At 70.4% G+C, this 55674-nt stretch carries 56 protein-coding genes (1 of these 56 cut by a window edge); 26 read left to right on the forward strand and 30 right to left on the reverse strand.

Annotation, left to right across the window (positions count from 1 at the left end; genetic code table 11):
• From DI272_RS15760 to DI272_RS15775, 4 genes are all read left to right on the forward strand, one after another.
• Nucleotides 1-496: alpha-glucosidase C-terminal domain-containing protein (locus DI272_RS15760; protein WP_109495984.1), on the forward strand; the 496-nt coding region annotated here is incomplete at its 5' end.
• 107 nt (nucleotides 497-603) lie between these two features.
• Complete coding sequence (locus DI272_RS15765; RefSeq protein WP_109495985.1) at nucleotides 604-1974, forward strand: maltokinase; 1371 nt, start codon at nucleotides 604-606, stop codon at nucleotides 1972-1974.
• Nucleotides 1975-2010: 36 nt separating this feature from the next.
• A complete protein-coding gene (glgB, locus tag DI272_RS15770) occupies nucleotides 2011-4518 on the forward strand; it encodes a 1,4-alpha-glucan branching enzyme (protein WP_109495986.1) in 2508 nt (835 codons plus the stop codon).
• Nucleotides 4519-4584: 66 nt separating this feature from the next.
• Nucleotides 4585-5436, forward strand: coding sequence for a hypothetical protein (locus tag DI272_RS15775; RefSeq protein WP_181387200.1), 852 nt, complete (start codon nucleotides 4585-4587; stop codon nucleotides 5434-5436).
• On the opposite strand, the gene DI272_RS15780 is transcribed toward DI272_RS15775, so the two are convergent.
• The 4 genes from DI272_RS15780 to DI272_RS15795 all read right to left on the reverse strand — a co-directional run bounded on the left by DI272_RS15780 (nucleotide 5406) and on the right by DI272_RS15795 (nucleotide 9067).
• Complete coding sequence (locus DI272_RS15780) at nucleotides 5406-7646, reverse strand: UvrD-helicase domain-containing protein (RefSeq protein ID WP_109495987.1); 2241 nt, start codon at nucleotides 7644-7646, stop codon at nucleotides 5406-5408. The genes DI272_RS15775 and DI272_RS15780 overlap by 31 nt on opposite strands.
• 167 nt (nucleotides 7647-7813) lie before the next feature.
• Nucleotides 7814-8128, reverse strand: a complete 315-nt coding sequence (locus tag DI272_RS15785) for a co-chaperone YbbN (protein ID WP_109500859.1) — start codon at nucleotides 8126-8128, stop codon at nucleotides 7814-7816.
• Nucleotides 8129-8142: 14 nt separating this feature from the next.
• Nucleotides 8143-8529 carry a MerR family transcriptional regulator gene (locus DI272_RS15790; RefSeq protein WP_109495988.1) on the reverse strand — a complete coding sequence of 129 codons (387 nt, stop codon included), beginning with the start codon at nucleotides 8527-8529 and terminating at the stop codon, nucleotides 8143-8145.
• A 28-nt stretch (nucleotides 8530-8557) separates the two neighbouring features.
• Nucleotides 8558-9067 carry an Lrp/AsnC family transcriptional regulator gene (locus tag DI272_RS15795; RefSeq protein WP_258314574.1) on the reverse strand — a complete coding sequence of 170 codons (510 nt, stop codon included), beginning with the start codon at nucleotides 9065-9067 and terminating at the stop codon, nucleotides 8558-8560.
• A 45-nt stretch (nucleotides 9068-9112) separates the two neighbouring features.
• On the opposite strand from DI272_RS15795, the gene DI272_RS15800 reads away from it, so the two are divergent.
• Both DI272_RS15800 and DI272_RS15805 read left to right on the forward strand, forming a co-directional pair.
• A complete protein-coding gene (locus DI272_RS15800; protein WP_375138042.1) occupies nucleotides 9113-10027 on the forward strand; it encodes an NAD-dependent epimerase/dehydratase family protein in 915 nt (304 codons plus the stop codon).
• Between the two features lies 1 nt (nucleotide 10028).
• A complete protein-coding gene (locus DI272_RS15805) occupies nucleotides 10029-10961 on the forward strand; it encodes an aldo/keto reductase (RefSeq protein ID WP_109495991.1) in 933 nt (310 codons plus the stop codon).
• Here DI272_RS15805 and DI272_RS15810 read toward each other — a convergent pair.
• The 3 genes from DI272_RS15810 to DI272_RS44510 all read right to left on the reverse strand — a co-directional run bounded on the left by DI272_RS15810 (nucleotide 10901) and on the right by DI272_RS44510 (nucleotide 13853).
• The gene (locus DI272_RS15810; RefSeq protein WP_109495992.1) at nucleotides 10901-12418 is read right to left on the reverse strand and encodes an ATP-binding protein; all 1518 of its coding nucleotides are present in this window, start codon (nucleotides 12416-12418) and stop codon (nucleotides 10901-10903) included. The two genes, DI272_RS15805 and DI272_RS15810, sit on opposite strands and share 61 nt — an antisense overlap.
• Nucleotides 12419-12564: 146 nt before the next feature.
• Complete coding sequence (locus tag DI272_RS15815) at nucleotides 12565-13140, reverse strand: hypothetical protein (protein ID WP_109495993.1); 576 nt, start codon at nucleotides 13138-13140, stop codon at nucleotides 12565-12567.
• Nucleotides 13141-13421: 281 nt separating this feature from the next.
• On the reverse strand, nucleotides 13422-13853 hold the full coding sequence (locus DI272_RS44510; protein WP_181387201.1) for a hypothetical protein: 432 nt from the start codon (nucleotides 13851-13853) through the stop codon (nucleotides 13422-13424).
• A gap of 257 nt (nucleotides 13854-14110) precedes the next feature.
• Here DI272_RS44510 and DI272_RS45310 point away from each other — a divergent pair, with 257 nt between their 5' ends.
• Complete coding sequence (locus tag DI272_RS45310) at nucleotides 14111-14239, forward strand: hypothetical protein (RefSeq protein WP_258314575.1); 129 nt, start codon at nucleotides 14111-14113, stop codon at nucleotides 14237-14239.
• Between the two features lie 31 nt (nucleotides 14240-14270).
• Here DI272_RS45310 and DI272_RS15825 read toward each other — a convergent pair whose 3' ends face one another.
• Entirely contained in the window at nucleotides 14271-14891 is a 621-nt protein-coding gene (locus tag DI272_RS15825; RefSeq protein ID WP_109500860.1) for a maleylpyruvate isomerase family mycothiol-dependent enzyme, read from the reverse strand.
• Nucleotides 14892-15007: 116 nt separating this feature from the next.
• Between DI272_RS15825 and DI272_RS15830 the strand changes: the two genes are divergently transcribed.
• The gene (locus tag DI272_RS15830) at nucleotides 15008-15448 is read left to right on the forward strand and encodes a MarR family winged helix-turn-helix transcriptional regulator (RefSeq protein WP_109495994.1); all 441 of its coding nucleotides are present in this window, start codon (nucleotides 15008-15010) and stop codon (nucleotides 15446-15448) included.
• On the opposite strand, the gene DI272_RS15835 is transcribed toward DI272_RS15830, so the two are convergent.
• Nucleotides 15445-16218, reverse strand: a complete 774-nt coding sequence (locus tag DI272_RS15835; protein WP_109495995.1) for a DUF2127 domain-containing protein — start codon at nucleotides 16216-16218, stop codon at nucleotides 15445-15447. The genes DI272_RS15830 and DI272_RS15835 overlap by 4 nt on opposite strands.
• 191 nt (nucleotides 16219-16409) lie before the next feature.
• Nucleotides 16410-17813, reverse strand: a complete 1404-nt coding sequence (locus tag DI272_RS15840) for a cation:dicarboxylate symporter family transporter (protein ID WP_109495996.1) — start codon at nucleotides 17811-17813, stop codon at nucleotides 16410-16412.
• Nucleotides 17814-17964: 151 nt separating this feature from the next.
• Between DI272_RS15840 and DI272_RS15845 the strand changes: the two genes are divergently transcribed.
• The 5 genes from DI272_RS15845 (at nucleotide 17965) to DI272_RS15870 (ending at nucleotide 23741) form a co-directional block, all read left to right on the forward strand.
• Nucleotides 17965-19680 carry a sensor histidine kinase gene (locus tag DI272_RS15845; protein ID WP_109495997.1) on the forward strand — a complete coding sequence of 572 codons (1716 nt, stop codon included), beginning with the start codon at nucleotides 17965-17967 and terminating at the stop codon, nucleotides 19678-19680.
• Complete coding sequence (locus DI272_RS15850; RefSeq protein ID WP_109495998.1) at nucleotides 19677-20366, forward strand: response regulator; 690 nt, start codon at nucleotides 19677-19679, stop codon at nucleotides 20364-20366. The genes DI272_RS15845 and DI272_RS15850 overlap by 4 nt, the downstream gene beginning before the upstream one ends.
• 291 nt (nucleotides 20367-20657) lie before the next feature.
• Entirely contained in the window at nucleotides 20658-22031 is a 1374-nt protein-coding gene (locus DI272_RS15860) for an extracellular solute-binding protein (protein ID WP_109496000.1), read from the forward strand.
• A complete protein-coding gene (locus tag DI272_RS15865) occupies nucleotides 22028-22888 on the forward strand; it encodes a carbohydrate ABC transporter permease (protein WP_109496001.1) in 861 nt (286 codons plus the stop codon). The genes DI272_RS15860 and DI272_RS15865 overlap by 4 nt, the downstream gene beginning before the upstream one ends.
• Before the next feature lie 4 nt (nucleotides 22889-22892).
• Nucleotides 22893-23741 (forward strand): carbohydrate ABC transporter permease, encoded by an 849-nt coding sequence (locus DI272_RS15870; protein WP_109496002.1) that lies wholly within the window; start codon nucleotides 22893-22895, stop codon nucleotides 23739-23741.
• Here the strand turns inward: DI272_RS15870 and DI272_RS45980 are convergent.
• Nucleotides 23731-24132 carry a pyridoxamine 5'-phosphate oxidase family protein gene (locus tag DI272_RS45980; RefSeq protein WP_309221660.1) on the reverse strand — a complete coding sequence of 134 codons (402 nt, stop codon included), beginning with the start codon at nucleotides 24130-24132 and terminating at the stop codon, nucleotides 23731-23733. The genes DI272_RS15870 and DI272_RS45980 overlap by 11 nt on opposite strands.
• A 130-nt stretch (nucleotides 24133-24262) precedes the next feature.
• Here DI272_RS45980 and DI272_RS15880 point away from each other — a divergent pair, with 130 nt between their 5' ends.
• Nucleotides 24263-24973: a helix-turn-helix transcriptional regulator gene (locus DI272_RS15880; protein ID WP_181387202.1), complete on the forward strand. Its 711-nt coding sequence runs from the start codon at nucleotides 24263-24265 to the stop codon at nucleotides 24971-24973.
• Nucleotides 24974-25117: 144 nt separating this feature from the next.
• On the opposite strand, the gene DI272_RS15885 is transcribed toward DI272_RS15880, so the two are convergent.
• Nucleotides 25118-26143, reverse strand: coding sequence for an ATP-dependent 6-phosphofructokinase (locus tag DI272_RS15885; protein ID WP_109496005.1), 1026 nt, complete (start codon nucleotides 26141-26143; stop codon nucleotides 25118-25120).
• Between the two features lie 208 nt (nucleotides 26144-26351).
• Here DI272_RS15885 and pta point away from each other — a divergent pair, with 208 nt between their 5' ends.
• From pta to pyk, 3 genes are all read left to right on the forward strand, one after another.
• A complete protein-coding gene (gene pta, locus DI272_RS15890) occupies nucleotides 26352-28457 on the forward strand; it encodes a phosphate acetyltransferase (protein ID WP_109496006.1) in 2106 nt (701 codons plus the stop codon).
• Entirely contained in the window at nucleotides 28454-29656 is a 1203-nt protein-coding gene (locus DI272_RS15895; RefSeq protein ID WP_109496007.1) for an acetate kinase, read from the forward strand. The genes pta and DI272_RS15895 overlap by 4 nt, the downstream gene beginning before the upstream one ends.
• A 151-nt stretch (nucleotides 29657-29807) precedes the next feature.
• A complete protein-coding gene (pyk, locus tag DI272_RS15900; protein ID WP_109496008.1) occupies nucleotides 29808-31232 on the forward strand; it encodes a pyruvate kinase in 1425 nt (474 codons plus the stop codon).
• Between the two features lie 93 nt (nucleotides 31233-31325).
• On the opposite strand, the gene DI272_RS15905 is transcribed toward pyk, so the two are convergent.
• From DI272_RS15905 to DI272_RS15920, 4 genes are all read right to left on the reverse strand, one after another.
• Nucleotides 31326-32618 (reverse strand): hypothetical protein, encoded by a 1293-nt coding sequence (locus DI272_RS15905; protein ID WP_109496009.1) that lies wholly within the window; start codon nucleotides 32616-32618, stop codon nucleotides 31326-31328.
• The gene (locus DI272_RS15910; protein ID WP_109496010.1) at nucleotides 32608-33177 is read right to left on the reverse strand and encodes a DUF6114 domain-containing protein; all 570 of its coding nucleotides are present in this window, start codon (nucleotides 33175-33177) and stop codon (nucleotides 32608-32610) included. Before DI272_RS15910 ends, DI272_RS15905 begins: the two co-directional genes overlap by 11 nt.
• A 137-nt stretch (nucleotides 33178-33314) precedes the next feature.
• A complete protein-coding gene (locus tag DI272_RS15915) occupies nucleotides 33315-33947 on the reverse strand; it encodes a DUF6230 family protein (RefSeq protein WP_109496011.1) in 633 nt (210 codons plus the stop codon).
• Between the two features lie 650 nt (nucleotides 33948-34597).
• A complete protein-coding gene (locus tag DI272_RS15920) occupies nucleotides 34598-35578 on the reverse strand; it encodes a tetratricopeptide repeat protein (RefSeq protein WP_109496012.1) in 981 nt (326 codons plus the stop codon).
• A 214-nt stretch (nucleotides 35579-35792) separates the two neighbouring features.
• Here DI272_RS15920 and DI272_RS15925 point away from each other — a divergent pair, with 214 nt between their 5' ends.
• The gene (locus DI272_RS15925) at nucleotides 35793-36422 is read left to right on the forward strand and encodes a TetR/AcrR family transcriptional regulator (RefSeq protein WP_109496013.1); all 630 of its coding nucleotides are present in this window, start codon (nucleotides 35793-35795) and stop codon (nucleotides 36420-36422) included.
• Nucleotides 36423-36444: 22 nt separating this feature from the next.
• Here DI272_RS15925 and DI272_RS15930 read toward each other — a convergent pair whose 3' ends face one another.
• The 4 genes from DI272_RS15930 to DI272_RS15945 all read right to left on the reverse strand — a co-directional run bounded on the left by DI272_RS15930 (nucleotide 36445) and on the right by DI272_RS15945 (nucleotide 40431).
• Nucleotides 36445-38145: a methylmalonyl-CoA mutase gene (locus tag DI272_RS15930; RefSeq protein WP_109496014.1), complete on the reverse strand. Its 1701-nt coding sequence runs from the start codon at nucleotides 38143-38145 to the stop codon at nucleotides 36445-36447.
• An 83-nt stretch (nucleotides 38146-38228) separates the two neighbouring features.
• A complete protein-coding gene (locus tag DI272_RS15935) occupies nucleotides 38229-38567 on the reverse strand; it encodes a DUF3817 domain-containing protein (protein WP_109496015.1) in 339 nt (112 codons plus the stop codon).
• A 43-nt stretch (nucleotides 38568-38610) separates the two neighbouring features.
• Nucleotides 38611-39120: a MarR family winged helix-turn-helix transcriptional regulator gene (locus DI272_RS15940; RefSeq protein WP_097269112.1), complete on the reverse strand. Its 510-nt coding sequence runs from the start codon at nucleotides 39118-39120 to the stop codon at nucleotides 38611-38613.
• A 96-nt stretch (nucleotides 39121-39216) separates the two neighbouring features.
• Nucleotides 39217-40431, reverse strand: a complete 1215-nt coding sequence (locus DI272_RS15945; RefSeq protein WP_109496016.1) for an MFS transporter — start codon at nucleotides 40429-40431, stop codon at nucleotides 39217-39219.
• Nucleotides 40432-40510: 79 nt separating this feature from the next.
• On the opposite strand from DI272_RS15945, the gene DI272_RS15950 reads away from it, so the two are divergent.
• Both DI272_RS15950 and DI272_RS15955 read left to right on the forward strand, forming a co-directional pair.
• Nucleotides 40511-41518 (forward strand): DUF5937 family protein, encoded by a 1008-nt coding sequence (locus DI272_RS15950; protein WP_109496017.1) that lies wholly within the window; start codon nucleotides 40511-40513, stop codon nucleotides 41516-41518.
• A gap of 59 nt (nucleotides 41519-41577) precedes the next feature.
• Nucleotides 41578-42585, forward strand: coding sequence for a glycoside hydrolase family 6 protein (locus DI272_RS15955; RefSeq protein WP_109496018.1), 1008 nt, complete (start codon nucleotides 41578-41580; stop codon nucleotides 42583-42585).
• Between the two features lie 4 nt (nucleotides 42586-42589).
• Here the strand turns inward: DI272_RS15955 and DI272_RS15960 are convergent, their stop codons facing one another.
• From DI272_RS15960 to DI272_RS15995, 8 genes are all read right to left on the reverse strand, one after another.
• Nucleotides 42590-44545: a kelch motif-containing protein gene (locus DI272_RS15960; protein WP_109496019.1), complete on the reverse strand. Its 1956-nt coding sequence runs from the start codon at nucleotides 44543-44545 to the stop codon at nucleotides 42590-42592.
• 3 nt (nucleotides 44546-44548) lie between these two features.
• Complete coding sequence (locus DI272_RS15965; protein ID WP_109496020.1) at nucleotides 44549-46315, reverse strand: glycosyltransferase family 2 protein; 1767 nt, start codon at nucleotides 46313-46315, stop codon at nucleotides 44549-44551.
• A gap of 105 nt (nucleotides 46316-46420) precedes the next feature.
• Nucleotides 46421-47329: an SMP-30/gluconolactonase/LRE family protein gene (locus DI272_RS15970; protein WP_109496021.1), complete on the reverse strand. Its 909-nt coding sequence runs from the start codon at nucleotides 47327-47329 to the stop codon at nucleotides 46421-46423.
• 51 nt (nucleotides 47330-47380) lie between these two features.
• Nucleotides 47381-48031 (reverse strand): TetR/AcrR family transcriptional regulator, encoded by a 651-nt coding sequence (locus DI272_RS15975; protein WP_109496022.1) that lies wholly within the window; start codon nucleotides 48029-48031, stop codon nucleotides 47381-47383.
• Complete coding sequence (locus tag DI272_RS15980) at nucleotides 48028-48684, reverse strand: DUF4166 domain-containing protein (RefSeq protein ID WP_109500861.1); 657 nt, start codon at nucleotides 48682-48684, stop codon at nucleotides 48028-48030. The genes DI272_RS15975 and DI272_RS15980 overlap by 4 nt, the downstream gene beginning before the upstream one ends.
• A gap of 146 nt (nucleotides 48685-48830) precedes the next feature.
• Complete coding sequence (locus DI272_RS15985) at nucleotides 48831-49592, reverse strand: hypothetical protein (protein WP_109496023.1); 762 nt, start codon at nucleotides 49590-49592, stop codon at nucleotides 48831-48833.
• Nucleotides 49593-49742: 150 nt separating this feature from the next.
• A complete protein-coding gene (locus tag DI272_RS15990; protein WP_109496024.1) occupies nucleotides 49743-50036 on the reverse strand; it encodes an MTH1187 family thiamine-binding protein in 294 nt (97 codons plus the stop codon).
• Complete coding sequence (locus tag DI272_RS15995) at nucleotides 50033-50380, reverse strand: DUF3817 domain-containing protein (RefSeq protein ID WP_109496025.1); 348 nt, start codon at nucleotides 50378-50380, stop codon at nucleotides 50033-50035. The genes DI272_RS15990 and DI272_RS15995 overlap by 4 nt, the downstream gene beginning before the upstream one ends.
• Nucleotides 50381-50515: 135 nt before the next feature.
• Between DI272_RS15995 and DI272_RS44515 the strand changes: the two genes are divergently transcribed.
• The 5 genes from DI272_RS44515 (at nucleotide 50516) to DI272_RS16015 (ending at nucleotide 53405) form a co-directional block, all read left to right on the forward strand.
• Nucleotides 50516-50668 carry a hypothetical protein gene (locus DI272_RS44515; protein WP_181387585.1) on the forward strand — a complete coding sequence of 51 codons (153 nt, stop codon included), beginning with the start codon at nucleotides 50516-50518 and terminating at the stop codon, nucleotides 50666-50668.
• An 86-nt stretch (nucleotides 50669-50754) separates the two neighbouring features.
• Nucleotides 50755-51387: an AIM24 family protein gene (locus tag DI272_RS16000; protein ID WP_109496026.1), complete on the forward strand. Its 633-nt coding sequence runs from the start codon at nucleotides 50755-50757 to the stop codon at nucleotides 51385-51387.
• Nucleotide 51388: 1 nt separating this feature from the next.
• Nucleotides 51389-52039, forward strand: coding sequence for an AIM24 family protein (locus tag DI272_RS16005; RefSeq protein WP_109496027.1), 651 nt, complete (start codon nucleotides 51389-51391; stop codon nucleotides 52037-52039).
• On the forward strand, nucleotides 52036-52833 hold the full coding sequence (locus tag DI272_RS16010) for an AIM24 family protein (RefSeq protein WP_109496028.1): 798 nt from the start codon (nucleotides 52036-52038) through the stop codon (nucleotides 52831-52833). Before DI272_RS16005 ends, DI272_RS16010 begins: the two co-directional genes overlap by 4 nt.
• A 95-nt stretch (nucleotides 52834-52928) precedes the next feature.
• Nucleotides 52929-53405: a MarR family winged helix-turn-helix transcriptional regulator gene (locus DI272_RS16015; RefSeq protein WP_059192295.1), complete on the forward strand. Its 477-nt coding sequence runs from the start codon at nucleotides 52929-52931 to the stop codon at nucleotides 53403-53405.
• Nucleotides 53406-53414: 9 nt separating this feature from the next.
• Here the strand turns inward: DI272_RS16015 and DI272_RS16020 are convergent, their stop codons facing one another.
• Both DI272_RS16020 and DI272_RS16025 read right to left on the reverse strand, forming a co-directional pair.
• The gene (locus tag DI272_RS16020; protein WP_109496029.1) at nucleotides 53415-54821 is read right to left on the reverse strand and encodes a HAMP domain-containing sensor histidine kinase; all 1407 of its coding nucleotides are present in this window, start codon (nucleotides 54819-54821) and stop codon (nucleotides 53415-53417) included.
• On the reverse strand, nucleotides 54818-55492 hold the full coding sequence (locus DI272_RS16025; RefSeq protein WP_109496030.1) for a response regulator transcription factor: 675 nt from the start codon (nucleotides 55490-55492) through the stop codon (nucleotides 54818-54820). Before DI272_RS16025 ends, DI272_RS16020 begins: the two co-directional genes overlap by 4 nt.
• A gap of 126 nt (nucleotides 55493-55618) precedes the next feature.
• Between DI272_RS16025 and DI272_RS16030 the strand changes: the two genes are divergently transcribed.
• Nucleotides 55619-55674, forward strand: the 5' end (the start) of a protein-coding gene (locus DI272_RS16030; protein ID WP_109496031.1) for a PepSY domain-containing protein. Its footprint extends 556 nt past the window's final position; only the first 56 of its 612 coding nucleotides appear in the window; its start codon is at nucleotides 55619-55621; the stop codon falls past the right edge of the window.

Below are 55674 nucleotides of genomic sequence, written 5' to 3' on the forward strand. Positions count from 1 at the left end.
CAACATCTGGCTCGGCGACCGCGACGCCGTCCGCACCCCGATGCAGTGGACACCCGACCGCAACGCAGGTTTTTCCTCCTGTGACCCCGGCCGGCTCTACCTGCCGACCATCATGGACCCGGTCTACGGCTACCAGGTCACCAACGTCGAGGCGTCGATGTCGTCGCCCTCGTCGCTGCTGCACTGGACCCGCCGCATGATCGAGATCCGCAAGCAGAACCCGGCGTTCGGACTCGGCTCCTACACCGAACTCCAGTCGTCGAACCCGGCGGTGATCGCGTTCCTGCGGGAGTACGAGGACGACCTCGTGCTGTGCGTGCACAACTTCTCCCGCTTCGCGCAGCCGACGGAGCTGGACCTGAGCACGTTCAACGGGCGCCACCCGGTCGAGCTGTTCGGCGGGGTGCGCTTCCCGGCCATCGGCGAACTGCCGTACCTGCTGACGCTGGCGGGACACGGCTTCTACTGGTTCCGGCTCCGCAAGGAAGCCGCCTGAGAGCCCGGGCGGGGCGGTCACCGGTTCCCCGGGTTCCCGGTTTCTCCCGCCCCGCCCTGGGCACGCATCAGTAACACCCCGACCCCCCGGGGAAAGGACGCGACGCCATGTCGGAAGCCGTCACCCGCACTGCCACGACAAGTCCCGCCCTGCTTGCGTCACTTGATCCACTGCTGCGGGAGTGGCTGCCGCGGCAGCGCTGGTTCGCGGGCAAGGGCCGTCCGGTCACCGGGTTCTCGCTGGTCGCGGCCACCGAACTGCTCCCGGCCGACGGCAAGCTGGGCCTGTACCACCTGCTGGTGCGCGCCCACCAGCCCATGACGGCGGGCGACTGCTACCAGTTGCTCATAGGCGCGCGCGAGGCGCTGCCGCCCCATCTCGCGCCCGCGCTGATCGGACATCTGGCAGAGGGCCCGCTCGCCGGACGCACGGTGTACGAGGCCCTGTACGACCCCCGGCCCGCCGAACTGCTCCTGGAGGCGCTGCGCTCCCAGGCCCGGATCGGCGGGCTGCGCTTCGAACGGGACCGGCGCCAGGAGATCCGGTCCGGTCTGGTGCCCCGCGTGGTGACCGCCGAGCAGTCGAACTCGTCGATCGTCTATGGCGATACGTTCATCCTCAAGCTGCTCCGCCGGATCGTGCCCGGCGTCAACCCCGACCTGGAGCTGCCGCTGGCGCTGGCCCGCGAGGGCTGCCCCCGGGTGCCCGCACCGACGGCGTGGCTGCTCGCCGACCTCGACGAGGAGCCGTACGTCCTCGGCGTGCTCCAGCCCTTCGTCAAGGGCGCGGCGGACGGCTGGGAGCTGGCGCTGCGGGAGCTGGCCAAGGGCGAGGACTTCGCGGCGGAGGCGCGGGCGCTGGGGCGGGCCACCGCCGAGGTGCACACGGCACTCGCCCGGGCCCTGCCCACGGTGACCCTGGGCCACACCCAGGTGCAGTTGCTGGTGGACGGCATGATCGAGCGGCTGGACGCGGCCGTGCAGGCGGTCCCGGCGCTGCGGTCGTACGCCCCCGGGCTGTACTCGGCGTTCACCGCGCTGGCCGACCTGGCCTCGGAGGGCCGGACCTGGACCGCGCAACGCGTGCACGGCGATCTGCATCTCGGCCAGTGTCTGCGCTCGCCCGGCGGGCAGTGGTCGCTGATCGACTTCGAGGGCGAGCCGGCGAAGCCGCTGTCCGAGCGGCGGCTGCCGCAGCCGGTGGAGCGGGACGTGGCCGGGATGCTGCGCTCCTTCGACTACGCCGCGCTCTCGACCGACCCGCCGGCACCGGGCTGGGCACACGCCTGCCGGGCCGCGTTCTGCTCCGGGTACGCCGAGATCGCGGGCGTCGACCCGCGCACGGACCCCGTGCTGCTGCGCGCGTACGAGACGGACAAGGCGATCTACGAGGTCGTCTACGAGGCCAGGCACCGCCCGGACTGGCTGCCCGTGCCGATGGCGGCGATCGAGCGGTACGCCGCATCCGACCTGTTCTGACGTCACGTTCTTCACGTTCGCCGAGGAGGCTCCCCCGTGACTCCGCCCACGCCCAGCGGATCGGATCCGAAGAAGAAAGCGACAGCGAAGAAAGCCGCGGTGAAGAAGGCAGCGGTGAAGAAAGCGGCCGTGGAGAAAACAACGGTGGAGAAGGCAGCGGTCAAGAAGGCAGCGGTCAAGAAGGCGACGGCGAAGAAGGCCACGGCGGAGAAGCCGGCCGCGCCGAAGAAGACGGCCGCCGTCAAGAAGACTCCCGCGAAGAAGAGCACGGCCAAGAAGGGCACGGCCAAGAAGATCACCGCCAAGAAGGTCACCGCCCCCGTCCAGCCGCCGGAGGCACCGGCCCCCGTGTCCCCAGCCGTCGCCGCCCTCGGCCCCGACGACCGTGCCCGGCTCCTCTCCGCCACCCACCACGACCCGCACTCGGTCCTCGGCGCCCACCCCGTACCCGGCGGTATCGCCTTCCGCGCCTTCCGGCCGTACGCCCTGTCCGTCACCGTCCTCACCGAGACCCTGCGGGCCGAGCTGCACGACGACGGGGACGGGTTCTTCAGCGGTCTCCTCCCGCTGCGCGAGGTCCCGGCCTACCGGCTGATCGTGGCGTACGAGGGCACCGAGCAGGAGACCGAGGACGCGTACGCCTTCCTCCCCGCCCTCGGCGAGCTCGACCTGCATCTGATCGGCGAGGGGCGGCACGAGCAGCTGTGGACGGCGCTCGGTGCCCGGCCCATGACCCACCAGGGCGTGACCGGCACCCGCTTCACGGTGTGGGCGCCCAACGCCCGCGGCGTCAGCCTGGCCGGCACCTTCAACTTCTGGGACGGCACCGGCCATCCGATGCGCTCGCTCGGCGGCTCCGGCGTCTGGGAGCTGTTCGTGCCCGGCATCGGCGAGGGCGAGCTGTACAAGTTCGCGATCACGCGCCCGGACGGTTCGAAGACGCTGCGCGCCGACCCGCTGGCCCGCCGCACCCAGGCCCCGCCCGACACCTCGTCCATCGTGCACACATCGCACCACGAGTGGCAGGACGCGGCGTGGCTCGAACACCGCGCGGACAGGCCGGCGCACGAGGCGCCGTTCTCGGTGTACGAGGTCCATCTGCCGTCCTGGCGGCCCGGACTGACCTACCGCCAGCTGGCGGAACAGCTGCCACCGTACGTCAAGGACCTGGGCTTCACGCACGTCGAGCTGATGCCGGTCGCCGAGCACCCCTTCGGCGGTTCCTGGGGCTACCAGGTCACCGGCTTCTACGCCCCGACCGCCCGCCTCGGCACGCCCGACGACTTCAAGTACCTCGTCGACGCCCTGCACCAGGCCGGGATCGGCGTCCTGATGGACTGGGTGCCGGCCCATTTCCCGCGCGACGACTGGGCGTTGGCCGAGTTCGACGGGCGGCCCCTGTACGAGCACGAGGACCCGTTGCGCTCCGCCCACCCCGACTGGGGGACCCTGGAGTTCGACTTCGGCCGCCGCGAGGTGCGCAACTTCCTGGTCGCCAACGCCCTCTACTGGTGCGAGGAGTTCCACATCGACGGGCTGCGGGTGGACGCGGTGGCGTCGATGCTCTACCTGGACTACTCGCGCGAGCCGGGCCAGTGGCTGCCGAACGAGCACGGCGGCCGGGAGAACCTGGACGCGGTGGCGTTCCTCCAGGAGATGAACGCGACCGTGTACCGGCGGGTGCCGGGCGTGGTCACCATCGCCGAGGAGTCCACGGCCTGGGACGGCGTCACCCGCGCCACCCACCACATCGGCCCGGGCGGCTTCGGCGGGCTCGGTTTCGGGCTGAAGTGGAACATGGGCTGGATGCACGACTCGCTCGACTACGTCCAGCACGAGCCGATCCACCGCAAGTACCACCACCACGAGATGACCTTCTCGATGGTCTACGCCTACAGCGAGAACTACGTGCTGCCCATCTCGCACGACGAGGTGGTGCACGGCAAGCGGTCCCTGGTGTCGAAGATGCCGGGCGACTGGTGGCAGCAGCGCGCCACCCACCGGGCCTACCTCGGCTTCATGTGGGCCCACCCCGGCAAGCAACTCCTCTTCATGGGACAGGAGTTCGCCCAGGGCGCGGAGTGGTCCGAGGCCCACGGCCCCGACTGGTGGCTGCTGGACCCGGCCTACGGTGCGGAGCCGGACCACCGGGGCGTGCGGGACCTGGTCCGGGACCTCAACACCGTCTACCGCCACACGCCGGCGCTGTGGCAGCGGGACACCACCCCCGACGGCTTCCAGTGGATCGTGGGCGACGCGGCGGACGACAACGTCTTCGCGTTCCTGCGCTACGACGCCGAGGGCGGCCCGCTGCTGTCGGTCTCCAACTTCGCCCCCGTGGTCCGCCACGACTACCGCCTGGGCGTCCCCGACGACATCCCTGCCTGGCACGAGACCCTCAACACCGACCTGGGCAAGTACGGCGGCGGCGACGTCACCAACCCCGACGCCGTGAAGCCGGAGGGAAACCCCTGGCACGGCCGCCGGGCCAGCATCCAGCTGACGCTGCCGCCGCTGGCAACGGTCTGGCTACGGCCCGCGTAGCCGGGAGCGGCGCTCTCTAGAGTGATCCGGGTCGATGTCCGTGTGCCACGGGGGAGTTGAGGGCTCATGCGATCCGGAGGTGCGCGCGGGGCGGCCGTGGCCGCCCTGCTCTGCACGCTCGCCGTCCTGCTTCTCGGCGCGTGCGGGACTCAGGTGGCCGGCCAGGGCGACCCCACCCCGTCGGCCACGGCGCTCCCGTGGACGCTGTCGGCGCCCACGCGCAGTCAGATCGACGGCGCGGAACTCGGCAGCGATCGACGCACGGTGACCATCGCCGTGGACGTGCCCAGCGGCCCGCATCCGTGTGTGCGCGACCTCAAGGCGGAACTCACCGCGCCCGGCGCGAACACCGTGCAGGTCCAGGTCACCTTCACCTCGCCGTCCGGGGACCGGCGCTCCGGCTGCACGGAGTCCGCCACGGCGAAGGCCCGGGTCAAGCTCCCCGAACCGCTGGGAGAGCGCGAGCTGGCGGTCGGCTACCCCGCCGCCGTCTTCACCGCCGACGGCGCCGCCCTGCCCGCCCTGCGGCTCTGCGGTGACCTGGGCTGCACCCCGCCGGCCACCGGCTGCACCACCGGCTCCTACGAGCAGGCGGTGCAGGCGGTCGACGCGCCCGCGCACACCTACCGCGACGCGGAGCACTGCGACGGCAAGTGGCTGGTCCTGGACATCTCCTGGCCCACCGGCCCGGTCTGCGGCGACCCGGGGAACGACGCGTGCGCGCCCCGTCTGGGCGACCGCTGGTTCTACAAGGCCGAGGAGGCGGGCTGGAAGCCGTTCTTCCGGACCGCGACAGGGGGCTGCCGGGCCGTGCGGGAGAGGGAGCCGGACTTCCCGACCGCCCTGTGCACCTCCCTGGAGCCCCTCGCCCCGTCCCTGCACCCGGCCTACTCGCCCACGGCGACCCCGACCTCCTGAGCGGCCAGCGCCCTGGGCAGCCGCCCGGTGTGCAGCACCCCCAGCCGCTGCGTCGCCCGGGTCAGGGCCACATACAGGTCGCTGGTCCCGTACAGCCCCGGCTCGACCACCAGCACGGAGTCGAACTCCAGCCCCTTGGACTGCCGCGGATCGAGGAGTACGACGGTCCGTGTGAGGTCGGGTTCGGCGCCCGCCGTCACTCCGTCCAGCCGGGCCGCGAGCTTGCGGTGCAGATGGCGCGGGGCGATGACCGCGAGCCGGCCCTCGGCGGGGGTCAGCTCCTCCACCGCCTTGGCGACGGCGCCGGGCAGGTCGTCGGTGGCGCGGACCCAGGGCCGTACCCCCGTCGAACGGATCGAGCTCGGCGGTTCGAAGTCCGGGTTCTCGGCCCGTACGACGGCCGCCGCGAGGTCCATGATCTCGGCGGGCGTGCGGTAGTTGACGCCGAGGCGGGTGTGCTCGAAGCGGTCCGCCACATACGGTTCGAGGATCTGCTCCCACGACCCGACGCCCGCCGCCTCCGCCGTCTGGGCCGGGTCGCCGACCAGGGTCATCGAGCGGGTCGGGCTGCGCCGCATGAGCAGCCGCCACGCCATCGGCGACAGCTCCTGCGCCTCGTCGACGATGATGTGCCCGAACGCCCAGGTCCGGTCGGCCGCCGCGCGTTCGGCGGCGCTGCGGTGGTCGTCCTCCTCCTGCCGCTCGGCGAAGCGTTCGGCGTCGATGATGTCGTGCGCCGACAGCACCTCGGAGTCCTCGTCGTCGATGTCCTCGAACTCGTAGGTACGGGACGCGTACGACACGTCGAGGACGCCCTGCGCATAAGCCACCTGCGTCTCCCGCTCGCGCTCGGCCCGGGCCCGCGCCACCCGCTCGTCCACACCGAGGAGTTCGGCCGCCTCGTCGAGCAGCGGTACGTCCGCCACCGTCCAACTCCGGGTCACCGGGCGGTGGATGGCGGCCGCGTCCTCGTCGGGGAGGTAGCCGACGGGGTCGGCGAGGAAGTCCGCGACCAGCCGCTGCGGGGTCAGCCGCGGCCACAACTGGTCGATGGCCGCCCACACTTCGGGGTTCTCGGCGAGTTCGTCGCGGATCTGGGTGACGTCGCTGGCGTCGAGGAGGCTGCTGCCGTCGTAGGGGTCGGTGCCGACGCGTTCGGCGTACAGCTCGGTGAGGGTGTTGAGGATGTGGCCCTCGAAGTGCTCGCGCGCCACGTTGTGCGGCAGCCGCGCGGCCCGGGTCCGCTCCCGCGCCATCTTCACCAGCCCGTCGTCGAGCATCAGGACCTCCCGGTCGTGCTCGATCGCGATCACCGGGTCGGGCAGCGCCTGCCAGTCGCGTACGACGGCGGCGAGGACGTCCGCCATGTCGGCGCGCCCCTTCACGGCGGCCGCCGCGCGGGTGTCGGCGGCCGTCGCCTTCACGCCGGGGAACAGCTCGCCGACCGTCGCGAGCAGCACCCCGGTCTCGCCGAGCGCGGGCAGCACCTCGCCGATGTAGCCGAGGAAGGCCGGGTTGGGGCCGACGATGAGCACGGCCCGCTTGGCGAGCAGTTCCCGGTGTTCGTAGAGCAGGTAGGCGGCGCGGTGCAGGGCGACGGCGGTCTTGCCGGTGCCCGGGCCGCCCTCGACCACCAGCACGCCGCGGTGCGGGGCGCGGATGATCTCGTCCTGCTCGGCCTGGATGGTCTGCACGATGTCGTGCATCCGGCCGGTGCGGGCGGCGTCCAGCGCGGCGAGCAGCACGGCGTCGCCGGTGGGGTCCTCGTGGCCGGTGCGCTCCTGGTCGCCGAGGTCGAGGATCTCGTCGTGCAGGGCGGTGACCGTGCGGCCCTCGGTGGTGAGGTGCCGGCGGCGGCGCAGGCCCATGGGGGTGTGGCCGGTGGCCAGGTAGAAGGGCCGGGCGACGTCGGCACGCCAGTCGATGAGGACCGGGGTGCGTTCGGCGTCGTCGGTGCGCAGGCCGATGCGGCCGATGTGGTGGGTGGTGCCCGAGGTGAGGTCGATCCGGCCGAAGCAGAGGGAGCCGTCCACCGCGTTGAGCGCGGCGAGCAGCCCCGAGCGCTCGGCGACCAGGATGTCCCGCTCCAGGCGGGCCTGCATGGGCGTGTTGCCCTGGGCGAGCGCGTCCGTGACGGATGTCTCGGTGTCGCCGCGCAGAGCGTCCACGCGTGCGTACAGGTCGTCGATGAATTCCTGCTCGCGCCGCAATTCAAAATCGGCGTTTGACAATTTGACTCCCGCCCGGATAAGATGCCTCTAGTGAATCTCCTTGCGACTCCACCCCGTTGAAGTCGCGAATCACTCAATATACGCAAGGAAATCCCCCGGGCGCAATTGCCCGGGGGATTTCTTCGTATGCGAGGCCGTGCACGGCGTCAGAGCACGTCGGCGATTTCCTCCAGCAGCCGCCGCTTGGGCCGGGCCCCCACCATGGCCTTCACCGGCTCACCGCCGCGGAAGACCATGAACGTGGGCATCGACAGCACCTTGTAGGCGTTCGTGGTCGTCGGATTGTGGTCCACGTTCAGCTGCACCACCTTGAGGCGGCCGGCCTCCTCGGCGGCGAGGGCGCGCAGCACCGGCCCCATCTGCCGGCACGGCGGGCACCAGTCCGCCGTGAACTCCACCAGCACCGGCAGCTCGGAGCCGATCACCTCGGCCGCGAAGTCCGCGTCCGTCACGTCCCTCACATCCGTCACATCCGTCACAGCTCATGCCCTCCCAGTTCACACCGGGGCGCCTCGCTCCCGGCCGTGGCCAGCCGTACGCCGATCTGCGCCCGTACCGCCTGGAGCTCGCCGATCAGCTCGTCCAGTTCCGCGAGCTTGCGCCGGTAGACGTCCAGCGAGGCCGGGCAGGTGTCCCCCTCCGGATGCCCGGCCTGGAGGCACTCCACGAAGGGCCGGGTCTCCTCCAGGTCGAACCCGAAATCCTGAAGCGTGCGGATCTGCCGCAGCAGCTTCAGATCGCCCTCGTCGTACGTCCGGTATCCGTTGCCGCCCCGCCGGGCGGGCAGCAGCCCGCGTGATTCGTAGTACCGCAGCGTCCGGGTCGTGGTCCCGGCCCGAGCGGCCAGCTCGCCGATTCGCATGCCCCGACCGTAATCCTTGACGCCGACGTCAAGGCAACAGCGGTTTCCGCTCCACCGGTGAGGTGAGCACGATCGAGGTCGTGGTGCGCCCGAGCGCGGAGACCTGCTCCAGGACCTCCTCCAGGTGGACGGTGTCCCGGACGGCGACCTTGAGGATCCAGCAGTCCTCGCCGACCGCGTGGTGCACCTCGATGATCTCCGGGCGCTGGATCAGCTCCAGGGTCCTGGGGTGCTTGAGGTTGTAGCCGCCGTGCGGGTTGACCCGGATGAACGCCTGGATGCCGTAGCCGAGCCGCGCCGGGACGACGTGGGCGCCGTACCCGCTGATCACGCCCGCCGCCTCCAGCCGCCGCACCCGCTCGGTGACGGCCGCCGGGCTCAGCCGCACCCGGCGCCCGAGCTCGCTCAGCTTGATCCGCCCGTCGGTCTGGAGCAGCTGGAGGATGTCCCGGTCCAGCGCGTCGAAGGCCACCGACGTTTCGCTGGTGGCGGCGCGCAGCTGCCGAGGTTCTTTCGGCGCGGCGGCCTGAACTCCCATGGTTCCCCCTTCAGGACGTGGTGGTACGGCAGGAGAATTATGGTCATGGAAAAGGCCCGAGAGGTACTGGTCATCGGCGGCAACCGCTATTTCGGAAAGCGACTGATATCCCGGCTGCTGGCCGCCGGGGACCGGGTGACGGTCCTCAATCGCGGCTCGTCGGCCGCGCCGCCGGGCACGACGCATCTCGTCGCCGACCGCGATGACGAGGAGTCCCTCCTGGCGGCGCTCGGTGAGCGCACCTTCGACGTCGTCGTCGACCAGGTCTGCTACACCCCGCGCCAGGCGGCCGTGGCCCGCCGCGTGTTCACCGGCCGCACCGGCCGCTATGTGATGACGTCGACGGTCGAGGTGTACGAGTACGAGGACTCCGTCACACCGGTACGGGAGGACGCCGTCGACCCGCTGACGGTGCCCGTCGATCTCGAACTGCCCTGGGACGACCCGGAGTTCCTCGTCTCCCACTACGGGGAGGGCAAGCGGCAGGCGGAGGCGGTGTTCGCGGCCGGCCCCGGCTTTCCCCACGTGGCCGTGCGCGTGGCCCATGTGCTGGGCGGGGACGACGACTTCACCGGACGTCTGGAGCACTACGCCTCCCGCATCCGGACCGGGGAACCCATCGCGGTCCCCTTCTCCAACCAGCCCGCCACCTACATCCACGTCGAGGAGATCGCCGACTTCCTGGCCTGGACGGTGGGCGAGGACTTCACGGGCCCGGTCAACGCGGCCTCCCACGGCACGCTGACCACGGAGGAACTGTGCGCGGCAGTGGCCGCACACCTTCCCGAGGGCAAGGTCGTGTTCCGGCTCGTCGAGGTCGGCGAGGTCTCGCCGTTCGCCTTCTTCCGCTCCTACGGCATGGACAACTCCCGTGCCGCACGGCTCGGTTTCGCCTTCCACGCGGCCCCGGAGTGGCTGCCGGCGGCCGTGGCGGAGACCCTCGGGAAGGACGGCGACTGACATGCGCTACCGCAGACTCGGCGACCTGAGGGTGAGCGCCGTCGGACTCGGCGCGATGCCGCTGTCCATCGAGGGCCGGCCGGACGAGAAGCGCGCCCTGGCGACCGTGCGGGCGGCGCTGGACGCGGGGGTGACCCTCTTCGACACCGCGGACTCCTACCATCTCCCCGGCGCCGACCCCGGCCACAACGAACTGCTGCTGGCCCGCGCCCTGTCCGGCACCGGCGACGAGGTGCTGGTGGCCACCAAGGGCGGCCGGGGCCGGCCGTCCGACGGCAGCTGGACGGTGAACGGCGACCCCCGCCATCTGAAGCGGGCCGCCGAGGGCTCCCTGCGGCGGCTCGGCGTCGACGCCATCGGCCTCTACCAGCTGCACAAGCCCGATCCCCGGGTCCCCTTCGAGGAATCGGTCGGCGCACTGCGCGAACTGCTCGACGAGGGCAAGATCCGGCTGGCCGGTGTCTCCAACGCGGACGTGGCGCAGATCCGTACGGCCCGCGCCCTCCTCGGCGACCGGCTGGTCTCCGTGCAGAACCGGTACTCGCCGGAGGTCAGGGACAGCGAGGCCGAGCTGCGACTCTGCACGGAACTGGGGCTCGCCTTCCTGCCGTGGAGCCCGCTCGGCGGCCTGTCGCGCAGCGCGCTGGACGGGCCGTCGGCCCTTGCGGGCACCTCGCGGTTCGGCGCCTTCCACGCGATCGCGGCCGAGCGCGGGGTCAGCGTCCAACAGGTCTGTCTGGCCTGGCTGCTGGCGACCTCCCCGGCCGTGATCCCGATCCCGGGGGCGAGCCGTCCGGAGACGATCCGGGACTCGGCGGGGGCGGCGGAGCTGGTGCTGAGCGGGGCGGAGCTGGCGCGACTGGAGCCTCCCGGTCAGTCCGCCGGGTCTTCCTCCAGCGTCCAGTCCTCGTCCTCGATGTCCCTCGCGCCCTGAACTCCCAGCAGCCGCCGGGTCAGCCGGTCGCGGTCGGACAGCAGCTCGTCGAGGGCCTCGCGGACGTCCGCTGCCTCGGTGCGCGCCGACTCGCGCTCGGCGGCGATGAGCACGGACCGTCGTACGAGCTCCTTGGTGAACGAGGCGGTCGTGCCGTCGGTCCGGGCCACGACCTCGTCGGCGATCTCCTGACCGAGGCCGAGGCCGCCGCCGTAGAGGCCGAGGAGGCGGGCGCGGCCCTCGGCGTCCGGGAGGGGGATCTCGACGGCGAGGTCGACGCGGCCCGGGCGCTGGACGAGGGCGGGTTCCAGCAGGTCGGCGCGGTTGGTGGTGAGGAGGAAGGTCACGTCGGCGTCGTCACCGAGGCCGTCCATCTCGTTCAGCACCTGGAAGAGCAGGGGCTGTTCGCCGCCGCCGTAGTCGCGGGCCTCGGCGATCAGGTCGCAGTCCTCCAGCACGACGAGGGCGGGCTGGAGCATCCGGGCCAGGGCGCACGCCGGGCCGATGGCCTCGATGCTCTCGCCGGACAGGATCACCACGGTGAACTGCGGGAGGTGGGAGAGGAGATAGCGGATGGTGTGGGTCTTGCCGGTGCCGGGCGGCCCGTACAGCAGCAGGCCGCGGCGCAGGTGCTGACCGGCCGCGCGCAGTTGGTCGCGGCGCCGGGCCACGCCCACGACCTGGCGTTCGACCCGTTCCAGCAGGCCGGTGGGCAGCACGATGTCGTCGCGGGTCAGGCCGGGGCGGCGGTGGAAGCGGAACGGGCCGAGGCCGTGGCCGAACTCGGAGCCCTCGAAGGAGAGCACCTGCCCGCGGAAGATGTTGTGCTCGCGCACGAGCGCGTCGACCTCGGCGAGCAGCCGGTCCGCGAACTCCTTCTCGGTGGCCAGGACTTCGACCTCGACCTTGTTGCGCCCGTACTCGTCCTGCGGGCCGCGCAGGAGTACGGCGAACCGCTCGTCGCCGTCGGTGCCAAGGTAGAAACCGCAGGAGACGCAGGCCAGTTCGGCGTCCGGGGAGACGGGGAGCTGGGCGTAGTCGACGGCGCCGACCACGAAGCGGTCGTAGCGGTCGGCGGCGTCGATGATGTCGCCGAGGGTGAGGTCGCCGTGGTGCTGGGCGCCGCGCATGCCGATCAGCTCGTAAGTCCGGCCGCCGGCGGCGAACCAGCGCTCCAGGGCGAGATGGACGTTGGGCAGGTCGAAGGAGGCGTACGCCGCCTTGACCACCGGGCGGTCCGTGGGTGCCGAGCCGAGGTGGTCGCGGAGGCGTTTGGCGAGGTCGCGGCTGCCGTCGGGGTCGGCGCGCCGGGGGCGGGCGACGGCCATGAGGAACTCGTGGAAGAGCTCGTTGATGCGGTCGATCGAGAGGGCCGAGGGTTCGCGGCTCTCGCCGTACTTGGCCTCGTACTCGTCGGTGCCGAGGATCTCCACCGTGACCTTGCCCGGTTCCGCCATACCCTGTCCGCCTCCATGCGCCGTGGCCGTGCCCTTCGTGGCTCCTCAGCCTGGGCCCCCACGCGTCGGCGGGTCAAAGCATTTCGGGCAAGCGATCGCGAAGGGGCCGGAAAAGGGCGGGAGAAGTCAGCCGGGCGGAACCAAGGTCACCACGCTTCGACAAGGTCACGCTCTTCGTTGGTGACTTGGGCGAAGCAGGTGTCTTCCGTGACCATGACCTGGGACCGGTCCCGGGCCTCCGTGCTGATGTGTCGCACACCAAGGGTCCAGCCCTGCTTCTTGTACGTGGCTATGAAGTACGTGCTGCTCCCGGTCATCGGCACTTCCTTGTACGGTTCGCCCTTTTTCCAGCCCCGCGCCTCAAGCCCGGAGAGCACGAGGTCCAGTCGCCGGCGCGGCTCGGAGGACTTCCAGGAGACCACGCACGGTGACAGCCGTTCGGCGAGGGCGGCCAGCTTCTGCCGCTCCGCCACGGACCGTTGCCCGGTCAGACGGTCGGCGGCGGGGTAGCCCATCTCCGTCTTCCCTTCCGGGAGTCCGGCAGCCTCGAGCGCCGCGTCGAGGTCCGCCCGTACCGTCTTCTGCCCGAACGCCGCCGGTGAAGTCACCGCCGTCGAAGCGTCGGCGGAGGGCGCGGTCTCGCTGCCGCATCCGGTGACGAGCACCGCCCCTGCGGCCACGGCGGCCATCCGTACGGCCCTGCCCGCGGTGGTGATACGCATGCGCTCTTCCCTCGATGTGAACGGTCGGCTCCGGATCCTCGCATGAAGTGGCGGGATCTGTGAATTTGCCGTGTTTTTGTCATGTGTTTGCCATTTACTCTGCATCCAAGCACGTCAGGGGTGGGGTGCATCAGCAGGGTGCATACGGGGGTCCATTGTTCAAGCCGTTGCGGCGCGTCCGGTTACAGGCGCCCATCCGATAGCCGTTTTCACTTAGACCCTCACGCCGCCCCTTCTCGCGCAATCGAACACACGCCTTATTCCCATGCTCGTTTTCACGCTCAGATGGAGACCCTCATGAGACCGACCCGAGGGCGCGCGGCGCGCTTGGCGGGTGCCGGAGTCACGCTGGCACTGGCGCTGACCCTGGTGCCAGGGATGCCGCTCGCCGCCGGCCGGGCAAGCGCCGCGCCGTCGGACGCCGCCGCACCGACCGCCTCCGAGAAGGCCATCGCCGAGGCCGCGGCCACCGGTGAACGGGTGGAGGTCGTCGAGGAACGCACCGAACAGGACACGGTGTTCGCCAACCCCGACGGCAGCACGCTCACCTTGGAGAAGTCGATCGTCCCGGTCCGGGTCGCCGCCGCGGACGGTGGCTGGGTCCGGCCGGACGCGACGCTGGTGAAGCGGGCGGACGGCTCGGTGGGGCCGCGGGCCGCCGCTGTCGGGACGTCGTTCTCCGGCGGTGGCTCCGGCGCGGACCTGGTGACCATCGGCGACGCCGGCCGGTCGGTGTCCCTCGGCTGGCCGGGAACCCTTCCCGAGCCACGGCTGGACGGGGCCCGGGCGGTCTACGAGGACGTCCGGCCGGACGTCAACCTCATCCTGACGGCGACTCCGGAAGGCTTCCGGCAGGTGCTGCAGGTCGAGACGCTGGAGGCCGCCACCGCGCCCGGCCTGCGGGCCATCAGCTACGGTCTGGACACCGACGGGCTGCAAGCGCGGGCCGGAGCCGCCGGAAGCCTACGACGTGGAGAGCTGGCAGCTCGCGGAGCGGCTCTACACCCGGCTCGTCTCCGCCGGCACGTACCTGGTGGCGGCGTTCCTGGACGACGGTACGCCGATCGACGCGAACTTCGACGTCGACGACGACTGGTGAGCCGACCAGGACCGAAGGGGTCGGTCGGGGCTCAACCAGCCTTCGGCACGGCCCCGTCGAGCCATGGCGCCGCCGCCTCCGTGCGCCCTGTCAGCAGGAGCAGCAGTGCGCGGACGGGACCGCTGATCTCGGCGCCCTCCCCCCTCGTCCACTCGATGTCGGTGGCGACGAGCCGCGCCTTCGGCAGGGGCCAGGGGCGGGGCGGGAACCGCATGGTCCACACGCGCTCGGCGGCGGAGCGGGCGGCGGTCGGCGACACCGCCCGCTCCCGGCTCAGCGCGAGGGCGATGTCCTGGCCGTGGACGAGGAGGTCGAGCAGGGGTTCGTGCGGTGAGGTCATGGGGGCGAGGCGCCGGGAGCCGATGACCGACCGCAGATGCCCGACGACAGCCTCGACAGGCGCCGCGGCTTCGCGGACGGCCGTGTCATGGATCATCCGGTTCCAGTCGCCACGGGCCCGGACCATCTCCCGCAGGGCCTGTCCCCATGTGATGCGCGCGGCGAGGGTCAGATGGGCGGCCACGTCCCGCACCCGCCAGTCCCCGCAGCGGGTGGGCGTCTCCCACTCCTCGGCGCTCAGGCTCTCCAGCAGGTCGGCGAGGCTCGCGCGCTCGCGGTCGACGACCTGCCACAACTCGCCGGTCTCCAGCATGACACCCATGGGAACCACCCACTCAAGTGGTAAGCTTCTCTGACCAAATTAGTCAGAGCCTCTGACCACTGTCAAGCGATACCAGCCATACCGGCGATACCGAGGGAGCGTCGACGATGCCGACGGAGAGCGAGCTCAACACGGGCGTGCTGCTGTTCCTCCCGTACCGGGCCCTGGAGAACCGTGTCTTCGCCGCGCTCGCCGAGGCCGGTTTCGACGACTTCACGCCCGCCCAGGCCCGGGTCATGCAGCGCATCGGCCCGCACGGCACGCGGCTGACCGAGCTGGCCGAGCAGGCCCAGATCACCAAGCAGACCGCGGGCTTCCTGGTCGACCAGCTGGAGAAGGCGGGCTATGTGACCCGGATACCGGACCCGACGGACAAGCGGGCCCGGCTGGTGTGCGGGGCGGAGAAGGCGCGGGCGGCCAAGGAGGTGGCCGACGGGGTGGTGGCCGAGGTGGAGAAGGAGTGGGAGGAACACCTCGGCAGGCGCCGGATGAAGCAGTTGCGCGAGGCCCTGTCGCTGCTGCGGGAGATCACCGACCCGTGGGCCTAGACAGTCCGGGCGGGCACCTTCGCGGCCTCCTCGACCTCCAGCAGTGACGCGCTCCGGCGTTCCGCCTCGAAGGCGCGGTGGCCGCCGCGCAGTCCGAACAGCCGCTTGGTCAGCAGGATGTACAGGACGGCGAGGATGTTCAGCACCAGAGTGGCGATCTTCAACCAGCTGATGTGCTCGGTGAGTTCGTAGATCTCCAGGGGCAGGAAGGCGGCCGTGGCGACGACCGTCAGATACTCCGCCCAGCGCTTGGCGTACCAGAGGCCGACCGCCTCGACGAGCTCGATCAGCGCGTAGGCCAGCAGCAGGCCGGCCACCAGGACCAGGGTGTCGTGGTGGTACCCGAAGGTCTTCTGGATGGTACCGACGACCGGTGAGTGGTCCAGGTCGTAGTGGAAGTGCCTGAAGACGGGGCGGAAGACGTCGAGGTACTCGTCGAAGAGCCGGCGTACCGCGTCCTGGGAGTTGCTGAACTTCCACACGGCCGCCGCGACCAGCACGATGAACACGCCGCGCACGGCCCGCTCGACGGCGAGGAAACGCAGGACGAACAGGTCGCGCAGCACCTTGCCGCGCGGCACGAGGGGCGCCTCCGCGGCCGGACCCGAGCCGTGCGGCTCGCCGAGCACGAAGTCGCCGCAGCGCAGACAGCGCCAGACCTCGCCGAGGGCGGTGTCGGCGTGCAGCCGGATACGCAGCCGGGGGTCGTCCGGCGCGTACGTCACATGTCCGCGCCGCGCGCACGTCCGCCGGTCCCAGTCGATCGTCATCCCCCGCGCCCTCCACGCACACCGAACAAGCCTGCCGCGCCGGTAGGGGGCAGGCGCGGCAGGCTAGTGGGGCCGGGTAAGAGTTCGGTGAGTTCCCGTGCACCGACGGCCCTGGTGGTGGCGGTGCCGGGCGGCTGAGCGACGGGGGAGCTGCTCAGCCGCCCGGAGTCTGTGGGCTTACGCCCTCGGGCTCAGGCTTTCGCCAGCTCCTTCTCGCCGCCCTGCTCCGGCACGCCCGCGTGAGCGCCGTGACCGTCGCCCGCGCCGTCCTCGTCCAGCAGCGTCTTCTCGTCGAAGGGCAGCTCACCGGCGAGCACCTGGTCGACCCGGGCGCGGTCGATCTCCTTGGTCCAGGTACCGATCAGCACCGTGGCAACGGCGTTGCCCGCGAAGTTGGTGAGGGCGCGGGCCTCGCTCATGAAGCGGTCGATGCCGACGATGAGGCCGAGGCCGTCCACCAGGGCGGGCTTGTGCGACTGGAGGCCGCCGGCGAGCGTGGCCAGACCGGCACCGGTGACACCGGCGGCGCCCTTGGAGGCGACGAAGAGGAACAGCAGCAGCGGGATCTGCTCACCGATCGACATCGGCGTACCCATGGCGTCGGCGATGAACAGCGAGGCCATGGTCATGTAGATCATGGTGCCGTCGAGGTTGAAGGAGTAGCCGGTCGGGACGGTGATGCCGACGACGGGCTTGCTGACGCCCATGTGCTCCATCTTCGCGATGAGCCGCGGCAGCGCGGACTCGGAGGAGGAGGTGGACAGGATCAGCAGGAACTCACGGCCCAGGTACTTGAAGAGCTTGAGGATGTTGAGGCCCGCGATCACCCGCAGCAGCGCGCCGAGCACGATGAAGACGAACAGGAAGCAGGTGATGTAGAAGCCGACCATCAGCAGTGCGAGGTCCTTCAGGGCGTCGACACCGGCCGATCCGACCACGGCCGCGATGGCACCGAAGGCGCCGATGGGGGCGGCCCACATCACCATGGCGAGGACCCGGAAGACGAGCCGCTGGATGTGCTCGACACCGCGCAGGATCGGCTGCCCGGCGGGGCCCATGGCCTGGAGGGCGAAGCCGCAGAGCAGGGCGATGAGCAGGGTCTGGAGGACCTCGCCCTCGGTGAAGGCGGAGACGAAGGTGGTCGGGATGATGCCGAGCAGGAACTCGGTGGTGTCCTTGGCCTCCGCGTCCACCTGGGCCTGGCCGACGTCCTTGACGGCGTCGGTCACCGCGAGCCCGCTGCCCGGGTCGAGGATGTTGCCGACGATCAGGCCGATGCCCAGCGCGACCAGCGACATGATCATGAAGTAGACGAGGGCGATACCGCCGACGGCGCCGACCTTGGCGGCCTTCCGTACCGAGCCGATGCCCAGGACGATCGTGCAGAAGATGATCGGCGAGATCATCATCTTGATCAGGTTCACGAAGCCGGTACCGATCGGCTTCAGCTCGACGGCGAAGTCCGGCGCGGCCATGCCGACGACGATGCCGAGGGCGACCGCGACGATCACCGCGATGTAGAGATAGTGGGTCCGGTCCTTCTTGACCTTGATCTTGGGTGTCGTATCGGGTGCTGCGGGGGTGCTGGCGGCCACGGCTGCCCTCCTTGACGTCTTCGTCGGGATGACCGGCGTGCGGCTCACGTCCGGGCTGATTGAGGAATGCGGTGACTATCTCCTGCCCTGTGAGGGCGGTCACCCTTCCGTTCATTTAGTTCACGCTTAACCAGGGAGGCACACTGACGACATGCGCATTCCCGTCCCCCGGCCCCGCAGCCTCGCCGGCCAGCTCTTCGCCATGCAGGCCGTGCTGATAGCGGTGCTCGTGGCCGGGTACGCGCTGTTCACGTACGTCAGCGACCGCAGCCAGGCCGAGGAGGCGGCGGGCCGGCAGGCCATGGCGGTGGCGGGCGCGGTCGCGGACTCGCCCTCCGTCCGGGCGGCGATCCACACCCCCGACCCCTCGGCACGGCTCCAGCCGTACGCGCTCCGCGTGATGCGCGACGCGGACGTCGACTTCGTCACGATCATGAACACGCACGGCATCCGCTGGACCCACCCCACGCAGACGGAGATCGGCAAGAAGTTCCTCGGCCGGATCGCCCCCGCCGTGGCCGGCGAGTCCTTCACCGAGACCTACACCGGCACCCTCGGCCGCTCGGTCCGCGCGGTGACCCCGATCACGGAGGACGGCAAGGTCATCGGCCTGGTCAGCGCCGGCATCAAGGTCGAGGCGATCAGCAAGCGGGTGCAGGGTCAGCTCACGGCCCTGCTCGGCGTCGCGGCGGGCGCCCTCGCCCTGGGCGCGATCGGCACGTACGCCATAAACGCCCGCCTCCGCCGCCACACCCACAACATGAACGCGGCCGAGCTCAGCCGGATGCACGACTACCACCAGGCCGCGCTGCACGCCGTGCGCGAGGGGCTGCTGATGCTGGACGGCCAGTTCCGGGTGGCGTTGATCAACGACGGCGGAAGGGAGCTGCTGGGGTTCGCCGCGGAGGGGGACGTGGTCGGCCGCTCGGTGGCGGAACTGGGCCTGCCCGCGCCGCTGACGGGCGCGCTGCTGGCGTCGGAGCCGAGGGTGGACGAGGTGCATCTGGCGGCGGACCGGGTGCTGGTGGTCAACACGTCACCGGTGTCGGGGGGCGAGCGGCGAGGGACGGTCGTGACGCTCCGGGACGTGACGGAACTCCAGTCGGTGATGGGCGAGTTGGACTCGGAGCGCGGTTTCACACAGGCGCTGCGGTCGCAGGCGCACGAGGCCGCCAACCGCCTCCACACGGTGGTCTCCCTGATCGAGCTGGGCCGGTCGGAGGAGGCGGTGGACTTCGCGACGGCGGAGTTGGAACTGGCACAGGCGCTGACCGACCAGGTGGTCGCGGCGGTGAGCGAACCGGTGCTGGCCGCGCTGCTGCTGGGGAAGACGGCACAGGCCAACGAGCGGGGTGTGGAGCTGGTGGTATCGCAGGACAGCCGTCTGGACGACGGCTTGCTGCCGGCGTCCCTCCCCGCCCGTGACCTGGTGACGATCCTCGGCAACCTGATCGACAACGCGGTGGACGCGGCGCAGGGAAGTGTGCGGGCGAAGGTGACCGTGACGGCGTACACCGCCGGCTCGGAACTGGTCCTGCGGGTCGCGGACACGGGGGCCGGGGTCGACCCGGCCCATGCCGAGACGGTGTTCCAGCGGGGCTTCTCGACGAAGCCGGCCGGGCCGGGCGGGCGCGGCCTGGGCCTGGCCCTCGTACGGCAGGCGGTGAGCCGGCACGACGGAACGCTGTCGGTCGCGGAGGCGGCCGGGGGTGGGGCGGAGTTCGAGGTGCGGGTGCCGTTGCGGGGTGCCGGGGGTGCCGGGGGTGCGGCGGCCGGGGTCATGGTCGAAGATGCGTCGACGACAGCCGCCGTCCCGGCGGAAGACCGGCGTGCTGCGCAAGGCACCGCATCCGGAGGCGACGCATGACGACCCAGCCACAGCCGATCCGCGTCCTGGTCGTGGAGGACGACCCGGTCGCCGCGGACGCGCATGTGATGTACGTGGGCCGGGTGCCGGGTTTCGTCGCGGTCGGCAAGGCGCACACGGGCGCGGAGGCGCGGAGGCTGCTGGACCGGACGCCGGTTGACCTGCTCCTGCTGGACCTGCATCTGCCGGATGTGCACGGCTTGCAGTTCGCGCGGTCGCTGCGGGCGGCGGGGCATCAGGCGGACGTGATCGCGGTGACGTCGGCGCGGGATCTGACGGTGGTGCGGGAGGGGGTGTCGCTGGGGGTCGTGCAGTACGTGCTGAAGCCGTTCACGTTCGCCACACTGCGGGACCGGCTCGTGCGGTACGCCGAGTTCCACGCCGCGGCGGGGGAAGCGAGCGGTCAGGACGAGGTGGACCGGGCACTGGCGACCCTGCGGGCGCCGGGGCCGGCGGCGCTGCCGAAGGGGTTGAGCGCGCCGACGCTCGAGCGGGTGACGGTGGCGCTGCGGGACTGCGCGGAGGGGCTGACGGCGACGGGCCTCGCGGAGGTGGTCGGCATCTCGCGGATCACGGCTCGCCGGTACCTGGAGCATCTCGTCGACGCGGGACGCGCGGCGCGGAGTCCGCAGTACGGGACGGTGGGGCGGCCGGAGTTGCAGTACCGGTGGGTCAAGGGGCAGTAGCACCGAACGGCCGCGTGCAGAGGACGACTTGGGCCGCGAGCCCGATCACCGCGAGCGCTTCGACGACGGACAGGACGAGGAGCCCGGCGGTGGCCTCGCCCGCGCCCCATTCGACTCCCAGGTGAAAACCCCGTCGTCCGGAGCGAGTTGAATGACCTGCGCCGGCCGACGCCCCCGACGAAGCCGACCGTGCCGAATACTCCGCACACACATTGACCTGACTAGACCACTCCACCTACGTTCACCAGGCACCCATCCCGCGCCCACCCCCACGTGAGCCCGCAGGAGGTCATGCCCGTGCGCCCCACCGCCGCCGCTCTGCTCCTCGCCCCCACCCTCATCGCCACCGCAGCCCTCACCGGCGCGTGCAGCAGCTCCGGGAGCGACCCGGACACCCTGAAGGTCTCCTTCAAGCAGTCCACGGACAACAACGTCAAGGTGATGGACACCTTCCTCGCGGACATCAAGAAGCAGTTCGAGAAGAAGTACCCGGGCAAGAAGGTCGAGTTCATCCCCATCAAGGCCCCGGACTCGGAGTACTACACCAAGGTCCAGCAGATGCTCCGCTCCCCCAAGACCGCCCCGGACCTGGTCTACGAGGACACCTTCCTCATCAACTCCGACATCACCAGCGGCTATTTGAAGCCCCTCGACGACTACCTCGCCAAGTGGCCGGACTGGAACCAGTTCATCGACACGGCGAAGACGGCGGCCAAGGGAGAGGACGGAAAGATCTACGGCGTCCCGGACGGCACCGACACCCGCGGCCTCTGGTTCGACAAGGGCGTCTTCGCCGAAGCAGGCCTCCCCGCCACCTGGCAGCCGACGACCTGGGACGACGTCCTCGAAGCCGCCCGCACGATCAAGAAGAAGGTCCCGGACGTCACGCCCCTCAACCTCTACACGGGCAAACCCGCGGGCGAGGCGGCGACGATGCAGACCTTCGAGATGCTGCTCTACGGCACCGGCGACGGAAAGACGGACCCCCTGTACGACCCGGCGTCCAAGAAGTGGATCGCCGGCGGCCAGGGATTCGAGGACGCCCTCGGCTTCGTGGAGACGGTGTACCGGGAGAAGCTGGGACCGGACGTCGCCACCGCCCTCGACCCCAACATCCAGACCATCGTCCGCGGCGACCTGCTCCCCAAGGGCAAGCTCGGCATCGCCCTCGACGGCTCCTGGCTCCCGCAGGACTGGCTGCCCGGCAGTGGCCACGAATGGCCGCAGTGGTCACGGGAGTTGGGCCTGGCCCACATGCCCACCCAGCACGGCCAGGCCCCCGGCAAGGTGAGCATGTCCGGCGGCTGGACGTGGGCGATCCCGGCCAAGGCGGCCAACCCCGGCCTCGCCTTCGACTTCATCAAGACCATGCAGACCAAGGCCAACGCCCAGAAGTGGTACATCGCCAACTCGGGCATCGCGGTCCGCAAGGACGTCGCGAGCGACCCTTCGTACGTCTCGGCCCAGCCCGGTATCAAGTTCTTCACGGACCTGGTCGCGAGCACGCACTACCGCCCGGCCTATCCGGCCTATCCGAAGGTGTCGACGGCCATCCAGGAGGCGATGGAGGGCGTGACGACCGGTGACGCGTCGGTGGCGGACGCGGCGAAGGGCTACGCCGAGGAACTGAAGTCGGCGACGGACGGCCAAGTGATCCAGAAATGAGCCCCCGCTCGCTGGTCCGCGCCTTCCCTCTCGCCCCCGCCGTGGTTCTCCTGCTCCTCTTCCTCGGCGGCCCGATCGCGTACTGCGCCTACATCGCCTTCACCGACCTCCAGCTCACCGGTCAGGCACAGGAGTCATTCGTAGGCTTCGACAACTTCCGTACGGCGTTCGGGGACGAGGCGTTCCGCAACGCCGTATGGCTGACGCTGGTCTTCACGGTCGTCTCGGCGTTGCTCGGCCAGAACACCCTGGGCCTGGCGCTGGCGTCCCTGATGCAACGCGCCTCGAAGCCGGTCCGCACCCTGACCGGCGCGACAGTGATCACGGCCTGGGTACTCCCGGAGGTGGTCGCGGGCTTCCTCCTCTACGCCTTCTTCCGCAAGGAAGGCACCCTGAACGCCATCCTCGGCTGGCTGCATCTCCCCACCCAGAACTGGCTGTTCACGCTCCCGATCCTGGCGGTGTCGTTCGCGAACGTCTGGCGCGGCACGGCGTTCTCGATGCTGGTGTACTCCGCCGCACTCAACGAGATCCCGAAGGAGATCACAGAAGCGGCCGAGGTCGACGGCGCGGGCGGCTGGCGCCGCCTCTGGCACATCACGCTCCCCATGATCCGCCGTTCCATCGGCACGAACCTGATGCTCATCACCCTCCAGACCCTGTCCGTCTTCGGCCTGATCTGGGTGATGACGAGAGGAGGGCCGAGCGGGAAGAGCCAGACGCTCCCTCTGTTCATGTACGAGGAGGCGTTCCAGAAGAGCATGATCGGCTACGGCACGGCGGTGGCGTTGCTGCTCCTGCTGGTGGGCGGTCTGTTCTCGATGGTCTACGTACGGCTGCTGCGGACGGAGGTCTGACACCATGGCTCCGACCCCGACATCCCGCACAACCAGCGGCGCCACCCGCCGCCTGGCCGCGGACGCGGGCCTCCTGGTCGCCACCGCCGCGTTCCTCCTCCCTCTCGCCTGGGTGCTGCTCTCCGCCCTGGACCCGGACGCGAACCTGAAGGTGAAGGTCCCCGACCGTCTGACCCTGGACAACTTCGACGCCATCCTGACGCCGGACATCACCTTCACCCCCCTCCTCAACAGCCTCCTCCTCTGCGGCGGCGGAACGGCGCTGACGGTGGTGTGCGCGGCGCTGGCCGCGTACCCCCTCTCCCGCTTCCGCTCCCGTCTGAACCGCCCCTTCCTCCTCACTGTCCTGTTCGCGACAAGCCTGCCGATCACGGCCGTCATGGTGCCGGTCTACGCGCTGTTCGTCCGCGTGAACCTCATCGACACCCTCCAGGGCACGATCTTCTTCTTCGCCGCCTCCCAACTCCCCTTCGCCATCTGGCTGATGAAGAACTTCATGGACGGCGTGCCGAAGGAGCTGGAGGAGGCGGCGTGGACGGACGGGGCGTCGTCGCTCCAGTCCCTGGTCCGGATCGTGCTGCCGCTGATGGGTCCGGGGCTGGCGGTGGTGACCGTCTTCTCGTTCGTGATGATGTGGGGGAACTTCTTCGTCCCCTTCATGCTGCTCCTCACCCCGGACCAGATGCCGGCGGCGGTGAGCATCAACGAGTTCTTCGGGAACCGGGGGATGGTGGCGTACGGGCAGTTGGCGGCGTTCTCGGTCATCTACTCGACGCCGGTGATCCTGCTGTACGTGCTGGTGGCTCGGCGGTTGGGCGGAGGGTTCGCGTTGGGGGGAGCCGTCAAGGGGTGAGTGGTGGGGCCGCTGCGGTCCGTGCCGCCACGCCCCGGTCCGGGGCCCCGGCACGGGTGAAGGCGTCCGCGGCGGTCAGGCAGCAGGAGGAGATGAGCACGGGCCAACTCGCCGCGTCGTGGTGGGACAGCGAAGCGGCGGGATTGCGCCGCAGGTTCTCTCCCTTCGCGCGGCCGATCGCCGTGTCGACCATGGCGTACGCGCCTTCGAGATCCGCCCGCACGGGCGAGGTCTGCGGCGTTCCGTCGTCCCCCACCGTCGCGAGGTACCGGAAGCCGGGGCCCGGCAGGCGCTGGCGAATATGCCCCTCTACCTTGCCGTTCCCTTCGCACACGGAGCCGTCACGCCTTTCGCCGGCCGCCGGACAGCCCTTCGGCGCCGGCCTCACCACCGCCCCCGCCCCGCAGACAGGCGCTCCCCGGACACCCGAACCCCTGGCCGAAACCGTACGTTCCTACAATCCGTGATCCTGGCCGAACAGACCGTAGTCACGACCGGCGGACACCCCTACGTTGTGCCCCGTGCGCCGACCCCCAGCTCTTCCGAACCAGCCAGGCCCTCCCTTCAACGCCCCCGCCGCCCGTCGCCTGCGGACCGCCCTCAACATGGGGCCCGAGCATGTCGCCTACGGCATGCGGGCCTCGTACGGGATGCCGTACGTGACCCCGGACCTCGTGATCGCCTGGGAGCGCGGCATGGTCTCCCCGACCAGCCCGGAGCTGACCGCCCTCGCGGGGGTGCTGTGGTGTTCCCCCGGTGAGCTCATCGGGCGGCCGCGGACCCTGCGCGAGCACCGCATCACCCGCGGCCTCGCTCCCGACGACGTCGCCCGCGTGCTGGGCCTGGAGATCCTCGCCTATCTGCGCATGGAGGAGAACAACGACTGGCGCGGCACCGACCGGCAGGCCGCCGCGCTCGCCGAGCTGCTGGAGCTCGACCTGCCGGACTTCATCACCGTCACCGGCCGCGAACCCCGCCTCGCCGAGCACCTGCGCAGCGCGGTCACCACCCGCTGGCAGGCCTACGTCCGTCCGGTCGGCAAGATCGTGCCCCTGGACCGGCGGCTCCTGGAGGACGCGCTCCAGGAACTGCACCGGCAGTACCAGGGGCAGATGGTGGCGACGCTCAGCTGGGGCAGCGGCGGCGACAACGGCGCGAGCGCGTCGGGCCAGGACTTCCTCGACCGGATCGTCGACAACTTCTGGACGAACGTCCAGGAGATCACCGGCTAGCCACCCGCACGAACACCAGAAAAAGACCCAGAAACAGGACCCAGAAACAGGACCCAGGAAAAGGATCTAGAAAAAGGACCCGGAAGAAAGGCCGGGTAGAAAGGCCGGGCGGAAAGGCCGGGCAGAAAGACCTGACAGGAAGGCCTAGAAGACCGACTCCGCCTCGTCCATCCGGTCCTTCGGCACCGTCTTCAGCTCGGTCACCGCCTCCGCCAGCGGCACCATCACGATGTCCGTCCCCCGCAGGGCCGTCATCCGCCCGAACTCACCCCGGTGCGCCGCCTCCACCGCGTGCCAGCCGAAGCGGGTCGCCAGCACGCGGTCGTACGCCGTCGGTACGCCGCCTCGCTGGACGTGCCCCAGGATGACCGGCTTGGACTCCTTGCCCAGCCGGCGCTCCAGCTCGTACGCGAGTGCCGTGCCGATGCCCTGGAAGCGCTCGTGGCCGAACTGGTCGATCTCGCCCTTGCCGTAGTCCATCGAGCCCTCGGCGGGGTGCGCACCCTCGGCCACGCAGATCACCGCGAACTTCTTGCCGCGCGAGAAGCGCTCCTCGACCATCTTGACCAGGTCGGCCGGGTCGAAGGGGCGCTCGGGCAGGCAGATGCCGTGCGCGCCCGCCGCCATCCCGGACTCCAGCGCGATCCAGCCCGCGTGCCGGCCCATGACCTCGACGACCATCACCCGCTGGTGGGACTCGGCGGTCGTCTTCAGGCGGTCCATCGCCTCCGTCGCGACCCCCACCGCCGTGTCGAAACCGAAGGTGCGGTCGGTGGAGGAGATGTCGTTGTCGATCGTCTTGGGGACGCCGACCACCGGCAGGCCCGCGTCGCCCAGCATCCGCGCCGCCGTCAGGGTGCCCTCGCCGCCGATCGGGATCAGCGCGTCGATGCCGAAGTCACGGGCGATGTCGGGCGCGTTCTCGCACGCCTCGCGCAGCCGGTCGCGCTCCAGACGGGACGAGCCGAGGATCGTGCCGCCGCGGGCCAGGATGCCGCTCACCGCGTCCAGGTCGAGGGTGCGGTAGTGGCCGTCGAGGAGGCCGGCGTAGCCGTCCTCGAAGCCGATGACCTCGTCGCCGTACTGCGTGACCGCTCGGTGCACGACCGACCGGATCACTGCGTTCAGGCCAGGGCAGTCGCCGCCTGCGGTGAGAACTCCGATGCGCATCGTGCTGTGTCTCCTGCTCGCTGTTGATACCGGTGAGCCGTGTCCGATTGTTCCACGTCCCACAGTGCGCTGCCGCACCCCGTCCTGACGGGCGCCTTATCCACCGTGCGGGGTATTGTCAAGGGGGTTCCGCTCACCCTGGTGGGCGATTTTTATGACAGCGACTTGTGTGACAGCGACGCCGAGCCCCAGCGATTGGAGAGCACGCGTGACCCGCAGCGTGTACGTGACCGGTATCGACCGCGGCGACGGCCGTCAGGTCGTCGAGCTGGGGGTCATGGAGCTCCTGACCCGGCAGGTCGACCGGGTGGGTGTGTTCCGGCCCCTCGTGCATCACAGCCCCGATCGCCTGTTCGAACTGCTGCGCGCCCGCTACCGGCTCTCCCAGGACCCGGCCACGGTCTACGGCATGGACTACCACGAGGCGTCCGCGCTCCAGGCCGAGAAGGGCACCGACGAGCTGGTCTCGACGCTCGTCGACCGGTTCCATCTCGTCGCGCGGGACTACGACGTCGTCCTCGTCCTCGGCACCGACTTCGCCGACACCCAGCTCCCGGACGAGCTCAACCTCAACGCCCGCCTCGCCAACGAGTTCGGCGCCTCGGTCATCCCGGTCGTGGGCGGCCGCAAGCAGCCCGCCGAGTCCGTGCTCGCCGAGACCCGCAACGCCTACCGCGCCTACGACGGCCTGGGCTGCGACGTCCTCGCGATGGTCACCAACCGGGTCGCCCGCGAGGACCGCGACCTCATAGCCGAGCGCCTCGACGCCTCCCGGCTGCCCGTGCCCTGCTATGTGCTGCCCGACGAGCCCGCCCTCGCCGCGCCGACCGTCTCCCAGGTCACCCACGCCCTCGACGCCCGGGTGCTCCTCGGCGACGACGCCGGACTCGCCCGGGACGCGCTGGACTTCGTGTTCGGCGGGGCGATGCTGCCGAACCTCCTCAAGGCCCTGACCCCGGGCTGCCTGGTCGTGACGCCGGGCGACCGGGCCGATCTGGTCGTCGGCTCGCTCGCCGCGCACAGCGCCGGCACCCCGCCGATCGCCGGCGTGCTGCTCACCCTGGACGAGGTGCCGAGCGACGACGTCCTGACCCTCGCCGCCCGCCTCGCCCCTGGCACCCCGGTGCTCTCGGTACCCGGCAACAGCTTCCCCACCGCCGAGCAACTCTTCTCCCTGGAAGGGAAGTTGAGCGCGGTCACGCCGCGCAAGGCGGAGACCGCGCTCGGCCTGTTCGAGCGGCACGTCGACACCGGCGACCTGCTGAAGCGGGTCTCCGCGCCGAGCAGCGACCGCGTCACGCCGATGATGTTCGAGCACAAGCTCCTGGAGCAGGCCCGGTCCGACAAGCGCCGGGTGGTGCTGCCCGAGGGCACCGAGGCCCGCGTCCTGCACGCCGCCGAGGTGCTGCTGCGCCGCGGGGTCTGCGAGCTCACCCTCCTCGGCCCCGAGGACCAGATCCGCAAGAAGGCCGCCGACCTCGGCATCGACCTGGGCGGCGCCCAGTTGATCGACCCCGCCACCTCCGAACTGCGCGACTCCTTCGCCGAGAAGTACGCCGGGTTCCGCGCCCACAAGGGCGTGACGGTGGAGCTGGCCTACGACGTCGTCAGCGACGTCAACTACTTCGGGACCCTGATGGTCCAGGAGGGGCTCGCGGACGGCATGGTGTCCGGCTCCGTGCACTCCACGGCGGCCACCATCCGCCCGGCCTTCGAGATCATCAAGACCAAACCGGACGCCGACATCGTCTCCTCGGTCTTCTTCATGTGCCTCGCCGACAAGGTGCTGGTCTACGGCGACTGCGCGGTCAACCCCGACCCGAACGCCGAGCAGCTGGCCGACATCGCCATCCAGTCGGCCGCGACCGCCGAGCAGTTCGGCGTGGAGCCGCGGATCGCGATGCTGTCGTACTCCACGGGCACCTCCGGCTCCGGCGCCGACGTCGACAAGGTGCGCGAGGCGACGGAACTGGTCCGGCTGCGCAGGCCGGATCTGAAGATCGAGGGACCCATCCAGTACGACGCCGCCGTGGAGCCGTCCGTCGCCGCCACCAAGCTGCCGGGCTCCGAAGTCGCCGGTCAGGCCAGCGTGTTGATCTTCCCCGACCTCAACACCGGCAACAACACCTACAAGGCCGTGCAGCGTTCGGCCGGCGCGATCGCGGTCGGTCCCGTGCTCCAGGGTCTGCGCAAGCCGGTCAACGACCTGTCCCGGGGTGCCCTCGTCCAGGACATCGTCAACACCGTCGCCATCACGGCGATCCAGGCCCAGTCCCCCGCCCCGTCCCCGATCGAGAAGGCCACCGCCCAGTGAGCTCGTCCCGCGTCCTCGTCCTCAACTCCGGCTCCTCGTCGGTGAAGTACCAGCTGCTCGACATGAGCGACAGCAGCCGGCTGGCCGTGGGGCTCGTCGAACGCATCGGCGAGGAGACCTCCCGGCTCAGGCACACGCACGTCGAGTCCGACGTCACCCGTGAGTGGAGCGGGCCGATCCGCGACCACGAGGCCGCGCTGAAGGCCGTGGCGGAGGAGCTGGCCCAGGACGGGCTCGGGCTCGACTCGCCCGAGCTGGCCGCCATCGGGCACCGGGTCGTGCACGGCGGGCAGACCTTCACCGCGCCGACCGTCGTCGACGACGCCGTGCTCGCCGAGATCGAACGGCTGATCCCGGTCGCCCCGCTGCACAACCCGGCCAACCTCACCGGCCTCCGCACCGCCCAGGCACTCCGTCCCGACCTGCCGCAGGTCGCCGTCTTCGACACCGCCTTCCACACGACGATGCCGGAGTCCGCCGCCCGCTACGCCATCGACACCGCGACCGCCGACGCGCACCGGGTGCGGCGCTACGGCTTCCACGGCACCTCGCACGCGTACGTGTCCCGGGCGACCGCGAAGCTGCTGGGCAAGGCGCCCGAGGACGTGAACGTCATCGTGCTGCACCTCGGCAACGGGGCGTCCGCCTCCGCCGTACGGGGCGGCCGGTGCGTGGACACCTCCATGGGGCTGACGCCTTTGGAGGGGCTCGTGATGGGTACGCGTTCCGGTGACCTGGACCCTGCCGTCATCTTCCATTTGGCACGGGTTGGCGGAATGTCCATCGACGAGATCGACACTCTTCTCAACAAGAAGAGCGGCCTGATCGGGCTGTGCGGCGACAACGACATGCGCGAGATCCGCCGCCGGGTGGACGAGGGTGACGAACAGGCGCAACTCGCCTTCGACATCTACATTCACCGATTGAAGAAGTACATCGGCGCCTATTACGCGGTGCTCGGCCGGGTGGACGCGGTCGCCTTCACAGCGGGAGTCGGCGAAAACGCGAGTCCGGTGCGGGAGGCTGCGGTGGCGGGCCTGGAGGAACTGGGCCTCGCGGTGGACGGCGGGCTGAACGCCGTACGGAGTGACCAGCCGCGGCTGATCTCGCCGGAGGACGCGCGCGTGGCCGTGGCCGTGGTGCCGACCGACGAGGAACTGGAGATCGCCACTCAGACTTACGCACTGGTCGAGAAGTAACGATATGCGGCGCCGCCGCGTGGGCAACTGAGCGAATAACGGAACAGCTGAGCAATTACACGCGAGTAACACGCCTGAGCGCCCGGCCGCCCATTTGTATCTTCCGCCAGACGGAATATTCCGTAGCGAAACAAACCGATAGGATCGCCCCATGCGCCGTTCGAAAATCGTCTGTACTCTCGGCCCCGCGGTCGACTCCCACGAAATGCTCGTGTCCCTGATCGAAGCCGGCATGAACGTGGCCCGCTTCAACTTCAGCCACGGCACGCACGCCGAGCACCAGGGGCGGTACGACCGCGTCCGTGCCGCGGCCAAGGAGACCGGCAAGGCCATCGGTGTCCTCGCCGACCTGCAGGGCCCGAAGATCCGCCTGGAGACCTTCGCCGAGGGCCCGGTCGAGCTGGAGCGTGGTGACGAGTTCGTCATCACCACCGAGGACGTCCCGGGTGACAAGTCCATCTGCGGGACGACCTACAAGGGCCTGCCGGGCGACGTCTCGCGCGGCGACCAGATCCTCATCAACGACGGCAACGTCGAGCTGAAGGTCCTGGACGTCGTGGGCCCGCGGGTCAAGACGATCGTCATCGAGGGCGGTGTCGTCTCCGACCACAAGGGCATCAACCTGCCCGGCGCGGCCGTGAACGTGCCCGCGCTGTCCGAGAAGGACGTCGAGGACCTCCGCTTCGCGCTGCGCATGGGCTGCGACATGGTCGCGCTGTCCTTCGTCCGGGACGCCCAGGACGTGCAGGACGTCCACAAGGTGATGGACGAGGAGGGCCGCCGGGTCCCCGTCATCGCCAAGGTGGAGAAGCCGCAGGCGGTGGCGAACATGGAGGACGTCGTGATGGCGTTCGACGCCGTGATGGTCGCCCGTGGTGACCTCGCCGTCGAGTACCCGCTCGAGAAGGTCCCGATGGTGCAGAAGCGGCTCATCGAGCTGTGCCGCCGCAACGCCAAGCCGGTGATCGTGGCGACCCAGATGATGGAGTCGATGATCACCAACTCCCGTCCCACCCGCGCCGAGGCCTCCGACGTGGCCAACGCCATCCTGGACGGCGCCGACGCGGTCATGCTCTCCGCCGAGTCCTCCGTGGGCGCGTACCCGATCGAGACCGTCAAGACGATGTCGAAGATCGTCCAGGCCGCCGAGCAGGAGCTGCTGGCCAAGGGCCTCCAGCCGCTGGTCCCGGGCAAGAAGCCGCGCACCCAGGGTGGTTCGGTCGCCCGCGCCGCCTGCGAGATCGCCGACTTCCTCGGCGGCAAGGGCCTGATCGCCTTCACCAAGTCCGGTGACACCGCCCGCCGTCTGAGCCGCTACCGCGCCGCCCAGCCGATCATCGCGTTCACCACCGACGAGGGCACCCGCAATCAGCTGACGCTCAGCTGGGGCGTGGAGTCGCACATCGTGCCGTTCGTCAACAGCACGGACGAGATGGTCGACCTGGTCGACTCCGAGGTCTCGAAGCTGGGCCGCTTCAACGACGGCGACATCGTCATCATCACCGCCGGCTCGCCCCCCGGCGTCCCGGGCACCACCAACATGGTCCGCGTCCACCACCTGGGCGGGGAGAACTGACCCCACAAGGGCTGGTACGACGCCGAGGGCGCCCCCTGGACCAGGGGGCGCCCTCGGCGCTTGTGCGGCTCCCGAACGGGCTTGCTGGGGCGCTCAGTCGATGTACTGATGCAGCCCGGGCACATGCAGGGTGCCACCGAACTGGCCGGCCTGCACGACCTTCACCTTGGTGAAGTAGATCAGCGGGATGTTCAGCGGCGGCGGGTTGTCCGGGTCGAAGGTGACCGGGATCAGGCCCAGCAGGTTGCCGGAGATGGACTCCGTGTACATCACCGTCTTGCCGTCGCGGATGGTCGACGTCGAGCCCTTGGCCGCCTGCACGTGGTAGGTCTTGCCGGACTGCTCGTCGTTGACCGTCTGGTGCAGGTCGCCGATGTCGGTGCCGTCGGAGATGACGTACTTCAGCACCTTCTTCTTGGTGCCGTTGGCCGTCCTCACCTCGACGATGCCCTTGTAGTCGGCGCCCTTCAGCAGCAGCGAGCTGGCGTTCAGGTACCAGGGGTCGTCGGGCAGCGGCACGGTGTTGTCGACACCGCCCTCCGCGTCCGTGGCGACCGGGCAGTCCTCGGCGTCCGTGGTGGAGCTCGCGGACGGCGACGGACTGGCCGTGGCCTCCTCGGCGGCCTTCTCGACCGACTCGGTGGTGTCCTCGGCCGCCTTGGCCGCCGCGTCGGTCGTGTCCTTCACGGTGTCCTCGACCGTGTCGGTGACCTTCTCGGTGGTGTCCTTGACCGTGTCCGTCGCGTCGCCCGCGGAGTCCCCGCTCGGGGATGCCGAGGCCGACGGCGTCGGGCTGGCGCTCGCGGACGGAGTCGCGCTCTCGCCGCCCGTGAAGATGCCGGTGATCGCGTCGCCGATCTGGTCCAGCACATTGCCGCTGCTCTCGGAGGCCGAGGGCGTGGGCGTGGCCGTGGAACCCGACTGCGCCTCGTTGGAGGCGGACGCGGACGGCGTGGGCGTGGCCTCGTCGTCGGAACCTGAATCCGACGAAGAGCCGCCGCCCGAGGAACCGGAGTCCGAGGAGCCGGAGCCGGAGTCCTTCGACGCGGAGGCCGACGGGGTCGGCGTCGCCTCGTCGGCGGAGTCGCTCGCGCTCGCGGACGGCGAGGCCGACGCGGACGCGCCGTCCTCCAGGGCCGCGACACAGTCCTTGTACTCGTCCGCCGTCAGGCTCTTCGCGGCGGGCTGGTCCTCGGCGTTGGCGAGCGTCGGCGTGAACCCCATCCCCATGAGGACCGCCGTCGGCATCGCCGCCAGGGCTATCGCCTTGCCCGCCGGCATGTGGAACCGGGTGAACAGCGGCTTCTTGGGTGCCGCGTGGCGCGGCCCGGTTCTCACACGGGACTCGTCCACATCAGTCCCGTGGGTCACCTCGTCAGCCGGCACTGTGCCTCCCGTTCGCCCCGTTCGCCGGGCTCGTTCCTGACAGATCGTTCGGCTCACCGATGTCGTACGCGTCCTTGGAGAGCGTGGGGACCGCGCCCTGCGGCGCATCGCTCTCTCCCGCGCCGGCCTCCGGGACCGGCTGCACCTCAAGCGCCTCGCCCGGCACCCACGCCACGGCCATCGCTCCGCCGACCAGGGCGAAGAGGAAGCCGATGAGGAAGCCGCCCAGGTTCGAGACCGGGATGGACACCAGGGCCAGCAGGATCGCCGCGACGCCCGCGAAGGTGCGGACGTGCTTCTGGAACCAGAGGCTGATGCCGAGGACGACCAGCAGTACGCCGATGATCAGGGATCCCGCGCCCGCGGTGGTGGCCATCGCCAGGGTCAGATGGCCGATCTGGAGATTTGCGTACGGGAAGTAAGCGATGGGGAGTCCGCCGAGCATGACGAACAGGCCGGCCCAGAACGGCCGGGTGCCCCGCCAGGCGCGGAACTTCCGCTTGGCGACCCGGAGGTAGTGCTCATCGTGGCCGGGTACGGCAGGAGTCTCGGCGCTCATGGAAAACAGCTCCCTGTCACGGCGTTGCTGTGGTGGTGAGTTGTGCTTCGTGCGGCCGCTTGTGGAGAAGGTGCGAACAGCCGCCGGAGAGTGGACGGGCGGGGGCGCCACCGGCTCCCCCGCCCGTCAGCGAGTGCTTAGTAGCACTCCTTGACACCCTTGGACAGCGACATCTTCAGGCCGCTGAGCTTGAAGGTTCCGGCGGTGGTCGCCCACGCCGTCTGCTTCACGTCGGTCAGGGTGACCGAGTCGGCCTGCTGGGCGAACCCGTACGGGTTCGCGGTGTCGCCCTTGGCGATACCCGGACCCTTGGCCGCGTCCTTGGCCGCCACGCCGATGTCGATGCCACGGAAGGTGGCGTCGGCGCTGAGGTCCTCGACGTCGATGTACAGGTTCTCGGCCTCGACCGGGGTGCTGCCACCGCCGGCCTTCAGGATGAGGCTGACGGAACCGAGCAGCGGGATGTCAGGGGTGACAACCGACTGGCACAGGTTCTTGATGGTCGCGGACTTGAAGGCCGAGACCGCGACCGGGTGGGCCGTCTTCTTGCCGTCGAGCGTGTAACCCGAGTCAATGGCTCCGTACTGGACGAAGCCGGTGCCGTCGAGCTGGTCGGTCGTCACCTTGAACGACTGACCCGACACGCTGAACGACGCGGCGAGAGCGCCCTGCGCGAGGGCGACACCTATCGCTGCCGTGGCGGCCACGCTGGGCACCATGACGACGGCGAACCGCTTCCATCTGGTCCCGCCACGCACCTGGGACTCCATATTTCCTCCTTCTCGGACGTACATCTCCTGACCCTGACTGCCCCTGTCGAACAAGACGGCTCAGCCGGGCAGGGATGGGAGAAGTGCTACGTCCTCGGGAAGGGGAGCGCCCGTGCTCGGAGGCGCCAACAGCGCCCGAATCACCGGCGATCACCCCCGAGCGACAACCACTGGTCGCGCCTGACGCACATCACGCACAACCTGGACAGGCTTCGCCGGGTGGGCGAAGACCCCCCTGTCCAAGAGCCGGCGCCACTGCCGCCGGCTCTGCTCGGTGGGGACCCAGGAGTTCCCGCGGGCCCGACCGGCTGTCGGGTAGTACGGGAATGGACCGAGCGTCGCCGATCGTGGTGCATTCTCGCCGCCCGCACAAGGGGCTTCGTTACTCGGTAGTAACGGCCGGATAACCGAACAACGACCCGCTGGTCTCGACCGACGACTCCCGGTAGCTCCGAGGGGGCGGACAAAGCCGTTTACGAATGGACAAAATCCGACAGAACAACGCCCAGAACTTACTTGCAGTAACAGCGGCCGCGATTACCAAGATTTGGTAAAGCGCGGCCGCAGTGACGTCTCGTCGGCAAATCTTTCACTCGGGCACCACATGCCCGGGCGTTTAGGGGCTGCTCAGAACAGGGACCCCGCCCCGGTCAGAACAGCGCCCGCGCGAGCGCCCGGCGCGCCGCGACCACCCGCGGGTCGTCCGGCCCGACGACCTCGAACAGTTCGAGAAGCCGCACACGTACGGCGTCCCGGTCGTCGCCGGCCGTGCGCTGCACGGTCTCGATCAGCCGCCCGAAGGCGTCCTCGACATGTCCGCCGACCAGATCCAGGTCGGCGGCGGCGACCTGGGCCGGCACGTCCGCCGGCTTCGCGGCGGCGTCCTGGCGCACCTGCTGCGGGTCCAGCCCCTGCACCCGGTGCAGCAACTCGGCCTGGGCGAGGCCGAGTTTGGCCTCGGTGTTGCCCGGGTCGTCGCTCAGCACGTTCTTGTACGCCTGGACGGCGCCGCCGAAGTCCCCCGCGTCCAGGGCCTGTACGGCGGCCTCCAGGAGCGCGTCGTAGGGCCCGGCGGGAACGGCCTGGGCGGCTTCCTGCGCGGCACCGGGCGCGGCGTCGGGGTCGACGGTGAGGCCGGTCAGGCCGAAGCGCTGCTCGGCGACCTGCACCAGCTGGTCGAGGGTCTGCTGGATCTGCTCCTTGCCGGCGGCGCCCTGGAAGAGCGGCAGGGCCTGCCCGGCGACGACGGCGAAGACGGCCGGGATGCCCTGCACCCCGAACTGCTGCATCAGCATCTGGTTGGCGTCGACGTCGATCTTGGCGAGGAGGAGACGGCCGTTGTACTCGACGACCAGCTGCTCCAGCACCGGGCTCAGCTGCTTGCAGGGCTCGCACCACTCGGCCCAGAAGTCGATGACGACGGGCACCTCGGTGGAGCGCTGCAGGACGTCACGCTCGAACCCGGCCTCGTCGACGTCGATGACGAGATCGGCGGGCGACACGGCCCCCGGGCCGCCGCCCTGCCGGGCCGCTTCGGCGCGCGCCTGCTCCGCCTTCGCCTTGGCCTCCTGGGCCGCCTTCACCGCGGCGAGGTCGACGACTCCGCTCATGGACATGTTCCGTGGCTGCATGCGTCTATCCTCCCCCGTTCGCGCGCGTAGGTGAAAAGCACGATGAAAGCTGGTCAGGCTCTGCACCGCTTCTGCAGTGTTCGACGCCGGGTCCCCACCCCACGCCAGTGGTTTCGCTACGAGTCGTAGCGTAATGGCACTCAGTGCCTCCTGGCGACCACTCCCCGGTGATCTCCCTCACGGCTTCACAGGAATCGCCGGTTATGGTCGGGGGATGCAGAGCCGCACTCCCGCCCCGCGCGCCACAGGACGCCCCCGTTCCGCCGCCGCGGACGCCGCGATCCTGGCGGCCACCCGTGAGGCGCTGGTGGAGCTGGGCTGGTCCAAGCTCACCCTGGGAGACGTGGCGGCGCGGGCCGCGGTTGCGAAGACGACGATCTACCGCCGCTGGCCGGGCAAGAACGAACTCGTCGTGGACGCGGTGGCGGAGCTCTTCGACGAACTGGAACTTCCCGACCTCGGCACGCTCGCCGCCGACATCGAGGGCGTGGTGCTCCAGTTCGCGGCGATCCTGGCCCGCCCGGAGGCGAAGAGCGGCCTCATGGCGGTCGTCGCGGAGTCGACCCGTGACGACGCGCTGCGCGAACGCATCCGGGCCTCGATCGTCGACCGCCAGAAGCGTCTGGTCCTGGAGGGCCGGGCACGCGCCCAGACCCGCGGCGAACTGCCCCCCGAGACGGACCCGGCGAACGCCTCCCGCACGGTCGACCTGATCTTCGACGTGGTGGCGGGCGCGGTGGTGCACCGCACCCTGGTGAGCGCGGAACCGGCGGACGAGGAGTGGGTACGGGGGTTCACGCGGGTGCTGCTGCTGGGGCTGGCCGGGGCGTCCGCGCCTGCGTGACACCCCGGCCGAGCCGTACCTCTCAGAACCCGGCCGGCTCCGTGTAGACCCCCCACTCGTCCCGCAGCACGCCGCAGATCTCACCCAGCGTCGCCTCGGCGCGCACGGCGTCGAGCATCGGCTCGATCATGTTGGCCCCGTTCCGCGCGGCGGTGAGCAGGGCGTCCAGCGCCCCCCGCACGGCGGCGTCGTCCCGCGCCGCCTTACGACCGCCCAGCGCCCGCACCTGCTCGCGCTCGACCTCGTGCGAGACGCGCAGGATCTCCAGGTCGCCGGTGACGGACCCGTGATGGACGTTGACGCCCACCACCCTCTTGTCCCCCTTCTCCAGGGCCTGCTGGTACTGGAACGCGGACTCGGCGATCTCCCCGGTGAACCAGCCGTCCTCGATCCCGCGCAGAATCCCGGAGGTGATGGGCCCGATGGGGTGCTTCCCGTCCGGGTGCGCCCGCAGCCCCCGCTCCTTGATCTGCTCGAAGATCCGCTCGGCGTCGGCCTCGATACGGTCGGTCAGCTGCTCGACGTACCACGAACCACCCAGCGGGTCGGCGACGTTGGCGACGCCGGTCTCCTCCATGAGGACCTGCTGGGTACGCAGCGCGATCTCGGCGGCCTGCTCGCTGGGGAGTGCGAGGGTCTCGTCGAGGGCGTTGGTGTGCAGGGAGTTGGTGCCGCCGAGCACGGCGGCGAGCGCCTCGACCGCGGTCCGCACGACGTTGTTGTACGGCTGCTGGGCGGTCAGCGAGACGCCGGCGGTCTGCGTGTGGAACCGCAGCCACTGGGCCTTCTCCGACTCGGCGCCGTACACGTCCCGCATCCAGCGCGCCCAGATCCGCCTGGCCGCACGGAACTTGGCGATCTCCTCGAAGAAATCGACGTGCGCGTCGAAGAAGAAGGAGAGGCCGGGGGCGAACACGTCCACGTCCAGCCCGCGCGAGAGCCCCAGCTCCACGTACCCGAACCCGTCGGCGAGGGTGTAGGCGAGCTCCTGAGCGGCGGTGGACCCCGCTTCCCGGATGTGGTACCCGGAGACGGAGAGCGGCTTGTAGGCGGGAATGCCCGCCGCGCAGTACTCCATCAGGTCCCCGATGAGCCGCAGATGGGGCTCGGGCTGGAAGAGCCACTCCTTCTGGGCGATGTACTCCTTGAAGATGTCGGTCTGGAGGGTCCCGTTGAGCACGCGGGGATCAACCCCTTGCCGCTCAGCGGCAACGAGATACATGCAGAAAACCGGAACCGCGGGCCCGCTGATGGTCATGGAGGTGGTGACGTCCCCGAGGGGGATGTCCTTGAACAGCACCTCCATGTCGGCGGCGGAGTCGATGGCGACCCCGCAGTGGCCGACCTCCCCGAGGGAGCGCGGGTCATCGGAGTCCCGCCCCATGAGGGTGGGCATGTCGAACGCGACGGACAGCCCGCCCCCGCCGTTGGCGAGGATCATCTTGTACCGCTCGTTGGTCTGCTCGGCGTTCCCGAACCCGGCGAACTGCCGGATGGTCCACGTCCGCCCCCGGTACCCGGTCGGATAGAGCCCCCGGGTGAAGGGAAACTCCCCCGGCCACCCGATCCGCTCGAACCCCTCGTACCGGTCCCCCGCCCGAGGCCCGTACACCGGCTCCACGGCATCCCCGGACAAGGTGGTGAAGTCGGCCTCCCGCTTACGAGAGGCGTCATACCGGGCCTGCCACCGTCGGCGGCCCTCTTCGATGGCGTCAGCGTCCATGCTTCGAATTTACTAGGACGTCCTAGTAAATGTCGATGGTCAACCGCCGCGAGCCCTCGGGAGAAACTCTCGCGGCGGTGGAGTTACGCCTTCGCGACGGCCGCGCCGTCCTCGGCGACCTGGGCCTCCAGCTCGTGCGTGACCTTGCGCTCCACGAAGAAGGCGGCCGTGGGAATCGTTCCTGCAAGCAGGACCCAGAGCTGCTTCTTGACCGGCCACTTGGCCTTGGAGCCCAGGTCGAAGGCGAAGACCAGGTAGATGACGTACAGCCAGCCGTGGGCGATGCCGACGACACTGGTGAAGCTGTCCGCGCCGTCCATCTTGAACAGGTACTTGGCGATGACGCCCAGGGTCAGCAGGACGAGCAGCACGCCGGTGACATAGGCCATGACGCGGTAGCGGGTCAGCACGCTCTTCTTCATGCGTTCGAGCGTAACCGCCGGTTCCGGGAGATCTTGGCCCGGGTCAGTCCTCGTCGAAGTCGTTCGCCGCCACCCGCAGGGGTCGCAGCATCGCGAAGATCTCGCCGCACTCCTCCGCGTCGTACACCCCGAGCCCGAAGTCCATGGCCATCAGGTCGCGGGTCGCGGCCTCGACGACCTCGCGGCCCTTGTCCGTGATGACGGCGAGGGTGCCGCGGCCGTCGTTGGGGTTGGGCTTCTTGTCGACCAGGCCCGACTTGACCAGGCGGTCGACCGTGTTCGTGACCGACGTGGGGTGCACCATCAGGCGCTCGCCGATCTTGGACATGGTCAGCTCGCCGGCCTTGGAGAAGGTGAGCAGGACCAGGGCCTCGTAGCGCGCGAACGTCAGTCCGTAGGGCTTGACCACCGCGTCGACCTCGGCGAGGAGGATCTGATGGGCGCGCATGATCGACGTGATCGCGGCCATCGACGGCACGTTTCCCCAGCGCTGCTTCCAGAGTTCGTCGGCGCGGGCGATGGGATCGAAGGGAAGACTGAGGGGCTTCGGCACGGCACCGACCTTACCGGCCAGTCACATGCTGGTCAGCACTGTCTTGGCATTCGGTCCGCCCCTGCCCCGGCCCCACCCGGTCCGCCCCGCCCCGGCTCACGCCGTCCGCCGGGCCTCCGCCGCCAGCAACGCGCAGCACACCGCCCCCACCACCCCGGCCCCCGTGACCGTCCACGCCACCCCCGCGAACTCCGCCGCGACCCCCGCCAGCGCCATCCCCATCCCCTGGATCGTCATCAGCCCGGCCGTGAGCAGCGTCATCGCCCGGCCGCGCAGCGCCTCGGGGACGGCCCGTACGAACCACTGGTCCAGGCCCAGCGTGTACGCCGACCCCGCCCCGGAGACGAAGAGAAGGAGCAGCGAGACCGGCAGCCCCGGGTGCAGGGCGTAGCCGAGGTACGGCAGGAGCGTCGCGCACACCAGCGGGAGCGCGATCCGTTCCCGCGCCGCGGGCCGCAGGCGCGCGCCCGCCCACAGCTCCCCGGCGATCGTCCCCACCGGCAGCGCGCACATCAGCAGCCCGAGACCCACCGAACCGGCGCCCAGGTCGTCCGCGTACGGCGCCGCCAGCGCCTCCGGCACCACCGCGAACATCGGCGGCAGCCAGAACAGCAGCAGCAGGACCCTGACCCTGCGGTCCGCCAGCACCTGCCGCGCGCCCTTCAGGGAGTCCGTCACCAGCGTCCCCCCGCCCGCCGACGCCGCCCGCGCGGGCCGCCGCCGGGTGCCGAGACGCAGCACCGCCGCCGAGGCGCAGAAGGTCGCCACGGTGACCAGCAGGGCGTGACGCGGGGACACGGCTGTCAGCAGCAGGCCGCCGACGCCGTACCCGGCGAGCAGCGCCCCCTGCGAGACGATCCGCAGCAGTGAGCGGCCCAGCACGAACAGGTCGCCGTCGCCCAGGATGTCGGCGAGCGTGGCCATCCGTGTCCCGCCGAACACCGGCGACACGACAGCCAGCGCGCAGCGCAGCGCGAGCAGCACCGCGATGTGGGCGCCCGGCAGCGTCATCGGCAGCACGCAGGCCGCGCACACCAGGTCGCACAGCACCAGCACCCGCCGGGCCGGGAAGCGGTCGGCGATCCCCGCGAGCAGGGTGCCGCCGACGACGTAGGGCAGGAAGCCGAGGGCGAAGGCGAGCGCGCTCAGCAGGGGGGAGCCGGTGAGGTCGTAGACGAGGACGGACAGCGAGATCTCGGCGACCACCACGCCGAGGAGCGAGAGCAGGTGCGCCGTGAAGACCGCGCGGAATTCCCTTACGGCGAAGACGCGGGCGTAGCCGGTCGGTGCGGCGGTCGAGGTGTCCGTCATGCCGGGCAGCGTGCCGGAGCCGACGACGGCGTCCTAGAGTTTCGGCACCAGCCGAATCTTCCGCGCCGAAGGGACAGGTATGCCGTCGCGACTTCACTTCGGCGAGGAGGACTTCCTCCGCTGCCGCTTCGCCGTGTCGCCGCTGTGGGAGACGCAGGACGCGGTCCGCACCCTCAAGCGGCCGGACCGGCAGGGCTATCACGTGCCCTGGCTGCGGCGCATCCGTGCCGCCGCCGTCGAACTGGACCTCACCCCGCTCTGGCTGCTGATGCCGCGCCGCGGCCACTCCCCCGACTGGCTGTGCCCGCCGCCGGGCGGTGCGGCGGCCACCTTCGAGGAGGAGATCGCGGCGGTCCGCGCCGCCGATCCCGAGGCGGCCCGCGAGGACACCGCCAAGTCCCTCGCCGACACCCCGGGCGCGCTGGACTCGGCGTACGGGCGGGCCTGGCTGGCCGATCCGGCGCGGATGGTCCGGGAACTGGCGGACGCCATGGAGGAGGCCTGGCACCGGCTCATCGAGCCGGACTGGCCCCGGCTGCGGGCCCTGCTGGAGGCGGACGTGGCGTTCCACTCGCGGCGGCTGGCCGAGGTGGGGCTCGGCGGGCTGCTGCCGGAGATCAACCGGCGCTGCGGCTGGGAGGCGGGAACGCTGACCGTCGAGAGCAACGGCCATCACGAGCGGCGGCTGGCGGGGCGGGGGCTGGTGCTCATGCCCAGCGTCTTCGTGTGGCCGGACGTGGTCAGCGGCTTCGATCCGCCGTGGCAGCCGATGCTGGTGTATCCGGCGCGCGGCATCGGCGGCCTGTGGACCGCGTCCGCCGACCGCACCGACGACGTGCTCGTACGGCTCCTCGGGCGCGGCCGGGCCGCCGTCCTCGCCGCCCTCGACGAACCCGCCGCCACCACCGCCCTCGCCCACCGGCTGGGGCTCGCCCCCTCCTCCGTCTCCGCGCATCTGACGGTCCTGCGCGAGTCGGGGCTGCTGACCTCGCGGCGCTACGGCCATCAGGTGCTGTACGAGCGGACTCCGCTGGGGATCGCGCTGGCGTCCGCGGGGCCCGGTGTCGCATCCGGCTCGGACATATGACCCATGTCACGATGGGTGACCAATCGTCACTTCAGGTCACTCTCGCGCAAGGGAGCAGCATGTCCCGGCTGACCCACACCCTCGCCGCCCTCACCACCCTCGCCGCCCTCGGGCTCGCCGCCGGCTGCTCGTCCGCCTCCGACGTCGGGGAGGCCTCCGTCGCGGGCGCGGCCAGCGGGAACGCGAGCCCGGACCCCGACTCGCCGTTCTGGGTCGACCCGGCCAGTCCGGCCGCCGAGCAGATCGAGCTGTGGCGGCGGGAGGGCCGTACGGCGGACGCGGCGCTGCTCCAGAAGATCGCCGACCAGCCCGTCGCGCTGTGGCCGGCCGGTGAGATCGACCCCGGCCCGACCGTGCGGACGGCGACGGCGGCGGCGAAGGCCGAGGACCGCACCGCGCTCTTCGTGGCGTACAACATCCCGCACCGGGACTGCGGCCAGCACTCGGCGGGCGGGGCGGCGGACGCTGCGGCCTACCGGGACTGGATGGGGAAGTTCGCCGACGCCCTCGGCGATGCCAGGGCCCTGGTCGTGCTGGAGCCGGACGCGGTCGCGCACATCGTGGACGGCTGCACGCCCGGTGAGTACCACGCGGAGCGCGAGCAGTTGCTGGGCGAGGCGATCGACCGGCTGAAGCAGCAGCCGAACACCAAGGTGTACCTCGACGCGGGCAACCCGTCCTGGATCAGGGACCCCTGGAAGCTGGTCGAACCGCTGAAGCGGGCCGGCGTGGAGAGGGCCGACGGCTTCTCGCTCAACGTCTCCAACTTCCAGACGGACGACGTCACCAAGAAGTACGGCCTCCGCCTGTCCCGGGACCTCGGCGGCAAGCACTTCGTCATCGACTCCAGCCGCAACGGCAACGGGCCGCTGCCGGGGGCGTGGTGCAACCCGCCCGGCAGGGCCCTGGGCACCCGGCCGACCACGAAGACCGGCGAGCCCGCCCTCGACGCCTATCTCTGGGTCAAGCGGCCCGGCGAGTCGGACGGCACCTGCGAGGGCGGTCCGGACGCCGGGCAGTGGTGGCCGGAGTACGCCCTGGGGCTGGCCCGCAACTCCCAGGGCTAGTACGTCACTTGACCTGGATCCACTTCGCTTCCGACGGGGTGCCGTCCGCGTCCGTCACGAACAGCATGTACCAGCCCGGCGGGACCAGGGTCGGGTCCTTCGGCACCTCGACCGTCACCGAGTGCGCGTCCTTGGTCAGGCCCAGTTCGATGGACCGCTGCTCGACGTCGGTGGTGTGGGTGACCGCGCTCGGCCGCATCAGCCGGGCCTTGACGATCCGGTCGGGGTGGTCGGTGCGGTAGGTGGCCCGGCGGTCCTCGGGGAGGACCTCCGCGCCGTCCTGCAGTACGGGCCTGTCGGCGCCGGCCCTGTGCAGGGCGGGCGGCGTGAAGACCTCCATGCGCTGCTCGAAGTGGCCCAGCTTGGTGTTCTGCTGATCGTCGAAGAGCGGGTCGGAGCCGAAGGTGGCGACCCGGCCGTCGGGCAGCAGCAGCGCCTCCGAGTGGTAGTTGCGGCCGACCGTCGGGGACGCGGCCTCGTGGAAGACGTTGTCCTTGGGGTCGTAGAACTGGGCCTTGAGGATGTTGCTGGCGCTGCGGCCGCGGTAGTCCTCGGAGCCGTTGGAGGTGAACACGGTGTCGTCCGGCATGATCACGCTGTTCAGGTAGCGGGTGCCCTGCGGGAGGTTGGGGCCGTCCTTGAAGACGGGGTTGTCCTCCTTCAGGTCGACGACCGCCGTGCGCGGGGTCGACTTCTTGGACTCGCCGACGCCTCCGCCGCCGAGGATCATCACCTTCTGGTCCTGTGCGGGCGGCAGCAGCAGGGAGGCCGAGGTCTCCGTCTCGTCGGCGTCGCGCAGGCCCGGGACCTTCTGGAAGGTGTTGGTCTTCAGGTCCCACAGGCCGGGCTCGCGGCCCTTGTCGGCGGGGCCGTACCCGGCGTTGGAGGCCGGGTAGAACAGCTTGCCGCCCTTGGTGAGGAAGAGCGCGGGGTAGGTCGGGAAGTACCGTTTGGGGCCGCGCGACCACTTCTTGGTCTTCGGGTCGTAGATCTCGTTGTCACCGGGGTCGATCACGCCGACGTCGTCGAGGCCGGAGACGGCGAGGACCCGGCCGTCGTCGAGGCCGACCAGGGTCGGGTACCAACGGGCCTTGTCCATCGGGTCGACGGGGATGTACCGCTCGGCGACCGGGTCGAACTCGTAGGCGGCGCGGATGCCCTGGAAGTCCTGCTTGTCGAGGGTGATCTTCTCCGAGAGGCCGTAGACGTTGTCGGCGTCCTTGCCGGTCAGGCCGACGACCTCGTACTGGGCCTGCTTCTCGGTGACCGACATCGCGCCCTTCTCCACGGCCTCCACGAAGACCCGGGCCTCGGACGCCGTCACCCTCGTCTGCCAGGGCTGCATCACGCCGCGGGCGTTGTAGGTGATCTTGAACTTCTTCTTCGCCTTCGGGACGGTGACGTCGAACTTGGTGACGTACTCGACCCCGGCGGGTGAGCGGAAGCGGGTGCCCTTCTTCAGGACCATCGCCTTGTCGGGGTTCTCGTTCTTCACCCGCATCCCGCCGCCGGCCCGGTCGATCTCGCCGTCGAGGAGTTCGTAGCGGGCGGTGCCACCGGCCACCAGCAGGCGGCCGTCGGGGAGTTGGGCGTGGCCGGAGCAGAAGAAGTCGTCCGGGGTGGGGATCTTCTTGAAGGTGTCGTCCTTCGGGTCCCACAGGATCGTGTCGAACGACCCCTCGTCGAATTTCTTCTGCTCGTTGCCGGAGCCCGCGACGATGAGCACCTTGCCGGTGTGCAGCAGGGCCGCGTGGATGGCGTTGGTGCGGTACTCCTCCGGGATGTCGACGGTCGCCCAACTCCCGTACTTCGCCTGGTACTCGGGCTGCGCGATCTTGTACGCGTCGTACTGCTTCCCGGCGAAGTCCAGCGCGGCCGGGGCGTTGAGGCCGGCGAGGATGGCGATGCCGCCGATGCCGAGAACGGTCTTCTTGGTCTTCTGGGACGGCTGGTAGGCCATGGCCTAGTTGCCTCCTGTCGTGGTGCTGGAGGTGGTGGCGAGGGCGGGTTCGGCGCCGTCGACGACCCGGGCGGTCGCGTGCAGCGACTGCCGCTCCCGGCGCTCCTTGAGGAGCGTGGCCGCCCAGATCCCCACCGGGGCCAGCGATATGACCATCGCGAGGACCGCCCAGGTGCGCATGGCCACATGGGTGTGGTCGAGGACGACCGAGGCGGCCAGCGAGGTGGCGAGGAGGGCCGCCCAGAAGAGGTGGATACGGAAGGTGAGCAGCCGGTCAGGGCTGGCGTCCCCGCCCTTGGGGGTGACGACGAAGCGGCTGGGCCGGCGGATCAGCGCCTCACCGAAGGACTTGAGGTAGATGGGCGCCGAGAGGGCCGACATCGCCATCCCGGCCAGGCCTCCCGAGCCCTCGGGCTCGTGCGGGGAGACGTTGTGCCGGCGGTTCCACAGGTACAGGCCGATCTGGAGGGCGGCGGCGTCGCTGTAGAGCATCAGCCAGACGGAGGCGGCGACCTGGGTGCCGGAGGCGCCGAACCAGAGGAAGAGGAAGCAGCTCAGGATGCCGAGGAACCAGTTGACGGCCGTCATCGGGTAGTAGACCAGCATCAGCGTGTAGGAGAACAGCCGCCCGGGAGGCATGGTGAACGGCGCCTTCCAGTACTGCTTGAACAGCGTCTCGTACGTCCCCCGCGACCAGCGCATCTGCTGGGTGAAGAAGTCCGTCCAGGAGGCCGGCCCCTCACCCACGGCGAGCACGTCGGGGGTGTAGACGGAACGCCAGTGGTGGCGGGTCCTCGGGTTGCGGTGCCGGTGCAGTTCGAAGCCGGTGGCCATGTCCTCGGTGATGGAGTCGTACAGCCCGCCGATCTGCTTGACGGCCGCGATCCGTACGACGTTGTTGGTGCCGACGAACATCGGTGAGCGGTAGCGGTTGCCGGCCCGCTGGATCAGCGCGTGGAAGAGGAACTGCTGCGACTCGGCGGCCTTGGTGACGGGGTTGTGGTAGTTGCCGTACACCTGCGGTCCGACGACGAAGGCGACGTCCGGGTCCCGGAAGTAACCCATCATCCGTTCCAGGAAGTTGGGCACCGGGACGTGGTCGGTGTCGACCGAGGCGAAGAAGTCGTAGTCGTCGCCGTGCCGGGCGATCCACGCGTTGTAGTTGCCGTGCTTGGTGCGGGCCTTGTGGGCGCCCTTGGGGCGGTTCCACTCCGGGACGCCGTGCCGGGTGAAGTGCCGCACGCCGAGCTCCGCGCACAGGGCCTTCGCCTGTGCGTCGTCCCCTTCGTCGAGAAGCCAGACGTCGAGCGGGCCGGTGTGGGTGACCCGCACGGCGCCTTCGAGGGTGGCGCGGACCATCGAGAGGGGTTCCTTGCCCGGGACGTACGTCGTGAGGAAGGCGACGCGGGTGCCGGGTTCGGGGGTGACGGGGACGGGGTCGCGGGCGACGAGGGTCGCGTGTGCCACGGAGGCGACGTTGACGACCATGAACAGCTCGATGAGCCCGATGGCTACGAGCATCGCGATGTCGAGCCCGACCATCCACTCGTCGCCGCCCTCGCGCTCGACCCAGTGGGTCGGCCAGACCAGGTAGACCAGCAGGACGCCGGTGAGCAGGGGCGCGAGGGTCATCAGGACGATGGCGCGTATTCGGTGGGGCTCGCGGGAGAGGAGCGAGGTGTACTGCACCTGGTACGACGTGCCCGACGGCTCGGTGAGCGGCCCGGCGAGTCGGCTGTAGGTGTCGTAGTCGTAGCCCTCCGGCCGCACAGCGCCCTCCAGTGATTGAAACGCCCGATATGCCCGATATGCACACAAAAGTGGAGTTTCTCGGGCGTGTCGAACTGGGAGGGTCCAGCCGGGCGACCCGTGCGGTCAGAGGCGCGGGGCCCCGGTCACGGACATCACCAGCGAGTACAGCGAGGTGGTGGCGGCGATGAACAGGCGGTTGTTCCGCGGGCCGCCGAAGGCGATGTTGGCGACCGGCTCGGGCACCCGCAGCCGGCCGATGAGGGTGCCGTCGGGGTCGTAGCAGTGGACCCCGTCGGCGAGGGCGGCGGCCCACAGGCGGCCCTGGTCGTCGAGGCGGATGTTGTCGAAGTGCACGCCCCCGCGGGCCTCGGCGAAGACCTTGCCGCCGGTGAGCGTGCCGTCGTCACGGACGTCGTAGACGTGGATGCGGGCGGCCCGCGAGTCGGAGACGTACAGCCGCCGCTCGTCCGGGGACAGGATGACGCCGTTGGGGCCGTCGAAGCCCTCGGCGGCGAGGTGCACCTCCCCCGTCACCGGGTCGATCCGGTAGACGTTGCACGCGCCGATCTCGGACTCGGCGCGATGCCCCTCGTAGTCGGTGAGGATGCCGAAGTCCGGGTCGGAGAACCAGATCGTGCCGTCGGAGCGCACGACCGAGTCGTTCGGGGAGTTGAGCCGCCTGCCGGCCCAGTGCGTGGCCAGGACGGTGACCGTGCCGTCGGCCTCGGTGCGGGTGACCCGGCGGTTGCCCTGCTCGCACGTCACCAACCGGCCCTGCCGGTCGAGGGTGTTGCCGTTGCTGTGTCCGGCCGGGGCGCGGAACACCCCGACGCCGCCGGTGGCCTCGTCCCAGCGCAGGATGCGGTCGTTGGGGATGTCGCTCCAGATCAGCTGCCGCCACGCGGGCAGATACAGCGGCCCCTCGGCCCAGCGGCAGCCGTCGTGCAGCACCTCCAGCCTGCTGTCGCCGAGCGTGCAACGCCCGGTGCGGAAGCGGTCGTCCAGGATCTCGTACAGGCCGTCGGTGGACATGGGGTCCTCTCGGATCGGGGCGTCCTGCGGGTCGGGGCGTCCTGCGGGTCGTCAACGCCGGTTCGTGCGCCGCAGATGATGCCGTACCGCACGCTGGGCCACCGGGCCCAGTTCCTCCAACGCGGCGACCAGAGCGCCCAGTTGCTCCAGCGCGTCCAGCGCGGCCGTCGCACCCGGCAGGTCCACGCCCTCGTACAGCTCGATGCCCACGAAGGACGCGGCGACCGCCTTCGCCAGCCCCGCAGGGTCGGTGAACTCCTCGAACGGGGTGCCCGCGAGCACCCTTCGGAGGACCTTCTCGATCTCGATGATCCACGACTCCAGGCCGGCCGCGGTGGCCGTCGCGAGGCTCTCGTGGGTCTGGGCGCCGGCCAACAGCTGCCCGAGGAGGGCGACATGGCCGCCGGAGCGCTCCTCCTCATGGATCTGCCGCCCCACCACGAGGAGCTCGGAGAGCGAGGTGACCTGGTCGAAGCGCGGGCGGTAGCGGGACACGGCCTGCTCGGCGCCGTACCGGCAGGCCGCCGCGAGGAGTTCGTCGACCGAGCCGAAGTGGTAGAAGACCAGGGCCTGATTGACGCCCGCGGCGGAGGCGATCGTGCGGGCCGACGCCTTCGCGATGCCCTGGTCGACGAGGGTCCGCAGGGCGCCCTCCAGCAGCTTGGTCTTGGTCTCCTGCGCCTTCGCGGTCTCGGGGCTCACGCGCGCGACTCCTCGCGGACCGGACGCAGGCCGGGACGGACACCGCAGGACCGGATGTCGCTGTACGTCGCCCGGAAGGAACCCTCGTAGCCGAAGAGGGGCCCGAAGTACTTGTTGACGACCCTGACCCGGATGCGGAAGCGGCCCGAGTGGTCGTCGTAGGACTCACGGACCTCCGCCGTGGCGCCGATCAGCTCGGGCACCCGGACGTCCACCACGCCCTCCCGGAAGCGGTGTTCGCCGGAACGGATGAGCAGGGAGCCGTCGGGCTCGGCGTGGAAGTGGAGGTCGCTGGCGAGGTGCTGGTGGGTGCCGAGGTAGTCGAGGACGCGGTCGCCCTTGGGGCTCAGGACCATCTGGGCGTCGAAGCGGCGGGGGCGGCCGGGCAGGTCGAAGGTGCGCACGAAGGTCACCGTCTCACGGCCGTGGGTGTCGGTGTACGGCACGTTCTCGATGACGAAGGGGACGTTGCGGCCGGTGCGCGGGACGAGGATGTTCCGGGTGGTGCCGAGCGCGAGGAACGGCTTGACGAACGCCCCGCCGTGCCAGATGCGGTCCATGACCCCCCGGCCGGTACAGGCCTCACCACTCGCCAGCCCCACCGAGAAGCGGCGCTGGAGCTGAGGGTGGAGGTCATCGAAGGCCGGGCCCATCACGGTACGGAAGATGGAGGCCGGGGCGGGCCTTCCGGAGGGGGTGGGATTTCCGGAGGGGGCGGGGTGCCCGGTCGCCGTCAGGTCGCCGGAGCAGGCGGAGTGCCCGGTCTCCGTCAGGTCGCCGGAAGGCTCGGGGCGCGTGGTCATCGCTGGTTCTCCAGGGTGCTCAGGAGCCGGGGTGCGTGGACGCGGGTGGCGGGGCGGCGCAGGCAGCGGCGGGCGGCCGGGGTGCCGGGCAGGGGCGGGGCGAGCAGGGCCAGCGCGAAGGCGACCAGGGTGAGCGTGGGCATCCAGTAGAAGAAGAGCGGCGCGAGCGGCCCGGTCAGCCGCAGCAGGCTGCCGAACCCGAAGCCCGTGCACGCGAAGACCATCACCAGCGCCCGCCCCGCCATCTCCAGCAGCCAGTTCGCCCGCGCCCGCTCCGGTGTGATCCCGCGCTCCAGCCACAGCCGGAGCCGGTCGAAGGACCAGGCCGTCGCCCACCCCATGAGCGGTCGGAACAGCAGCCGGTCGGCGCACGTGCCGAAGGCGCCCCAGCGGGGCCGGTAGTCGTAGCCGGTCAGGAAGCGGACTCCGTCGCCGTCCGGGACGTAGCGCCAGTAGCCGCTGCCCTCGGCGAGGAGGGACAGCGGGTGCGGGGAGGAGAAGCGGAGGGCGGAGGTGCGCGTACCGTCGGGCCGCTCCTTCTCGCCGGCGGAGACCCCGGTCCCGGCGACGGTGAGGAAGGGCAGCACGCGCGTGGCGTACCGGAAGCGCTGCGGCTCCCCGTCCGCGCGCGGGAGGTAGTCGATCTCGGTGAAGCGCAGGTCCCAGCGCTGGTGCTCGGACGGCTGCTGTGTGCGGGACCACACGTCGTCGAGATCGGCGCGGATGTGCGCCTCTATGTAGAGGCTGTTGTGACCCATCTGATTCCCCCAGGTCAGCCCATCGTTTGAGCGACTGCTCAAACTCTCAGCTCCAGAAAGTACACCTCTTTGAGCGATCGCTCAAACACACGGCACGAGAAAACCCCGGCCCGCGCGGGCCGGGGTTCACCGGAATACGGAACGGCGCGTCTACTCGGCGAGGTGCCGCTCGACCGTCTCCACCTTGGAGGTCAGTCCGTCGGTGACGCCGGGACGGATGTCCGCCTTGAGGACCAGGGACACACGCGGCGCGCGGGCCTCGACGGCGGCGACGGCACGCTTCACCACGTCCATCACCTCGTCCCACTCCCCCTCGATCGAGGTGAACATCGCGTCGGTGCGGTTCGGCAGACCGGACTCGCGCACGACCCGGACGGCGTCGGCGACGTACTCCCCCACGTCCTCGCCGACCCCCAGCGGCGTCACGGAGAAGGCGACGATCACGAGGTCTTCACCGCCTGCTCCTGACGCGCGCGGGAGGCGATGACCGCGTCCTCGGCCTCGCGCCGGAGCTTGCGCTCCGCGAAGAAGCCGCCGGTGGGCAGGACCGAGAGGACGAAGTAGAGGGCGGCGGTGCCGAGGGGCCACTTCGCGCGGTTCCAGGCGTCCGCCCAGAAGACCACGTACAGGACGAAGAGAACGCCGTGCACCATGCCCATGACCGGGACCGCGTTGAAGTCGGTGGTCCGCTTCAGCACCGAGCAGACGAGCAGAAGCAGGAAGGACACCGCCTCCGGGGCGGAGACGAGGCGGAGGCGGCGGAGGGCGCTGGCGGTCTTGATGTCCACGGGTCACCTTCGGTGGGAGTTGCGTCGAGAGGGGGCCTGCCGGTTTGTGAACACATGCACAAACGTTCGTCCATTGTGGCAAACGGCTGAGCGGAGGCAGGCTCGGGGGGTCCGCGGAGACACTGAGGAGTGGGTGTGCGGTTCGTCTTCTTCATGACCCTGCCGGGCCTTGTGGTGCTGCTCACCGTGCCGGCCTTAGTCGACCAGCTGTTGCTGCGGGCCGGCCGGTCGGGGGCGCCGCCCTGGCGGAACGCGGGGCGGATCCGCGTTCGGGGTGCGCGCGGCTGATCCCCCTAGGGGCCCGATCAGGGTCCGTCTCCACCCACGGGCCCTGTCGGCAATGCCTTGCCGCGGGCTACCTTCGCAGCGTGGCGATGTTCCGACTTCAAGGCAGCAAGGTGCTCGCCGTCGAGATGACCGGGGACGCCGTGAAGGCGAAGAACGGCTCGATGGTCGCGTACGACGGACAGATGGCGTTCAAGAAGCTCAGCGGTGGCGGTGAGGGCATCCGGGGGATGGTGACCCGGCGGATCACCGGTGAGCAGATGACGGTGATGGAGGTGAGGGGGCAGGGGACCTGCTGGTTCGCCGACCGCGCCTCCGAGATCAATCTCGTCGCGCTCCAGGGGGACACGTTGTACGTCGAGTCCAGCAACCTGCTGGCGACCGACAGCGGCCTGCGGACGGGGACCAGCTTCACCGGGCTGCGCGGCGCCTCGCAGGGCAACGGACTGTTCACGACGACGGTCGAGGGCCACGGCCAGGCCGCGATCACCTCGGACGGACCGGCCGTGGTGCTGCGGGTCAGCCCGCAGTTCCCGCTGAGCGTCGACCCGGGGGCGTACATCGCGCACCAGGGCAATCTGCGGCAGTCCTTCCAGTCGGGTGTGACGTTCCGCACGCTCATGGGCGAGGGCGGCGGCGAGGCCTTCCAGATCCGCTTCGAGGGGGACGGCCTGGTGTACGTCCAGCCCAGCGAGCGCAACACGATCGCGGGGGATGTGTGACGTGGGTTTCCGTGAACTCAACTCCAAGATGGTCGAGGCGACCGTCACGCCCGGGCAGCGGCTGTTCAGTCAGCGCGGGGCGATGCTCGCCTACCGGGGAGAGGTGTCCTTCACCCCCAACATGAGCGGCGGCCAGGGCGGGCTGATGTCGATGATCGGACGCCGGGTGGCCAACGAGGCGACACCGCTGATGACCGTCGAGGGCAGCGGCACCGTCCTGTTCGGGCACGGCGGCCATCACGTCCAGGTGATCAACCTCTCCGGCGACACCCTCTACGTGGAGGCCGACCGCCTCCTCGCCTTCGAGGGCACCCTGGAGCAGGGCACGATGTTCATGGGCTCCCAGGGCGGCGTCATGGGCATGGTCCGCGGCCAGGTCACCGGCCAGGGCCTGTTCACCACGACCCTCAAGGGCCGTGGCGCGGTGGCCGTGATGGCGCACGGCGGGGTCATCGAGCTGCCCATCACCCCGCAGCGCCCGGTCCACGTCGACCCGCAGGCGTACGTCGCCCACCACGGCGACGTGCGCAACAAGCTGTCGACCGCGCTCGGCTGGCGCGACATGGTGGGCCGCGGCTCCGGCGAGGCCTTCCAGCTGGAGCTCAGCGGCAGCGGCACGGTGTACGTCCAGGCCTCGGAGGAGAAGCTGTGAGCACCTACCCGGGCGCGGGCCCGACCGTGCACGACCCGATGACGCTGCCCTCCGACGACAACGTCAACAACTACACCTTCTGCGTGGAGCTCAAGGGGAGCCAGTGGTTCCTGCAGAAGGGGAAGATGATCGCCTACTACGGCTCGATCGACTTCAACGGCATCGGGCACGGCCGACTCGACCGACTTGTCCGTACGTCCTTCCATTCGCCTCTGCACGCGAGCGACTGGGTCGTGGCGGAGGGCTCCGGCAAGATGCTCCTCGCCGACCGGGCCTTCGACGTCAATTCGTACGACCTCGAGGACGGCAACCTGACCATTCGCTCGGGCAACCTGCTCGCTTTTCAGCCAAGTCTCGCGCTCAAGCAATCGATCGTGCCGGGTTTTCTGACCCTGATCGGAACCGGAAAGTTCGTGGCCGCATCTAACGGTCCGGTGGTGTTCATGGAACCGCCGATCCGGGTGGACCCTCAGGCGCTTGTCGGCTGGGCCGACTGCCCGTCGCCGTGCCACCACTACGACCATGGCTACATGACCGGCCTGATGGGCGGTCTACGTGCGATGACGGGCCTCGGAGGGGCCTCCGGGGAGGAGCATCAGTTCGAGTTCGTGGGGGCCGGCACCGTGCTGCTCCAGTCGTCCGAGACGCTGATGGCGGAGCAGGCGGCGGGAGCCGTCCCCCAGCAGGCCGGAGTGCCCGGTTCCGGAGTGCCCTCCACAGGCCCTTCACAGCAATCAGGCGTACCGCGCCTTCCCGGACAGCTGGGAGACCTCCAGCGTCGCTTCGGGCTGTGAGCGGTAGTCTGCGGAGTGTGACGTCGAACGTGTGCGCGCCGTCACGATCAGACCCTCACTAGTTCGCCTTTCAACTTCTTAGGTAGACTTCATTCATGGAGACCGAGACGGCCACGCGCTGGCTGACCGATGCGGAGCAGTGCGCCTGGCGCACCCACCTGGAGGTCAACAGGCTGTTGACGTACCAACTCGAGAAGGACCTCCAGCCCTTCGGGCTGACGATGAACGACTACGAGATCCTGGTGAACCTCTCCGAGTCGGAGGATGTCCGGATGCGGATGAGCGATCTCGCGTCCGCCACCCTCCAGTCCAAGAGTCGCCTCTCGCACCAGATCACCCGCATGGAGAACGCGGACCTGGTGCGCCGCGAGAACTGCGAGTCGGACCGCCGCGGCCTGTACGCGGTCCTGACCGAGCACGGCATGGAGACGATGAAGAAGGTCGCGCCCCATCATGTGGCGTCTGTGCGGCGGCACTTCATCGACCTGGTCTCCCCCGAGGCGCTGGCCGAGCTCGACAAGTCCCTGAAGCCCATCGCGGAGCACCTGCGGGGGCAGCGCGGGCGTCCGTGACGCGAGCGCTCAGGCGAGCGGCAGGCGGAGTTCGAACAGGGCGCCGCCCGCCGGTGCCTCGCGGACGGTGAGGGTACCGCCGTGGCGTGCGGCGATGTCCCGGGCGATGGCGAGACCGAGCCCGGCACCGCCGTCGTCACGACTGCGGGCCTCGTCGAGCCGTACGAACCGCTCGAAGATCCGCTCCCGGTCGGCCGCCGCCACCCCGTCGCCGTCGTCGGCGACCTCGGCCACGGCCCAGGCCCCCTCCCGGCGCACGGTCAGGGTGACCGCCGTACGGGCATGCCGCCGGGCGTTGTCGAGCAGATTGCCCAGCACCCGTTCCAACTGCCCCCGGGAGCCGGTCACTTCGACGGCCTCCGCCGTGACGCTCACCCCGTCCCGGCCCTGCGCCTCCCGTCGCGCCACCGCACCGAGGTCGAGACGCCTGTCCCCAGGCCCCTCCCCCGCGTCCAGCCGGGCGAGCAGCAACAGATCGGCGGCGAGCCGCTGGAGTCGTACGGTGTCCTCGACGGCACCGTCGAGGTCCAGCAACTCCGGGTGTGCGGCGGCCACTTCGAGCTGGGTGCGCAGGGAGGCGATCGGGCTGCGCAGCTCATGGGAGGCGTCGGCGACGAAGCGGCGCTGCCGCTCCACCGAACTCTCCAGCGCGGCGAGCGTCTCGTTGGTGGTGCGGGCGAGGCGGGCGACCTCGTCGTGGGTGACGGGTTCCGGGACACGCCGGGCGAGGTCCTCGGAGGCGGTGATCGCGGCCATCTCGCGCCGGATGTCCTCCACCGGGCGCAGGGCCCGCCGGGTGACCAGCCAGGTCACCGCCGCCACGACCCCCAGCAGCAGGGGGAAGCCGGTCAGCATGCCGGTCGTCGTGGTGTGCACGGCACTCTGCTCGGCGTCCAGGGACGCGCCCGCGTGGACGGTGAGCGGGCCCCGGTCGTCCGTCTCGACGCGGACGGTGGCGAAGCGGTACTCGTCGTCCTTCCCGTCGACGGTCGCGGAGCCGTCGGAGAAGCCGGTGTCCTCGTCGATCTCACCGGGTTCGAGCGAGGTGTCGTCGTCGTCCGCGTCCTCCTCGCCGGACTTCCCTGCCCCTGCGCCCTGCTGACGGGGCGTCACCGCAGCGGTGCCCGTGCCGCTGATCCGCTCCAGGTCGTCGCTCGCCGCGACGAGCGTGCCGTGCGCGTCGACCACCTGGACCGGGCGGTCGTCGTCCATCTCCAGCTGGTCGTAGGGCGTCCCGGCGGCGATCTGAGAGGCGACGTTGCGTGCCGTGCGCTCCGCCTTGGTGTCGGCCTGGTCCGTCAGGCTGGCCCGCAGGGAGAGCAGGACGGCGGTGCCGGCGGCGACCAGCGCCACGGCCACGACCAGGGTCGCACCGAGCGTGGCCCGCGCCCGCACGGACCCGAACAGACGCCTCACCGCTCCTCCGTCTCCAGCCGGTACCCGGCGCCGCGCACCGTGCGGATGAGCCCGGCGCGCAGCTTGCGCCGCAGGGCGCTGACGTAGACCTCGACGATGTTGGGGTCGCCGTCGTAGGCGAAGTCCCAGACGTGCTCCAGGATCTGCGCCTTGGAGACCACCTCGCCCGCGCGCGCGACGAGTTGCTCCAGGACCGCGAACTCCTTGGCGGTGAGCGTCACTTCGTCCCCGCCGAGGAAGACCCGGCGGGCCGCGGTGTCGACCTTGAGATCACCGTGCACGAGAACCGGCGACGCCCCGGCCCCGTTCCGCCCCCGGCGGCGCAGCAGCGCCTTGACGCGGGCGACGAGCACGACGTACGAGAACGGCTTGGTGAGGTAGTCGTCGGCGCCGGTGTCCAGCCCCTCCGCCTCGTCGTACTCGCCGTCCTTCGCGGTGAGCATCAGGATCGGCACGTCGTGGCCGCCGGCGCGCAGGGCGGCGCAGACCCGGTAGCCGTTGAGGCCGGGCAGCATGATGTCGAGGATGACGAGGTCGTACGACCCCTCGCCGGCCCGGTGCAGGCCCTCCCGGCCGTCGTGGACGACGTCGACGGCGTACCCCTCGGCGGTCAGGCCCTTGGCGAGCGACAGGGCCAGCCGCTTTTCGTCCTCCACGATCAGCAGGCGCATGGGTACAGGTTCGCAAAGCCAAGCTGAAGATCCCTTCAGGCGGCTTCAGGTTCCCCTCAGCGTCGGTCGGCGAGGGTGGTTCATGTCGAAAGCGAACCGAAGCACGACGGACCTGGAGGAACTCGCATGAAGCGCAACATCGTGATCGCCGCCCTCACCGCGACCGCTCTGATCGGGGGCGG

The sequence above is a fragment of the Streptomyces sp. Act143 genome (genome assembly GCF_003143935.1).
Taxonomy (GTDB): Bacteria; Actinomycetota; Actinomycetes; order Streptomycetales; family Streptomycetaceae; genus Streptomyces.

What these genes read in the sequence shown, in the direction of transcription:
- DI272_RS15765 (WP_109495985.1), top strand. Translation starts at nt 604, where the DNA reads ATGTCGGAAGCCGTCACCCGCACTGCCACGACAAGTCCCGCCCTGCTT.
- DI272_RS15775 (WP_181387200.1), top strand. Translation starts at nt 4,585, where the DNA reads ATGCGATCCGGAGGTGCGCGCGGGGCGGCCGTGGCCGCCCTGCTCTGC.
- DI272_RS15790 (WP_109495988.1), bottom strand. Translation starts at nt 8,529, where the DNA reads ATGCGAATCGGCGAGCTGGCCGCTCGGGCCGGGACCACGACCCGGACG.
- DI272_RS15795 (WP_258314574.1), bottom strand. Translation starts at nt 9,067, where the DNA reads ATGGGAGTTCAGGCCGCCGCGCCGAAAGAACCTCGGCAGCTGCGCGCC.
- DI272_RS15800 (WP_375138042.1), top strand. Translation starts at nt 9,113, where the DNA reads ATGGAAAAGGCCCGAGAGGTACTGGTCATCGGCGGCAACCGCTATTTC.
- DI272_RS15805 (WP_109495991.1), top strand. Translation starts at nt 10,029, where the DNA reads ATGCGCTACCGCAGACTCGGCGACCTGAGGGTGAGCGCCGTCGGACTC.
- DI272_RS15810 (WP_109495992.1), bottom strand. Translation starts at nt 12,418, where the DNA reads ATGGCGGAACCGGGCAAGGTCACGGTGGAGATCCTCGGCACCGACGAG.
- DI272_RS15815 (WP_109495993.1), bottom strand. Translation starts at nt 13,140, where the DNA reads ATGCGTATCACCACCGCGGGCAGGGCCGTACGGATGGCCGCCGTGGCC.
- DI272_RS44510 (WP_181387201.1), bottom strand. Translation starts at nt 13,853, where the DNA reads ATGGTCACCAGGTCCGCGCCGGAGCCACCGCCGGAGAACGACGTCCCG.
- DI272_RS15825 (WP_109500860.1), bottom strand. Translation starts at nt 14,891, where the DNA reads ATGCTGGAGACCGGCGAGTTGTGGCAGGTCGTCGACCGCGAGCGCGCG.
- DI272_RS15830 (WP_109495994.1), top strand. Translation starts at nt 15,008, where the DNA reads ATGCCGACGGAGAGCGAGCTCAACACGGGCGTGCTGCTGTTCCTCCCG.
- DI272_RS15835 (WP_109495995.1), bottom strand. Translation starts at nt 16,218, where the DNA reads ATGACGATCGACTGGGACCGGCGGACGTGCGCGCGGCGCGGACATGTG.
- DI272_RS15845 (WP_109495997.1), top strand. Translation starts at nt 17,965, where the DNA reads ATGCGCATTCCCGTCCCCCGGCCCCGCAGCCTCGCCGGCCAGCTCTTC.
- DI272_RS15850 (WP_109495998.1), top strand. Translation starts at nt 19,677, where the DNA reads ATGACGACCCAGCCACAGCCGATCCGCGTCCTGGTCGTGGAGGACGAC.
- DI272_RS15860 (WP_109496000.1), top strand. Translation starts at nt 20,658, where the DNA reads ATGCCCGTGCGCCCCACCGCCGCCGCTCTGCTCCTCGCCCCCACCCTC.
- DI272_RS15865 (WP_109496001.1), top strand. Translation starts at nt 22,028, where the DNA reads ATGAGCCCCCGCTCGCTGGTCCGCGCCTTCCCTCTCGCCCCCGCCGTG.
- DI272_RS15870 (WP_109496002.1), top strand. Translation starts at nt 22,893, where the DNA reads ATGGCTCCGACCCCGACATCCCGCACAACCAGCGGCGCCACCCGCCGC.
- DI272_RS15885 (WP_109496005.1), bottom strand. Translation starts at nt 26,143, where the DNA reads ATGCGCATCGGAGTTCTCACCGCAGGCGGCGACTGCCCTGGCCTGAAC.
- pyk (WP_109496008.1), top strand. Translation starts at nt 29,808, where the DNA reads ATGCGCCGTTCGAAAATCGTCTGTACTCTCGGCCCCGCGGTCGACTCC.
- DI272_RS15910 (WP_109496010.1), bottom strand. Translation starts at nt 33,177, where the DNA reads ATGAGCGCCGAGACTCCTGCCGTACCCGGCCACGATGAGCACTACCTC.
- DI272_RS15915 (WP_109496011.1), bottom strand. Translation starts at nt 33,947, where the DNA reads ATGGAGTCCCAGGTGCGTGGCGGGACCAGATGGAAGCGGTTCGCCGTC.
- DI272_RS15920 (WP_109496012.1), bottom strand. Translation starts at nt 35,578, where the DNA reads ATGCAGCCACGGAACATGTCCATGAGCGGAGTCGTCGACCTCGCCGCG.
- DI272_RS15925 (WP_109496013.1), top strand. Translation starts at nt 35,793, where the DNA reads ATGCAGAGCCGCACTCCCGCCCCGCGCGCCACAGGACGCCCCCGTTCC.
- DI272_RS15930 (WP_109496014.1), bottom strand. Translation starts at nt 38,145, where the DNA reads ATGGACGCTGACGCCATCGAAGAGGGCCGCCGACGGTGGCAGGCCCGG.
- DI272_RS15935 (WP_109496015.1), bottom strand. Translation starts at nt 38,567, where the DNA reads ATGAAGAAGAGCGTGCTGACCCGCTACCGCGTCATGGCCTATGTCACC.
- DI272_RS15945 (WP_109496016.1), bottom strand. Translation starts at nt 40,431, where the DNA reads ATGACGGACACCTCGACCGCCGCACCGACCGGCTACGCCCGCGTCTTC.
- DI272_RS15950 (WP_109496017.1), top strand. Translation starts at nt 40,511, where the DNA reads ATGCCGTCGCGACTTCACTTCGGCGAGGAGGACTTCCTCCGCTGCCGC.
- DI272_RS15955 (WP_109496018.1), top strand. Translation starts at nt 41,578, where the DNA reads ATGTCCCGGCTGACCCACACCCTCGCCGCCCTCACCACCCTCGCCGCC.
- DI272_RS15960 (WP_109496019.1), bottom strand. Translation starts at nt 44,545, where the DNA reads ATGGCCTACCAGCCGTCCCAGAAGACCAAGAAGACCGTTCTCGGCATC.
- DI272_RS15970 (WP_109496021.1), bottom strand. Translation starts at nt 47,329, where the DNA reads ATGTCCACCGACGGCCTGTACGAGATCCTGGACGACCGCTTCCGCACC.
- DI272_RS15980 (WP_109500861.1), bottom strand. Translation starts at nt 48,684, where the DNA reads ATGGGCCCGGCCTTCGATGACCTCCACCCTCAGCTCCAGCGCCGCTTC.
- DI272_RS15985 (WP_109496023.1), bottom strand. Translation starts at nt 49,592, where the DNA reads ATGGGTCACAACAGCCTCTACATAGAGGCGCACATCCGCGCCGATCTC.
- DI272_RS16000 (WP_109496026.1), top strand. Translation starts at nt 50,755, where the DNA reads ATGTTCCGACTTCAAGGCAGCAAGGTGCTCGCCGTCGAGATGACCGGG.
- DI272_RS16015 (WP_059192295.1), top strand. Translation starts at nt 52,929, where the DNA reads ATGGAGACCGAGACGGCCACGCGCTGGCTGACCGATGCGGAGCAGTGC.
- DI272_RS16025 (WP_109496030.1), bottom strand. Translation starts at nt 55,492, where the DNA reads ATGCGCCTGCTGATCGTGGAGGACGAAAAGCGGCTGGCCCTGTCGCTC.